57 protein-coding genes and 1 pseudogene (2 of these 58 only partly in view) are annotated in these 57,671 nt (G+C 64.4%); 35 read left to right on the top strand and 23 right to left on the bottom strand.

From position 1 onward, the window contains the following. Window positions 1–193, bottom strand: the beginning of a protein-coding gene (locus OG921_RS13815; protein ID WP_266113036.1) for an amidohydrolase family protein. It extends 1,073 nt beyond the left edge of the window; 193 of the gene's 1,266 nt are visible here — the first part of the coding sequence; the start codon lies at window positions 191–193; its stop codon lies off the left edge, out of view. Between the two features lie 167 nt (window positions 194–360). Between OG921_RS13815 and OG921_RS13820 the strand changes: the two genes are divergently transcribed. After that, window positions 361–1,902: an acyl-CoA synthetase gene (locus tag OG921_RS13820; protein WP_266113224.1), complete on the top strand. Its 1,542-nt coding sequence runs from the start codon at window positions 361–363 to the stop codon at window positions 1,900–1,902. A gap of 47 nt (window positions 1,903–1,949) precedes the next feature. Here OG921_RS13820 and OG921_RS13825 read toward each other — a convergent pair whose 3' ends face one another. From OG921_RS13825 to OG921_RS13880, 12 genes and pseudogenes are all read right to left on the bottom strand, one after another. Then, entirely contained in the window at window positions 1,950–3,176 is a 1,227-nt protein-coding gene (locus tag OG921_RS13825; protein WP_266113037.1) for an acyl-CoA dehydrogenase family protein, read from the bottom strand. Then, entirely contained in the window at window positions 3,173–4,303 is a 1,131-nt protein-coding gene (locus OG921_RS13830; RefSeq protein WP_266113038.1) for an acyl-CoA dehydrogenase family protein, read from the bottom strand. Before OG921_RS13830 ends, OG921_RS13825 begins: the two co-directional genes overlap by 4 nt. A gap of 42 nt (window positions 4,304–4,345) precedes the next feature. Beyond that, window positions 4,346–5,161, bottom strand: a pseudogene (locus OG921_RS13835) (NAD(P)-dependent oxidoreductase); the annotation flags it as partial. Then, window positions 5,140–5,955, bottom strand: coding sequence for an NAD(P)-dependent oxidoreductase (locus tag OG921_RS13840; protein WP_266113225.1), 816 nt, complete (start codon window positions 5,953–5,955; stop codon window positions 5,140–5,142). The gene OG921_RS13840 and the pseudogene OG921_RS13835, both read right to left, overlap by 22 nt. 47 nt (window positions 5,956–6,002) lie before the next feature. Continuing rightward, the gene (locus tag OG921_RS13845; protein WP_266113039.1) at window positions 6,003–6,506 is read right to left on the bottom strand and encodes a DoxX family protein; all 504 of its coding nucleotides are present in this window, start codon (window positions 6,504–6,506) and stop codon (window positions 6,003–6,005) included. After that, window positions 6,503–7,468, bottom strand: coding sequence for an alpha/beta hydrolase (locus tag OG921_RS13850; protein WP_266113040.1), 966 nt, complete (start codon window positions 7,466–7,468; stop codon window positions 6,503–6,505). The genes OG921_RS13845 and OG921_RS13850 overlap by 4 nt, the downstream gene beginning before the upstream one ends. Before the next feature lie 10 nt (window positions 7,469–7,478). After that, window positions 7,479–9,134, bottom strand: coding sequence for an OB-fold domain-containing protein (locus OG921_RS13855; protein WP_266113041.1), 1,656 nt, complete (start codon window positions 9,132–9,134; stop codon window positions 7,479–7,481). A 50-nt stretch (window positions 9,135–9,184) separates the two neighbouring features. Further along, a complete protein-coding gene (locus OG921_RS13860; RefSeq protein WP_266113042.1) occupies window positions 9,185–10,549 on the bottom strand; it encodes a cytochrome P450 in 1,365 nt (454 codons plus the stop codon). A gap of 64 nt (window positions 10,550–10,613) precedes the next feature. Beyond that, a complete protein-coding gene (locus tag OG921_RS13865; RefSeq protein ID WP_266113043.1) occupies window positions 10,614–10,805 on the bottom strand; it encodes a ferredoxin in 192 nt (63 codons plus the stop codon). A gap of 40 nt (window positions 10,806–10,845) precedes the next feature. Next, window positions 10,846–11,706, bottom strand: a complete 861-nt coding sequence (locus tag OG921_RS13870; protein WP_266113044.1) for a mycofactocin-coupled SDR family oxidoreductase — start codon at window positions 11,704–11,706, stop codon at window positions 10,846–10,848. Window positions 11,707–11,767: 61 nt separating this feature from the next. Beyond that, window positions 11,768–12,472, bottom strand: a complete 705-nt coding sequence (locus tag OG921_RS13875; protein ID WP_266113045.1) for an SDR family NAD(P)-dependent oxidoreductase — start codon at window positions 12,470–12,472, stop codon at window positions 11,768–11,770. A gap of 23 nt (window positions 12,473–12,495) precedes the next feature. After that, window positions 12,496–13,302: a TauD/TfdA family dioxygenase gene (locus OG921_RS13880; protein WP_266113046.1), complete on the bottom strand. Its 807-nt coding sequence runs from the start codon at window positions 13,300–13,302 to the stop codon at window positions 12,496–12,498. Window positions 13,303–13,521: 219 nt separating this feature from the next. On the opposite strand from OG921_RS13880, the gene OG921_RS13885 reads away from it, so the two are divergent. Genes OG921_RS13885 through OG921_RS13905 form a run of 5 tightly spaced genes read left to right on the top strand, consistent with a single transcriptional unit; the run spans window position 13,522 to window position 20,251 of the window. After that, a complete protein-coding gene (locus tag OG921_RS13885) occupies window positions 13,522–15,015 on the top strand; it encodes an aldehyde dehydrogenase family protein (protein ID WP_266113047.1) in 1,494 nt (497 codons plus the stop codon). Beyond that, entirely contained in the window at window positions 15,012–16,217 is a 1,206-nt protein-coding gene (locus OG921_RS13890; protein ID WP_266113048.1) for a CaiB/BaiF CoA-transferase family protein, read from the top strand. The genes OG921_RS13885 and OG921_RS13890 overlap by 4 nt, the downstream gene beginning before the upstream one ends. Before the next feature lie 17 nt (window positions 16,218–16,234). Then, window positions 16,235–17,440, top strand: coding sequence for a Zn-ribbon domain-containing OB-fold protein (locus tag OG921_RS13895; RefSeq protein ID WP_266113049.1), 1,206 nt, complete (start codon window positions 16,235–16,237; stop codon window positions 17,438–17,440). Continuing rightward, on the top strand, window positions 17,437–18,597 hold the full coding sequence (locus OG921_RS13900) for a beta-ketoacyl synthase N-terminal-like domain-containing protein (RefSeq protein ID WP_266113050.1): 1,161 nt from the start codon (window positions 17,437–17,439) through the stop codon (window positions 18,595–18,597). Before OG921_RS13895 ends, OG921_RS13900 begins: the two co-directional genes overlap by 4 nt. A gap of 7 nt (window positions 18,598–18,604) precedes the next feature. Beyond that, window positions 18,605–20,251, top strand: a complete 1,647-nt coding sequence (locus tag OG921_RS13905) for an FAD-dependent oxidoreductase (RefSeq protein ID WP_266113051.1) — start codon at window positions 18,605–18,607, stop codon at window positions 20,249–20,251. 27 nt (window positions 20,252–20,278) lie between these two features. Here the strand turns inward: OG921_RS13905 and OG921_RS13910 are convergent, their stop codons facing one another. Genes OG921_RS13910 through OG921_RS13925 form a run of 4 tightly spaced genes read right to left on the bottom strand, consistent with a single transcriptional unit; the run spans window position 20,279 to window position 24,973 of the window. Then, entirely contained in the window at window positions 20,279–20,731 is a 453-nt protein-coding gene (locus tag OG921_RS13910) for a MaoC family dehydratase (RefSeq protein ID WP_266113052.1), read from the bottom strand. A gap of 59 nt (window positions 20,732–20,790) precedes the next feature. Next, window positions 20,791–22,218 (bottom strand): FadD3 family acyl-CoA ligase, encoded by a 1,428-nt coding sequence (locus tag OG921_RS13915; protein ID WP_266113053.1) that lies wholly within the window; start codon window positions 22,216–22,218, stop codon window positions 20,791–20,793. Next, window positions 22,215–23,396, bottom strand: coding sequence for an amidohydrolase family protein (locus OG921_RS13920; RefSeq protein ID WP_266113054.1), 1,182 nt, complete (start codon window positions 23,394–23,396; stop codon window positions 22,215–22,217). Before OG921_RS13920 ends, OG921_RS13915 begins: the two co-directional genes overlap by 4 nt. Before the next feature lie 32 nt (window positions 23,397–23,428). Then, complete coding sequence (locus tag OG921_RS13925; protein WP_266113055.1) at window positions 23,429–24,973, bottom strand: AMP-binding protein; 1,545 nt, start codon at window positions 24,971–24,973, stop codon at window positions 23,429–23,431. A 151-nt stretch (window positions 24,974–25,124) separates the two neighbouring features. Here OG921_RS13925 and OG921_RS13930 point away from each other — a divergent pair, with 151 nt between their 5' ends. The 5 genes from OG921_RS13930 to OG921_RS13950 all read left to right on the top strand — a co-directional run bounded on the left by OG921_RS13930 (window position 25,125) and on the right by OG921_RS13950 (window position 30,437). Then, window positions 25,125–25,844: an enoyl-CoA hydratase/isomerase family protein gene (locus tag OG921_RS13930; protein ID WP_266113056.1), complete on the top strand. Its 720-nt coding sequence runs from the start codon at window positions 25,125–25,127 to the stop codon at window positions 25,842–25,844. 52 nt (window positions 25,845–25,896) lie between these two features. Then, window positions 25,897–28,290, top strand: coding sequence for a xanthine dehydrogenase family protein molybdopterin-binding subunit (locus tag OG921_RS13935; protein ID WP_266113057.1), 2,394 nt, complete (start codon window positions 25,897–25,899; stop codon window positions 28,288–28,290). Continuing rightward, on the top strand, window positions 28,287–29,162 hold the full coding sequence (locus OG921_RS13940; RefSeq protein WP_266113058.1) for a xanthine dehydrogenase family protein subunit M: 876 nt from the start codon (window positions 28,287–28,289) through the stop codon (window positions 29,160–29,162). Before OG921_RS13935 ends, OG921_RS13940 begins: the two co-directional genes overlap by 4 nt. Then, the gene (locus OG921_RS13945) at window positions 29,155–29,652 is read left to right on the top strand and encodes a (2Fe-2S)-binding protein (RefSeq protein WP_266113059.1); all 498 of its coding nucleotides are present in this window, start codon (window positions 29,155–29,157) and stop codon (window positions 29,650–29,652) included. Before OG921_RS13940 ends, OG921_RS13945 begins: the two co-directional genes overlap by 8 nt. Window positions 29,653–29,735: 83 nt before the next feature. After that, entirely contained in the window at window positions 29,736–30,437 is a 702-nt protein-coding gene (locus OG921_RS13950) for an SRPBCC family protein (protein ID WP_266113060.1), read from the top strand. Window positions 30,438–30,543: 106 nt separating this feature from the next. Here the strand turns inward: OG921_RS13950 and OG921_RS13955 are convergent, their stop codons facing one another. Next, a complete protein-coding gene (locus tag OG921_RS13955; RefSeq protein ID WP_266113061.1) occupies window positions 30,544–31,911 on the bottom strand; it encodes a cytochrome P450 in 1,368 nt (455 codons plus the stop codon). Window positions 31,912–32,146: 235 nt separating this feature from the next. On the opposite strand from OG921_RS13955, the gene OG921_RS13960 reads away from it, so the two are divergent. The 11 genes from OG921_RS13960 to OG921_RS14010 all read left to right on the top strand — a co-directional run bounded on the left by OG921_RS13960 (window position 32,147) and on the right by OG921_RS14010 (window position 44,287). Further along, window positions 32,147–33,703 (top strand): AMP-binding protein, encoded by a 1,557-nt coding sequence (locus OG921_RS13960; protein WP_266113062.1) that lies wholly within the window; start codon window positions 32,147–32,149, stop codon window positions 33,701–33,703. Window positions 33,704–33,904: 201 nt separating this feature from the next. Beyond that, complete coding sequence (locus tag OG921_RS13965) at window positions 33,905–34,510, top strand: TetR/AcrR family transcriptional regulator (protein WP_266113063.1); 606 nt, start codon at window positions 33,905–33,907, stop codon at window positions 34,508–34,510. After that, window positions 34,507–35,013, top strand: coding sequence for a hypothetical protein (locus OG921_RS13970; protein WP_266113064.1), 507 nt, complete (start codon window positions 34,507–34,509; stop codon window positions 35,011–35,013). The genes OG921_RS13965 and OG921_RS13970 overlap by 4 nt, the downstream gene beginning before the upstream one ends. A gap of 467 nt (window positions 35,014–35,480) precedes the next feature. After that, a complete protein-coding gene (locus tag OG921_RS13975; RefSeq protein WP_266113065.1) occupies window positions 35,481–36,278 on the top strand; it encodes an ABC transporter permease in 798 nt (265 codons plus the stop codon). A 19-nt stretch (window positions 36,279–36,297) separates the two neighbouring features. Next, the gene (locus OG921_RS13980) at window positions 36,298–37,146 is read left to right on the top strand and encodes an ABC transporter permease (protein ID WP_266113226.1); all 849 of its coding nucleotides are present in this window, start codon (window positions 36,298–36,300) and stop codon (window positions 37,144–37,146) included. Window positions 37,147–37,155: 9 nt separating this feature from the next. Continuing rightward, window positions 37,156–38,340, top strand: coding sequence for an MCE family protein (locus OG921_RS13985; protein ID WP_266113066.1), 1,185 nt, complete (start codon window positions 37,156–37,158; stop codon window positions 38,338–38,340). Beyond that, the gene (locus tag OG921_RS13990) at window positions 38,337–39,359 is read left to right on the top strand and encodes an MCE family protein (protein WP_266113067.1); all 1,023 of its coding nucleotides are present in this window, start codon (window positions 38,337–38,339) and stop codon (window positions 39,357–39,359) included. The genes OG921_RS13985 and OG921_RS13990 overlap by 4 nt, the downstream gene beginning before the upstream one ends. Then, window positions 39,359–40,393, top strand: coding sequence for an MCE family protein (locus tag OG921_RS13995; protein ID WP_266113068.1), 1,035 nt, complete (start codon window positions 39,359–39,361; stop codon window positions 40,391–40,393). Before OG921_RS13990 ends, OG921_RS13995 begins: the two co-directional genes overlap by 1 nt. Continuing rightward, window positions 40,390–41,643, top strand: a complete 1,254-nt coding sequence (locus OG921_RS14000) for an MCE family protein (RefSeq protein WP_266113069.1) — start codon at window positions 40,390–40,392, stop codon at window positions 41,641–41,643. Before OG921_RS13995 ends, OG921_RS14000 begins: the two co-directional genes overlap by 4 nt. Continuing rightward, the gene (locus OG921_RS14005; RefSeq protein ID WP_266113070.1) at window positions 41,640–42,791 is read left to right on the top strand and encodes an MCE family protein; all 1,152 of its coding nucleotides are present in this window, start codon (window positions 41,640–41,642) and stop codon (window positions 42,789–42,791) included. Before OG921_RS14000 ends, OG921_RS14005 begins: the two co-directional genes overlap by 4 nt. Continuing rightward, the gene (locus tag OG921_RS14010) at window positions 42,791–44,287 is read left to right on the top strand and encodes an MCE family protein (RefSeq protein WP_266113227.1); all 1,497 of its coding nucleotides are present in this window, start codon (window positions 42,791–42,793) and stop codon (window positions 44,285–44,287) included. Before OG921_RS14005 ends, OG921_RS14010 begins: the two co-directional genes overlap by 1 nt. 96 nt (window positions 44,288–44,383) lie before the next feature. On the opposite strand, the gene OG921_RS14015 is transcribed toward OG921_RS14010, so the two are convergent. Beyond that, window positions 44,384–44,965, bottom strand: a complete 582-nt coding sequence (locus OG921_RS14015; RefSeq protein ID WP_266113071.1) for a TetR/AcrR family transcriptional regulator — start codon at window positions 44,963–44,965, stop codon at window positions 44,384–44,386. 186 nt (window positions 44,966–45,151) lie between these two features. Between OG921_RS14015 and OG921_RS14020 the strand changes: the two genes are divergently transcribed. The 5 genes from OG921_RS14020 (at window position 45,152) to OG921_RS14040 (ending at window position 49,145) form a co-directional block, all read left to right on the top strand. Beyond that, window positions 45,152–46,333, top strand: a complete 1,182-nt coding sequence (locus tag OG921_RS14020) for an RHO alpha subunit C-terminal catalytic domain-containing protein (RefSeq protein ID WP_266113072.1) — start codon at window positions 45,152–45,154, stop codon at window positions 46,331–46,333. 20 nt (window positions 46,334–46,353) lie between these two features. Continuing rightward, complete coding sequence (locus OG921_RS14025) at window positions 46,354–46,683, top strand: hypothetical protein (RefSeq protein WP_266113073.1); 330 nt, start codon at window positions 46,354–46,356, stop codon at window positions 46,681–46,683. A 66-nt stretch (window positions 46,684–46,749) separates the two neighbouring features. Next, window positions 46,750–47,553, top strand: a complete 804-nt coding sequence (locus tag OG921_RS14030) for a TauD/TfdA family dioxygenase (RefSeq protein WP_266113228.1) — start codon at window positions 46,750–46,752, stop codon at window positions 47,551–47,553. Between the two features lie 229 nt (window positions 47,554–47,782). Then, a complete protein-coding gene (locus tag OG921_RS14035) occupies window positions 47,783–48,286 on the top strand; it encodes a hypothetical protein (protein WP_266113074.1) in 504 nt (167 codons plus the stop codon). A gap of 256 nt (window positions 48,287–48,542) precedes the next feature. Beyond that, window positions 48,543–49,145: a carboxymuconolactone decarboxylase family protein gene (locus OG921_RS14040; RefSeq protein ID WP_266113075.1), complete on the top strand. Its 603-nt coding sequence runs from the start codon at window positions 48,543–48,545 to the stop codon at window positions 49,143–49,145. Window positions 49,146–49,340: 195 nt separating this feature from the next. Here OG921_RS14040 and OG921_RS14045 read toward each other — a convergent pair whose 3' ends face one another. The 4 genes from OG921_RS14045 to OG921_RS14060 all read right to left on the bottom strand — a co-directional run bounded on the left by OG921_RS14045 (window position 49,341) and on the right by OG921_RS14060 (window position 51,800). Beyond that, window positions 49,341–49,640 (bottom strand): cytochrome C oxidase subunit IV family protein, encoded by a 300-nt coding sequence (locus OG921_RS14045; RefSeq protein ID WP_266113076.1) that lies wholly within the window; start codon window positions 49,638–49,640, stop codon window positions 49,341–49,343. A gap of 1 nt (window position 49,641) precedes the next feature. Continuing rightward, on the bottom strand, window positions 49,642–50,160 hold the full coding sequence (locus OG921_RS14050) for a cytochrome c oxidase subunit 3 (protein ID WP_266113229.1): 519 nt from the start codon (window positions 50,158–50,160) through the stop codon (window positions 49,642–49,644). Window positions 50,161–50,298: 138 nt separating this feature from the next. Further along, on the bottom strand, window positions 50,299–51,048 hold the full coding sequence (locus OG921_RS14055; protein ID WP_266113077.1) for a hypothetical protein: 750 nt from the start codon (window positions 51,046–51,048) through the stop codon (window positions 50,299–50,301). Continuing rightward, entirely contained in the window at window positions 51,045–51,800 is a 756-nt protein-coding gene (locus OG921_RS14060) for a hypothetical protein (RefSeq protein ID WP_266113230.1), read from the bottom strand. The genes OG921_RS14055 and OG921_RS14060 overlap by 4 nt, the downstream gene beginning before the upstream one ends. Window positions 51,801–52,085: 285 nt before the next feature. Here OG921_RS14060 and OG921_RS14065 point away from each other — a divergent pair, with 285 nt between their 5' ends. The 8 genes from OG921_RS14065 to OG921_RS14100 all read left to right on the top strand — a co-directional run. Then, a complete protein-coding gene (locus OG921_RS14065) occupies window positions 52,086–52,694 on the top strand; it encodes a TetR/AcrR family transcriptional regulator (protein WP_266113078.1) in 609 nt (202 codons plus the stop codon). 67 nt (window positions 52,695–52,761) lie between these two features. After that, complete coding sequence (locus OG921_RS14070) at window positions 52,762–53,490, top strand: hypothetical protein (protein ID WP_266113231.1); 729 nt, start codon at window positions 52,762–52,764, stop codon at window positions 53,488–53,490. A 429-nt stretch (window positions 53,491–53,919) separates the two neighbouring features. Continuing rightward, a complete protein-coding gene (locus OG921_RS14075) occupies window positions 53,920–55,452 on the top strand; it encodes a nitric oxide reductase activation protein NorD (RefSeq protein WP_266113079.1) in 1,533 nt (510 codons plus the stop codon). A gap of 22 nt (window positions 55,453–55,474) precedes the next feature. Then, the gene (locus OG921_RS14080) at window positions 55,475–56,275 is read left to right on the top strand and encodes a CbbQ/NirQ/NorQ/GpvN family protein (RefSeq protein ID WP_266113232.1); all 801 of its coding nucleotides are present in this window, start codon (window positions 55,475–55,477) and stop codon (window positions 56,273–56,275) included. 20 nt (window positions 56,276–56,295) lie between these two features. Beyond that, window positions 56,296–56,427, top strand: a complete 132-nt coding sequence (locus tag OG921_RS14085; protein ID WP_266113248.1) for a hypothetical protein — start codon at window positions 56,296–56,298, stop codon at window positions 56,425–56,427. Then, a complete protein-coding gene (locus OG921_RS14090; RefSeq protein WP_266113080.1) occupies window positions 56,424–57,158 on the top strand; it encodes a hypothetical protein in 735 nt (244 codons plus the stop codon). The genes OG921_RS14085 and OG921_RS14090 overlap by 4 nt, the downstream gene beginning before the upstream one ends. Window positions 57,159–57,179: 21 nt before the next feature. Continuing rightward, window positions 57,180–57,629: a hypothetical protein gene (locus OG921_RS14095; RefSeq protein ID WP_266113081.1), complete on the top strand. Its 450-nt coding sequence runs from the start codon at window positions 57,180–57,182 to the stop codon at window positions 57,627–57,629. Beyond that, window positions 57,626–57,671: the beginning of a dihydrodipicolinate reductase gene (locus tag OG921_RS14100; protein ID WP_266113082.1), read on the top strand. It continues 1,028 nt past the right edge of the window; only the first 46 of its 1,074 coding nucleotides appear in the window; it begins with the start codon at window positions 57,626–57,628; its stop codon lies beyond the right edge, outside the window. The genes OG921_RS14095 and OG921_RS14100 overlap by 4 nt, the downstream gene beginning before the upstream one ends.

A 57,671-nucleotide genomic window follows, 5' to 3' on the forward strand; every position in this document is an offset into this window, starting at 1 on the left:
AGGACACGACGGCGTTGAGGCCACTGACACCTTGCGGCCGGCCCTGGTACATCCACTGGTCGACACCCTTTTCGTCGGTGACGACAATCGGTGCCTGGTCCCGGTACTTCTCCGGCACGTGCCGGAGGAACATGTCGGGTGGTTCCACGACATGGTCATCGATGCTCACCAGGATCAAGTCGTCGACGTTCACAGGATTTCTCCACATTCACTCGACCGAGCTGCTAGTTCGGTATGACGGGGCGGCGAGAATGCCGCCTTCTTTTTATGAGAATGACGTTCTAGGGTGATCTTACGGCGTGGCGGTGACGTGCGCCACCCTGCATATCGACGAGGGGAGTTGCTGTGGCGGCGGCACAGATGACACCGGGTTGGCACGCGGAACACACTCCGGACAAACCGGCGATCATTCTCGCGGCGAGCGGTGAGGTCGTGACCTACGCCGAGCTCGAGGATCGCTCCATCCGGCTCGCTCGCGCGCTGCGGGCACGCGGACTGAAGGTGGGCGATCACCTCGCCATCGTGCTGGAGAACCACCGCGCATTCCTCGAAGTCACCTGGGCAGCACAGCGTTCGGGCTTGTATTACACAGCCGTCAATCGGCATCTTCGGCCGAGTGAGGTGCAGTACGTCCTCGATGACTGTGGCGCGGTTGCAATCGTGTCGAGCGCCGAGATGGCAGAGATTGTCGCCGGGCTGGACAGTTCGAGCATGCTGGCCCGGATCTCGGTCGAGGGGGATCTTCCCGGGTTCGAGCGCTACGACGACATGCTCGCTGCCGAGAGCGCGCAGCCGCTGCCGGACGAGTGCGAAGGCCGCGAAATGCTCTACTCCTCGGGCACCACCGGCCGGCCGAAGGGTGTCCGCAAGCCGCTGCCGGCGACGCCACTCGGTGATCCGGCCGCGCCGCCGGTCCTGATCGCGCAGGGTCTGCTCGCAACCGGGGCCGCCGAGGGTGCGGTGTATCTCTCGCCCGCGCCGCTGTATCACGCGGCGCCCCTGGTCTTCTCGATGTCGTGGCAGCGGCTCGGCGCGACCGTCGTGGTGCTGGAGACCTTCGACCCCGTGGGTTGCCTGGATGCGATCGAGCGATATCGCGTCACGCATGGGCAGTTCGTGCCGACGATGTTCGTTCGGATGCTGCGGCTACCGAAAGCCGACCGCGAACGGTACGACGTGTCGAGCCTGCGCACCGTCGTGCATGCCGCTGCGCCATGCCCGATCGCCGTCAAGCGACAGATGCTGGACTGGTGGGGGCCGATCATTCACGAGTACTACTCGGGCACCGAAGACATTGGCACCAGCTACATCACGCCGCAGGAATGGCTCGACCACCCCGGTTCGGTGGGGCGGCCGATGAACGAGTGCCACATCGTCGGCGCGGATGGCGAGGAGGTTCCGGTCGGGGAGGAGGGGGCGGTGTACTTCGCCGGCGGGCGGCCGTTCGAGTACCACAACGACCCCGAGAAGACAGCCTCGATCTCCAACGACAAGGGTTGGCGGACCCTCGGCGACATCGGCAGGCTCGACGCCGACGGCTATCTCTACCTGACCGATCGCCAGGCACACATGATCATCTCCGGCGGGGTGAACATCTATCCGCAGGAAGCGGAAAACGTGCTCGCCGGGCACCCCGACGTGGCGGACGTCGCCGTCATCGGCGTACCGGACGAGGAGATGGGGGAGGCGGTGAAAGCCGTGGTCCAGCTCGATGATCCGACCATGGCGAGCGACGAGACCGCAGCATCACTGATCGCCTGGTGCCGGGCCGAACTCGCGACCTACAAGTGCCCGCGCACAGTGGATTTCGTCGACGAGTTGCCGCGCGACCCGAGCGGAAAGCTGTACAAACGCCTGCTGCGGGACCAGTACTGGGACGGCCACACGACCCGGGTCGTGTGAACCACGACCCGGGCCGGCTGTGATATCGGCCGTGTCTACTTGGCCGGTCAGCGGCCGTGCTTCACCTGGTTGAAGGGCACATCCCGGTCCGCCGCGAACTCGCGCGGCATGCCGAGCACCCGTTCGCTGATGATATTCCGCGCCATCTCGGTGCTGCCACCGGCGAGGCTCCAGGCCTGCCGGTGCAAGTAGTCGCGGCCGATCCAGCCCGGCTCACCTTCGTCGGCGATGCCTTCCGTGGCACCGTTGGATCCGGAAATGCGCACCGCCATATCGGCCTGTAGCCACGAGTTTTCGGCACTGAGCAGGCGAATGATCGAACCCGCCGGCGGGGGCATTGAACCAGACCCAATCGCACCGGTAATCCGCGCGATGACCTCATCGAGGACAAGGCTCATCGCCCGCGCCTCGCCGATGTCCTCGCGCACGCGAATGTCGTCCATCTGACCGGTGCGCCTCGCGAGGGCTACCAGTCGGGATATGTCGCCGCCGCTGTGGATCTGCGCCCCGCTCGCGTACGGCGACGCACCACCCACGGCGCTGCGCTCGTGCACCAACTGGCGCGAGGCCACATCCCAACCCCCGTCGACCTGACCCACCACGGCATCGGCCGGGAGGACCACATCGTCGAAGAATTCCTGACAGAACTCGATGGTGCCGTCCGCCTGCTTGATCTGCTGGATGGTGAGGCCTTCGGCGTCGGTCGGGACGAGGAACATCGTCAGGCCACGGTGCTTGGCGACCTCCCAATTGGTCCGGGCCAGGCACAGCGCATAGCTGGCGGCATAGGCGCCCGAACTCCAAATCTTGGCGCCGTTGAGGATCCAGCGATCGCCGTCGAGCACGGCCTTCGTGGTGAGACCGGCGAGGTCGGACCCGCCGCGCGGTTCGGAGAGGAATTGCGCAAGGAACTCGTCACCGCGCAGTGCCGCATGGATATGCCTGCGCTTCTGCTCCTCGGTGCCCATGTCGAGAATCGTGGGCGCGCAGACCGCGAGTGTCGGAACATTGAATTCCAGCGGCATGTCGTAGCTGAGCGACTCATCGCTGAACGCACGCTGATGTGCCGGGGTCAGCCCGAGTCCGCCGTACTCCTTCGGGAAGCAGATGCCGGCGAAGCCGCCGTCGTAGAGCCTGCGCTGCAGTTCGCGAGCGCGGTCCCACTCTCTGCGCGTCGCGTCGATGTGCGCCGGGGCGGGCGGCATGTTGGCCTTGAGCCAGCTTCCCGCTCGGGCACGAAAGCTCTCGACGGATTCCATCTCGGCTGCGGTCATGCGGCACCCCTGTCGAGCAGATCGGTTATGCGGCGGCGGTGTTCCTCGGGCGTCCCGTACAGTGCGCGGTCAACAATGACCCGGCGCAGGTACAAGTGCATGTCGTGCTCCCACGTGACGCCGATACCGCCGTGCAGTTGTATGCAGTCCTGCACGATCTCGGGCGCCTTCGCGCCGATGTATGACTTTGCGGCGCCGACCAATTCGGCAGTCGCGGTCGGATCGTGGTCGAATGACACCGCGGCCGCCCAGGAGATGGCATGGCACGCCTCGAGCCAGGTCTTGTTGTTCGCCATGCGGTGCTTGAGCGCCTGGTACGACGCCAGTTGGCGGCCGAAGGTGTACCGGTCGAAGAGCCACTGCACGGTCGATTCGACGGCCCGCTCGGTGGCTCCGGCCATTTCGGCCGCGGCCAGCATGGCGGCGACCTGGAACTGGGTTTCGATAGTGGTCGCCGCGACCGAACTCTGGCCGACGATTGCATCGGATTCGATGGAGACGTCGGAGAACACGACCTCGGCGGTGTGGCGAACGAAATCGAAACACTGCTTGGCGGTCACGGTGACGCCGGGCGCGTTCGCGGGGACCAGGACCTGCACCGGACCCTCCGGCCCGGTTGCGGTCACGAGGAAGATGTCTGCCTGATCACCGGATTCGACACGGTCCTTGGTGCCGTTGAGCCGGTATCCGGAACCATCGCGGCTCAGCGTGGTCTGGGCGCCCGTCAGGTTCAGGGCCGCGCCTCGTTCGTAGAGCGCCCACGCGGCGACGGTCTCACCGCCGAGGATCGCGGCAATGGTGTCGGTGAACCGTTCACCCTCACTCGCCAGGCCGGCGAGCACCGCACTCGTCGTGGTCAGTGGGCCGGGCGCGACGGCACGGCCGCATTCACCGGCAATGATCGCCAGGTCTGCCATCGGTGATCCGGAAACCGTTCCACCACCAAGGTTCTCGGGTACCAGCATGGCGGTCCAGCCGAGTTCTGCGGCGCGGACCCACCACTTGCGATCGAATCCTCCGCCGTCGTCGTTCAGGGCGCGAACTCCTGCCATCGGCACAGTACGTTCGAGGAACTCGCGGTTGGTCGTTTGGAACAGCCGTTGATCGGCTGTGCGGGCGTGGTCCATGTGACTCCTTGTGTCGCCGGCGGTAGTGAGCTTGGGACGCGGTCACTCTTGCTGCGCGGCGCCGATCGCGTCGTCGAGCACACCCAGGTCGCCGCCCAGTTCTGCAGCCACCTTGCGCACCACGGTGACGTCCTTGCTGACGAAGCTGCTGACGGCCGCGGCAAATGCGGCAACAGAACCGCGACGGGCAACCCCGGAGAGCGCGCGGCTCGCGCCGCTGGCGTGTGGCAGCGCCTGCAGCAGTGCGGTTTCGGGCACGCCGAGCTGATCGCCGAGTCGGACGGCCTCCGCGACCAGACCGATCTGCGCGGCGAACAAGGCATTGTTGATCAGCTTCACGCGCTGGCCGTTGCCCAGCGCGCCCACGTGCAGAACCGGGTCCGCATAACTCGCCAGCGCGGGCCGGATCCGGTCGAGCGCCTCGCCGTCTCCGCCGACGAACACGGTCAGTGCTCCCGCGGCAATGTCATGCGGCCCGCCACTGACCGGGGCGTCCAGCACGAACACACCTTGTGTGGCAGCTCGGTCGGCGACTGCTTGGGCAGTGTTCGGGCTACCCGTGGTGTGCAGGAGCAGCGTTGCGCCGGGACGCATGTGCTCGAGCAGCGGTCCGTCGAGGCAGACCTCGCGGACCTGTTCGTCGTTGAAGACACAGACGAACACCGCGTCGGAATCCGCGACCTGCTCGAGGGTGGCGCAGGGCTGTGCACCGGCCTCGGACAGCTCGGTGCGACGCTCCGGCGAGCGGCCGAGCGCCCGGACCTCGTGACCGCCCGCGACGAGGCGCGCGACCATCGGCGCACCCATCCGGCCGGCGCCGATGAAGCCGATTCGGGTCATCGGCTCTTGCCCATCCGTTCGAGTGTGGCGTCGGCTGCGGTGAGCACGATGCCGGGTGCGGCAGCGGCGGTTTCGGCGATATCGGCAATCAGGCCGACATCCTTGCGCAGCACTCCGCCGGCGTGATTGCCGATGAGATCGAGGCCGGTCGGGCTGACGACCCGGCTCAGGGCGAAGCTGTTTCCGCTACCGCTGGAGATGACTTCGCCCAAGCGGGCACGATCGACGCCGAGTTGCTCGCCCAGGTCGAGCGCAGCCTGTCCGATGGCGAGACCGGCGGTGAAGAGCAGATTGTTGAGCAGCTTGGTGACCTGTCCGGCGCCGAGTTCGCCGAGGTGCACGATCGGGTTCGCATAGGTCTCGAAAATCGGTCGGCACCGCTCCAGCGCCTCGGCGTCCCCGCCGACCATGACCAGCAGACGCCGTTCGGCCGCACCGATTCCGCCGCCGCTGACCGGGGCGTCGATGACGGCGACACCGCGCGCGGCGGCCTTGCCCGCGATCTCCGCGCAGGTGTCCGGATGGACCGTGCTGTGGATGACGAGCACGCCGCCCTCGGCCATCCCGCCGAGGACACCGTCCTCGCCGGTGACGACGTTGCGCACGTCGTCATCGGCAACCACGCAGATGCAGACCACATCGCTCGCGGCGCCGAGTTCGGCGGGCGTCGCGGCAGTCTCGGCTGCGGTGTCGGCGAACGGCGCCAGGCTCTCCGGACGGCGCGCCCACAGCGTGGTCGGAAAGCCCTCGTCGACGATTCGTCGCGCCATCGGCGCACCCTGACTGCCGAGACCGATGAATCCGACTCGAATCATATGACCCTCCAAGGTCGAAGAGGCTGCATCTGGAGAAGGCATGGTTACGTCGAGACCTTTGCCTGTGGGCGCCAGAACGTCGCGAGCAAGCCGACAGTCGCGGCCACGCCGATGCCGAAGGCGAGGGCACCGCCGGCCCATCCGGTGATCTCGATATCGAACAGTGCGTCCAGGGACACGCCGCCCGGCCCGAGCAGTGCCAGGGCAACCGACACGACGGCGAGGGTGAGCACGTACTCGTAGCCCTCGCGGAAGACGAAGAACCCGTTGGGCCGATGCGCGAGCAGACCCGCGACAAGCATCACCGAGATCACCGCGGCGCAGGCCAGCGGCGTGAACAGGCCGACGATCAGCAGAATGGCGGCACCGATCTCGGTGACGACGGACAGCCACGCCTGCAGCGTGCCGTGGCGCAGCCCGAGTCCGCTGAACCAGCCGGCGGTGCCGGCGATCTTTCCGCCACCGAGCCAATGGTTGTACCCGTGCATGAACATCACGACCCCGATGACGATGCGGATCAGCAGTAGTGCGAAGTCAGTGGATGTCATCGATCCCCCTTCGGGTTGGCTGGGTCATCACCGTTATTACCTTGTGCGGCAGTGTTACTCGCTTGCGTCGCGAGGCACTCTTCGAAGAAGGTGAGAACTCTGGTGTGGTACGCACGTGCCATATGGCCGAGGCTGAGTTGGTGGCCGATGCCGATCTGCCGCTCGATGTGCACCCGAGGTGCGGCCGGAAACAACTCGCGGATCGCCTCCAGCGCGGGCGTATCCGTCCGCCAGACATGCTCGTGCTCGGCGGCGGTGTAATGCATCGGCACTCGCAGTTGGGCCGCGACCGCCGGGAAGTCGGTTTTCGACCAGTTGCGAATCATCGTGTACTCATATCTGGCCGAGGCGGACGCGATGGTGCCACCGCCGATCAGCGCAGCGGGGTACAAATTTTCGGGTCGCCAGATCAGGTTGCGCACCCGGTCGGAGTCCGCGCGCCCCGGTCCGCCGAGCACCTCGGCGGCCTCGGCGGAGTATTCGATCCCGGTTCCTGCGATTTCGATACCGAGCACGCTCGGGTCGCGATCGTCGATCGCGCAACGCAACGCAAGTTCGCAGCCGACCGAGTGGGCCCAGAAGAAGGTGCCCGCGCCGCGTGGCCGATCACCCAGGTGCGCGTCGCGCGCTGCGTGGACGAAATCGACACGGCTCTCGGCGGTATCGAATTGCTCGTCATGCGGCTTCGACGCGCGGTAGCCGGGGCGGTCGAGCGCGAGCACGGTGAAACCGAGTGCGGCCGCAGTGCGCATCATCGACAGATCCGGATGGCCGGGGCAATCGAAGTACGCCGCGCTCGCCGCGCCGCCGTGCAGCGCGATGATGACGGCCCGTGGGTTCGCGGCCTCGATGAGCAGTCCGGAGGAGGGAATGCCGTCGACGTCGACGACCTGAGCGACCGGGGTCGGGTTCCCGGCGGCGCTCTCACCGCGGGCCTCCGATCCCGATATCAGGGCCGTCATCGTGAAAACCTCACGCGGTGTTCCTCAGCAGCACGACACCACTGGGCGTGAGGCCGCCACTGCTCGCCACCGCGACCTTGGCATCGGCGATCTGGCGTGCGCCGGCCTCGCCGCGCAACTGCACCACGGCCTCGTGGATGAGCCCCATGCCGTGCGTGCGGCCGTGCGAGAGCTGGCCGCCGTGCGTGTTGATCGGGATCTGGCCGTCGCGGGCGATGTTCTTGCCACCGTCGAGGAAATCCTTGGCCTCGCCGATGCCACAGAAACCGAGTGCTTCGATCCACGAGAGGCAGTTGAAGGTGAACCCGTCGTAGAGCTGCGCGACGTCGACGTCCTGGGGGTGCAACGTGGTTCGCGACCACAGGTGGGCAGCCTGGCCGAGCACCTGCGGTTCGTGTGTGAGCGTGCTCTGGTCCCAGTCGAGCCGTTCGATGATCTGCGTACCCACGGCTTCCACGTACACCGGCGGCTTGGCCAGGTCTTGCGCTGCGTCCCTGGCAGACACGATCACCGCGGTTGCGGCATCACAGGGCACGTCGCAGTCGTACAGACCGAATGGCGTGGTGATGGTGCGTGCCGAGAGGTAATCCTCCATGGTCATCGGGTCGCGATAGATCGCAGTCGGGTCGAGGGCGGCGTTGGCCCGCTGGTTCAGCGCGATCCACCCGAGCGTTTCGCGTGTGGTGCCGTAGCGATGGAAGTGCCGCTGGGCATTCTGCGCCAACGTGTGCGCCGCGGACAGCGCGCCGAACGGCATCTGCCAGCTCGTCGTCCGGCCGCTGCCGACCATCGGGGTCAGCTTGCCCTGTTTGACGTACTCGCCATGGGTCGCTTCCCAGACGGTGCGGAAGCACAGCACGTGCCGAGCCAGCCCGGAGGCCACCGCGAGCATCGCGGCGATGACCGATCCGCCAGGGCCGAACGTCTCCATGCCGCCGTTGTACCAGGTCGGCCGGATGCCGAGCGCCGACTCGAGCGCCGTCACGCCGCCCTCGCCGAACGGGCCCGTGGGTCCACCACCGGGGTAGGTCGACAACCCATCGATGTCGTCGAGGGTGAGTCCGGCATCCGCGATGGCGCGTTCGCACGCTTCGATCGTGAGTGACAGCGGCGGACGCATGAGCCGCCGGCCGATCTGGGACATGCCGATGCCAGTGATGGCAACCTTGTCCTCGAACTTCTCCTGAGACACCATCGGGCGCACATAGCGCCACACCTGCTCGGGCTCGATCTCGTCGACCGGCAGGGGAGCGGGCTTGCCCTGTTCCGCGGTCGGGCGGAACAGCGGCAGCCAGACGTCCTCGACCTGCTCGAACACGACTTCCATCCGCATGCCCAGTTCGAGCGACTCCGGTTCGCACTCGATCGCGTTGGTGGTGAACCGGACTCGCGGGTCGTCCTCGAGCGCCACCTGCGCGACGACATACGGCGGCGGCATCCCGGGCAGGCCGAAGCGGTGGTTGACCGTGAAGCCGATCAACGTCGCGTAGCCGGAGACGTCTCGCACGCCCATCTGCTGCCCGCGGCAGTACCGGCAAACCGGAGCCGGGGGATGGATCAGTGCCGAGCAGGATTGGCATTCCTGCACGCGCAGTTGGTTATCGGCGCCCGAGGTCCAGAAGAAGCGATTCTCTTCTGTCAATTCGGGAAGCGGGCGTCCCGCCACATCGACTCCTGTCTGGTTCGAACCTCGAGGCCTGCTCGCGCAGACCTCGATCAGTCTGGGATGACGGCCGCTGCCTTGTTCTCGGTGATCGGGGCTGCGATGCCCTGCTCGTCGCACACCTTCTGCAGCACTTTCAGCGTCTCGTCGAGACCCTTGCCGAGCCGCGGCCCCGGGGTGAAGGTGGCCGGCAGGTGCCGCATGCCCTGGATGACGCCGATCGAGTCGTAATGCACCGTGCCGGCCGGATCGCATTTGTAGTCCGGCATCCGGTCCAGCACAGCCACGACCATCCGCTTGAAGACCGTGCGCGCGACGTTCGAGCCGATGCAGCGGTGGATGCCGAGTCCGAAGCTGAAGTGCCGATTGCCCTTCCGGTCGAGCTCGACCTCGTTCGGGTTCTCGAACACCTGCGGGTCGCGGTTGGCCATCGCCCACGACAGCCACAGTCGCTCGCCCTCCTTGAACTGCGTGCCGTCGAACTCGCAGTCCGCGGAGAACGTCCGCCCGTCGCCGGGTGCCGGTGTGTAGTAGCGCAGGAACTCCTCGGTGGCCGAGGCGAGCAGCTCATCGCGATTTTCGCTCAATCGCTGACGCTCCGCCGGATTCTCCGAGAGCCATTCCAGTGAATGTGCGGTCAGCGCGGTGGTGGTGTCGAACCCCCCGCCGATGAGCAGCGCGAGGATGCCGAGTCGTTCCATATCGGCGTTCTCACCTTCGATCGGCGCGTGCACGACCGCATTGACAAGGCCCGGGCGCGGGTTCTCCCGGATCTCGATCAGGTTGGTGAGCAGATCGAGGCCCATCGCGCGGTGCAACTCGTTGATCCGCGGGATGTCGGGTGAGTCGTGCGGCGTGTACACCGCGGCGTGCACCGGCTCGTTGTACACCGTCCAGCGCTCGACCGGAATGCCCATCATTGCCAGCGTCAGCACGGCGGGCACGATGTTCGCCAGATCGTCGACGAAATCGATTTTGCCGCTTTCGATCTTCTCGTCGATGCAGGCGCGCACGATCTCGTCGACGAATGGCACCCAGCGATCCACAGCGGCGGGGGAGAGGTAGGGGTTGAGGATCGAGCGGTGCTCGCGGTGCTCGGGTGGGTCCATCTCGAGGATGCCGCCGCGGACGCCCTGGCCGCGCTCGGAGACCGGGATCTGGATGCCTTGGTATCCACGCCGTTTTCCATAGATGTCGTGGTCGTTGGAGACGTCCGCCGATCGCGCGAGCGCGAACACCTCCTCGCTTCCGGCCGCCACCCAATGCCCGCCGTGCGTGTCCGACCAAGCCATCGGGCACTTCGACTGCATTTCCTGGGTTATCGGCACGAAGTTCTCTCGGTACTCCGCGGTGTGCCGGTCGAACTGATAGGTGTTTTTCTTGCGGTTGTCATCTCGCGCGACGTCCTCGACAGTCACGGCGTGTCCTCTCTGGGTATTCGAAGTGGCCGGCGCACACGGCGCCGGCCACGGGGCCTCGCCTTTAGATGATCGAGATCGCCTGTTCCGGGCAGGAATGCGCGGCTTCGCGCACCTTGTCTTCCTGACCGGGGGCTACCTCTTCATTGACCGGCGACGAATGACCGTCGACGTCGTCGAGTTCGAACGACTCCGGCGCGATCATGGCGCACAGGGTATGGCCCTGGCAGCGATCTCCGTCGACCCGAACCTTCATGTTCGTGCTCCCTTTTGCGAGTGAATCTGGTTGTGGCGCTTTAGACGTGGTAGTCGTACCACTTCAGGTAACCGCCGGCGTCGACACGCATCTGCATGCCGGTGACGTAGCGCGATTCCTCGGAGGCGAGGAACAGCACCATGTTGCTGATATCGATCGGCTCGACCCACGGCACTCGCATGGCCTGCTGGACGTAGAAGGCCGGCTCGGCATCGGCGAGGGTCGGCTGCTCGAGGTCCGGGCGGAACGAGCGGTACATCGGCTCGCTCTTCAGCATGTCGGTGTTGCAGTTGGTCGGATGCACGACGTTTGCGCGGATGCCGCGCGGCGCGAGGTGGGTGGCGAGCTCGTGGATGTACTGCGATATCGCCTTCTTGGAGAACATGTACGCGACGCCGCCGAGATCCTTGCCGGGCTGGTCCACCTTGGAGGCGTCCATCAGTGCCGCGGCGGACGCGGTGGCGATGATCGAGGCGCCCTCGCCCAGGTGCGGCAGCGCGGCGTGTACCGCGTTCATGGTGCCGACCAGGTTGGTGTTCACCACATCGGTCCAGGCCTGAGTCTGCGGCTCGCCCTTCATGCCGGCGACACCGGCCTGGGCGACCACGATGTCGAGCTTGCCGAGTTCGCTGATGCCACGCTCGAGCGCGTCGCGCACCTGAGCGAACTCGCGCACGTCGGCCTGTGCCGTCACGACACGACGATCGAGCTTCTCGATCAGCCGCGCAGTCTCGTCGAGATCCTCGCGGGTGGCCATCGGGTAGCCGATGGTGTCGATATTTTCACAGATATCGATCGCGATGATGTCTGCGCCTTCCTCGGCCAGCCGCACCGCGTGGCTCCGACCCTGTCCACGCGCTGCGCCCGTGACGAACGCTACTTTGCCTTCAACCCGTCCCACTTGGATTCCTTTCGTTGCCGCACTCTGGTATTCCGATTCCCCGACGTGAGTTGTTGCCCGACTAGGTGTTTCGACCACCGTTGACGCCGAGGATCTGCCCGGTGATGTAGCCGGCCTCCTCGGAGACCAGGAACGCGCAAGCCGCGGCAATGTCCTCCGGACGGCCGACCCGGCGGACCGGGGTGCGTTCGATGTGGTCCTCGACGGTGCCACCGAGCAGGCCGCGCTCTTCGTTCTTGCGGAGCATCGGAGTATCGATGAAGCCGGGCGGCACGGCGTTGACCGTGATGCCTTCCGGCCCGAGTTCCAGTGCGAGGGACTTGGTAAGCCCGTTCACCGCGGACTTGGCCGCGACATAGGGCGACATGAAGGGCTGGCCCCCATGGGTGCTCGACGAGGAGATGTTCACGATCCGGCCCCAGCCGGCTGCCGACATGTCCGGCAATACCGCCTGCGTGCAGTGGAAGACTCCACTGAGGTTGACGTCGATCACGTGCTGCCAGTCTTCGAACGAGAGGTTGCGGAACCGCTTGTACTTCTCCAGCCCGGCCGCATTGACCAGGATGGTCACCTGGCCGAGTTCCGCGTGGATGGTGGCGAGTGCCTCGTCGACCTGATCGCGGTTCGCGACGTCGGCGCGATAGGCGAACTTCTCGTCCAGTGGGTTGAGATCGAGTGTCGCAACCTGATGACCGTCCGCGCGCAAGCGCTCGGCGATCGCCTTCCCGATTCCCGAACCGCCACCGGTGACGACCGCGTTCCGCACGACTGCACTTCCGTTCGTCATCGTCACGACCAGGCCTCGTCGCCGGCGATGGTGGTGCGGTGCATGGTGCGCTCCGACGACGGGTCGTAGGGCAGTGCGCGATGCAGCATGCCCGTGTTGTCCCAGATCACCACGTCGCCGACCTGCCACTCGTGGGTGTAGGCGAAGCGCTCTTGCGTCGACCAGGCCAGCAACTCGTCGAGCAGTTCGCGGCTTTCGTCGGGTCGCATGCCGACGATGTGGTCCGCGGTGGCACCGATGACCAGCGATTGACGGCCATCCTTACGGGTCCAGACCAGCGAGGACTCGTGGGTGGGCAGCCGGCGCCAGCCCGCGAGCTGCTCGTCGGTCGGATTGGGCTGCACGAGCCGCTGAGCGGCCTCGAAGCTGTGCACCACCCGCAAGCCTTCGTAGCGTTTGCGCTCGGACTCGGACAGGTTCTCCCATGCCGCATACGTGCTGGCGAATTCTGTTCCGCCCCCGACCATTGCGACGTGCCGGGCGGTCAGCATCGTGGCCTTTGCCGGCACATCGTTGGTGGTGTCGTCGATATGCCAGTGGAACGTGCCCTTCAGATACTCGGCAGACCGGCTCTTGGCCGGGTCGAGCGAGACGACGAAGACTTCCTTGCCGGCCGGCGCGAGCACCGGTCCCAGCTTGCGACTGAATCGCACCTGCGCGTCGTCATCGAGGTCGAGCCCGCGGATCAGCAGGACTCCACGCCATTTGAGCGCTTCCAGGCACCTCGCGATGACAGTTTCGTCATCGAGATTGTCGATGCCGGTCACCTGAACACCCAACGACGGACCGAGCGCTGTCGTCTCAATCACAAGAATCTCCCTTCCGGATACGAGAACCGTACTCTCCGCCGCATTTGATTCGCAAGGTTCGGCCATACCCGACGGCGAAGTGCGCATATCGGGCAGTTTGGACCCCCTGCTTGGGCCTTGGGGGTAGGCGCAGGGCGGTGTCATTGCTAATATTCTCTCAGAACGATTGTATTATTCTCAATCACGAGAATCTTATTTCCAACTCAGCGAGGAGTCCGGATGTCAACTCAGGACACGGTGTCGACCGCCGCGACGAACGGGCAGGCGATCGATACCGACAAGCGCCTGCTCATCGACGGGCAGCTGATCGCGACCGGGAAGACCTTCCCGACGATCAATCCGGCGACCGGCGAGGTCATCGGACATGCACCCGACGCGGGCGTTGCCGAGACCGAGGCGGCCATCGCCGCCGCGCGACGCGCGTTCGACACGACGACCTGGGCCACGGACGTGAAGTTCCGCGCGAAGTGCCTCGATCAGTTGCACCGGGCGCTCGAGGAGCGCAAGGAAGAGCTGCGTGAGCTGACCATCGCCGAGGTCGGCGCGACCGTCATGCTGACCCACGGCAACCAGCTGGAAGCCCCGATCGGCATCGTCCGCTACTACGCGGACCTGCTGGACAGCTACGAGTTCACCGAGGAGCTCGGCGAGGTCGAGATTCGCGGCGCGCAGCACCGGCGCTGGGTGGAGAAGGAGGCGGCCGGCGTCGTCTCCGCGATCATCGCCTACAACTACCCGAACCAGCTCGCGCTGGCGAAGCTCGCTCCCGCGCTCGCCGCCGGGTGCACCGTCGTGCTCAAGGGCGCGCCGGACACGCCGCTCATCACCCTGCTGCTCGGGGAGATCATTGCCAACAACACCGATATCCCAGCCGGCGTGGTGAATGTGCTGTCCTCGTCCGAGATCGCCACCGGCGAACTGTTGACCACCCACCCCGAGGTGGACGTCGTGACCTTTACCGGCTCCACCCCGACGGGCAAGAAGATCATGGCCGCGGCAAGCGACTCGCTCAAGCGCGTCTTCCTCGAACTCGGCGGCAAGTCGGCGCAGATCGTTCTCGATGATGCCGATATCCCCCTGTCGGCGATGCTGTCGGCGTTCACCATCTGCTCGCACGCCGGGCAGGGTTGCGCGCTCAATACGCGACTGCTCGTGCCGCGCGACAAGCACGACGAGATCGTTGCGCAGATCGTTGCGACGCTACAGAACATCAAGGTCGGGGACCCGAGTGATCCTTCGACCTACATGGGCCCGCTGATCAACGAGCGCCAGCGCGACAAGGTGGACGGGATCGTGCAGCGCGCCATCGAGGCGGGCGCGACGCTCGCTGCCGGTGGCCAGCGCATCGACCCGGGCTTCTTCTACACCCCGACCGTCGTATCCAACGTCGATCCGGACAGTGAGATCGCGCAGGAGGAGCTCTTCGGCCCCGTTCTCGCCGTCATTCCCTACGACGACGAAGACCATGCCGTGCGCATCGCCAACAACTCCAAGTACGGACTGTCCGGCGGTGTGCTCGGCGACACCGAACGCGCCATCGCGATCGGGCGCCGCATCCGCACCGGAACGTTCAGCATCAACGGCGGCAACTACTTCCATCCCGACGTCCCGTTCGGCGGGTTCAAACAGTCCGGCATCGGGCGCGAGATGGGTGTGGCCGGACTCGAAGAATTCCTCGAGACCAAGACGTTCGCGGCGGTGGTGGGCGCATGAAGCCGCTCGCCGGAATCAAGGTCCTCGAGGTCGCGATGTACGGCTTCGTTCCCTCGGCGGGTGCCGTTCTCGCCGACTGGGGCGCCGACGTCATCAAGGTCGAGCACGCGGTCACCGGTGATCCGCAGCGCGGACTGCGGCGCACCGGGCCGCTGGTGGTCGAGGGTGACCCGAATCCGAACATCGAGCACGCCAACCGCGGCAAGCGCAGCATCGGCATCGACATGTCCAAGCCCGAGGGCCGCGAGATCCTGCTCGAACTCGCCAAGAACGCGGACGTGTTCCTGACCAGCTTCCTGCCGCAGGCCCGGGCCAAGTTCGGCTTCGATGTCGACGATATTCGCGCGATCAACCCGAAGATCATCTACGCGCGCGGCAGCGCACTCGGCCCGCGCGGCATCGAATCCGATAAGGGCGGCTACGACATGACCGCCTTCTGGTGCCGCGCCGGTGTGGCCGCCACGATCACCCCGGAGGGGATGACCGGCATGATCAGCCCGCCGGGCCCCGCCTTCGGTGACACGATTTCGGGCACGAACCTGGCCGGCGGTATCGCCGCGGCGCTGCTGCAGCGCGAGCGGACCGGGGAACCGTCGGTCGTCGACGTCTCGCTGCTCGGCAGCGGCCTGTGGGCGATGGGGCACACCATCGCCCTGTCGGTGCATCTCAACCAGACGATGAAGGCGCCGATGCCGGGCACCCATGGCGCGCCGACCAATCCGCTGACCGGCCTGTACGAAACTTCGGACGGTCGGTATCTGTCGCTGCTGATGATGCAGCCGACCAAGTTCTGGGCGGACGTGTGCCGGCACATCGACCGTCCCGAGCTCGCGGACGATCCGCGGTTCGCCACCGCCGAACTGATCGCCGAAAATACGCCTGCGGCCGTGGAGATTCTGCGCGAGGAGATCGGCAAGCGGACGATCGCGGAATGGACCGAACGTCTGGGCACCCTGTCGGGACCGTGGGCGCCGGTACAGGACGCGCTGCAGGCCGCGGCCGATCCGCAGATCCGCGCGAACGAGTATCTACGCAAAGCGGGTGAGCTGGAGCTGGTGAGCAACCCGGTCCAATTCGACGTCACCGCACCGGATCTCGAACCGGCACCGGAGTTCGCGGCCCAGACCGAGGATATTCTGGTGGAACTGGGGCTGGATTGGGATCGGATCATCGAACTCAAGACGGCCGGCGCGATCACCTAACCAGCAGGAGAACCTCCATGCCATACATCGCTTCGATCGGTACCTACCTGCCGTGCTGGGGCACCCCGCAGCGGCGGGTGGTCGGTGAGGACGAGGACGCCATCACGCTCGCCGTCGAGGCGGGCCGGGCGGCCCTCGGGTCCGGCGCGCCGGTGGAGTATGTGGTACTGGTCAGCCGGGATCTGCCGTTGGTGGAAAGCAGCAACGCGGCAGTCCTGCTGGCCGGCCTCGGGCTCGATCCGGAACTCGAGGTCACGGAGCGATTGGGCGGCGCGCCCGCCACCCTGGACGCGCTCAGCTCCGCCCGCCCGCGGACGCTGATCATCGGGGTCGACATCGAACCGGCCGGGGCGGCGGCGGCACTGACCGCCGATCGTGGATTGCAGGTGCGCACCTCGGCGCGAGTGGCGCGCAGCCTGCCGGTGCGCACCCGCAACGCGACCGGCATCGTGCACGACTACGGTGACCCGCGACTTTTGCGGGAGCGGGGATATCTGGCGTCGCTGGCCGCGGCGTGGGTGGACACCCCGGTCGCGGTCGCCGGCGTCGAACACGGTCTGGCGACCACGTTGGCCGCCGGAGCGTCGGCGCCGTTGCCGACCATGGGTGCGAGTGCGGGCCTGTTCGCCCTGGCGTCGATGGCGGAGTCCGAAACGACGGGCATCCTGGTCGGCGTCGAGCAGGCGAGCCTGTCCGGAATCGCGGTCGCCAACGGACGCACCGAAATTCACCGTCGCGAACCCGCCGCGCAGGTGCTGACCGAGCGCATCTTCGTACCCGGCTCGGATATTCCCATCTCGCTCGCCGCCTACGAGCGCGCCTTCGACGCGAAAGTGCGCTGGGAGGCGGGCAAACACGCAGGCAGCGACGAACTCGACTTTCCGCCCCGGTACCACATCGGTGCGGACGGCGCGCTGAGCACGGACTACGAATTGGTTCCGTTGCCGCGCACCGGCACGGTATATACCGAGGTCACCGTGCACATTCCGGTGCCCGGCCTCAAGACGCCGTACTCGCTGGTGATCGTGGAACTCGACGGAGTCGGCGTGCGTGCTCTGGTCAAGGTGACCGGTGCCGAGCCGGGTGCGGTCGACATCGGGGAACGGGGCAGACTGGTGTTGCGCCGGGTGGCGGTCCGATCGGGCGTGCCGGACTACGGCTACGCCTTCGAACCCGACTCGACCAGCGAATCCGGCGACAAAGCGGACACGGAGGCGGCATGAGACGGGTAGCCATCGTCGGCGCGGGCATGACCCCGTTCGCCGAGCACTTCGCCCTCGGTATCAAGGATCTGTTGCCGATGGCGTACGCCGATTGCGTGGCGAGCGTGGACAAGGGCTTGGACAAGTCCGATCTGCAGGCCGCCTGGTTCGGCTCGATGGGCACGACCGACGGCTTTCCGTCCGGGATCCTCGCCGATTCGCTCGGTCTGTCCGGCATTCCTGTCACGAGGGTGGAGAACTCCTGCGCGACCGGACACGACACCCTGCGCAACGCGCTGTTCGGTATCGCCTCCGGCGCCTGTGACGTCGCGCTCGTGATGGGTGCGGACAAGCTGCGCGAGAGTGCGTCGAAGGACCTGCTCTGGGAGTGGGAGGCCATGGCGCGCGATATGGCCTGGGACTATCCGCTCGGCGTCGTCGCCCCCGCCGGCTTCGCGCTGCACGTGCGCCGGTATCTGCACGAGTCGCCGGCCACACGCGAGCACCTGGCCATGGTCGCGGTGAAGAATCACCGGCACGGGTTGCACAATCCGAAGGCCCGGTTGCGCTTCGAGATCACGCTGGAGCAGGCACTCGAGGCGCCAATGGTGGTGTCGCCATTCGGTGTTTACGACTGTGCGCCGCAGAGCGACGGCGCGGCCGCGCTCGTGCTGGTCGCCGAGGATGTGGTCGACCGGTACACCGACCGCCCGGTGTGGGTGCGTGGCGTCGGGCTCGGGCTCGACGCGGTGATGCACCAGCACAAGGGCGACATGACCTCGTTCCCGGCGAGTGTGCGTGCCGCGAAGCAGGCATTCGGCATGGCCGGTCTCACGCCGTCCGACGTCGACGTCGCCGAGGTGCACGACTTCTTCACCGGAATCGAGTTGATGAGCTACGAGGATCTCGGCTTCGCCGAACGGTTCGAGGCGTTCAAGCTCATCGAGGCCGGGGCGACGAATGTCGGTGGGGTTTTGCCGGTGAACCCGAGTGGTGGTCTGAACACCAGGGGACACCCGCCGGGCGCGACGGGCGTGGCCCAGTGTGTCGAACTGTTCGATCAGCTGCGCGGAAACGCCGCGAACCAGGTTGACGGTGCGCGAATCGGATTGGGCCACAATCTTGGCGGGCCGACCGCGGTAGCCGCAGTGACGATTCTCGAAGGTCCAGGGAAGTGATCGGTTCATGACATTTGTCATCACCCAACGGTGCTGCAGCGACACGAGTTGTATCTCCGAGTGCCCGGTGGACTGCATCCGGCCGCGACCGGAGGATCCGGAATTCCAGACCGCAGAGATGCTGTTTATCGACCCGGACACCTGCATCGACTGCGGCGCATGCGCCGACGCCTGCCCGGTGGACGCGATCTACTCCGAGTTCGACGTGCCCGAGGAGATGGGCCGCTACGTCGGCCTCAACGCCGCGTACTTCGAGCGCCATCCGCTCGACTCCAGCATGGACGGAATGGCTTTGGGCCGACGGCGGCTGCCCGAATCGCTCGGCACCCTGCGGGTGGCGATCGTCGGCGCCGGTCCGGCGGCCTGCTACGCCGCGGAGGAGCTGCTCTCCCTCGGCAAGGTCGAGGTCGAGATCTTCGACAAGGTATCCGCGCCGTGGGGTTTGGTGCGGACCGGCGTGGCACCGGACCATCAGGAGACGAAGGGCGTGGCGAACATGTTCGCCACCGCGTTCCGCTCCGAAGCGGTGAACTTCCACCTCAATGTCGAGGTGGGCAAGCATGTTTCGCTTGCCGAGCTGCTAGAGCACCATCACGCGGTGATCTACGCGGTCGGCGCCGCGAGCGACCGGCGGCTCGGCATTCCGGGGGAGGAGCTCCCTGGCAGTCATTCGGCTACCGAGTTCGTCGCCTGGTACAACGGGCATCCCGACCATGCCGCCGGCGAGTTCGACCTGTCCGGCGAGCGGGCGGTGATCGTCGGTAACGGCAACGTCGCACTCGACGTCGCCCGCATCCTGACCGTCGATCCGGACCAGCTCGCCCGCACCGATATCGCCGACCATGCCCTTACGGCATTGCGGGAGAGCAACATTCGCGAGGTTGTCGTACTCGGCCGGCGTGGCCCGGTGCAGGCGGCCTACTCGACCTCGGAGTTCCTCGCACTCGGCTATCTCGATGGGGTCGATGTGGTCATCGACGAGTCGGAAATGGTCCTCGACGAGACGAGCCAGGCGGTCCTCGACGACCCGGAGGTCGAGCCTTCGCTCACGTTGAAGATGGAGATCGCCCGTGAGTACGCGGACCGCCCGGTGACGGATGGCAACCGCCGCATCGTGTTCCGGTACCTGGTCGCGCCGACCGAACTACACGGCACCGACCGGGTGTCCTCGCTCGAATACGTGCGCAACACCATCGACGAGAACCTCAACGCCGTAGCCACCGACGAGACCGGAAGCATCGAAACCTCGCTGGTGCTGCGGTCGGTCGGCTACCGCGGCGCCCCGGTGGCCGATGTGCCGTTCGATGAGGCCCGCGCGGTGATCCGCAACGATCGCGGTCGTGTCGAGGGTCTATCCGGGGTGTACACCACCGGCTGGATCAAGCGCGGACCCCGCGGCGTGATCGGCACCAACCGGGCCGATTCGGCGGAGACGATCGCCATGCTGATCGAGGACTTCGAGGCCGGGCAACTCACCGCGCCGGCCGGCAGCCGATCCGAATTGAGCGCGCTGATCGCCGAGCGCCAGCCCGAACTCGTCGACAAGACCCGCTGGGGCGTGATCGATGCCGCGGAGAAGGCCGCCGGGACGCCACTGGGCAGGCCGCGAGTGAAGTTCCTCAGCATCGAAGAGTTGCGCGCAACGGTGAAGTGAATCGCTCAGTGCGCTACCCGGGCCACGTCAGTCCAGGTAGCGCACCAGGCTGACCGCGACGCAGGCCGGTTTGTCGGCCCCCTCCGCGGTGATGGTGACCGTCCGCTCGGCCTGCACCCCGCCCGACACGTCGGTGACGGTGTCCAGGGTGACGGTGCCGCGCACCCGGCTGCCCACGGTGACCGGCGAGATGAAGCGAACCTTGCCCAGGCCGTAGTTGATCGCCATCCGCGCGTTGGGCACCGACATCACCTCTTGGGTGATGGAGGCGAGCAACGACAGGGTCAGGAAGCCGTGGGCGATCGTTTTGCCGTATGGACCTTCCGCCGCGCGCTCGGCATCGACGTGGATCCATTGATGGTCTCCGGTGGCATCGGCGAATCGGTCGATGCGCTCCTGGTCGATGGTGATCCAGTCGCTCGTGCCCAGCTCGGTGCCAACGGCTGCCCGTAGCGCGTCGAAGTCGGTGAAGTCGGTCATCGGTCCTCCTGTACACACGCGATAGCCGGGTGCCGTTCGGCACCCGGCTATCGGTGACGTTATCGCAGTTGGTCTTTCACGACCTTGCCGGTCGCATTGAGCGGCAGCGCGTCGAGGAAGGCCACCGAGCGCGGTACCTTGAAGCCGGCCATGCGGTTTCGGGCCCACGCGATGAGCTCGTCTTCGACGACCGGTTCGCGCGCCACGACGAACGCCTTACCCACCTGGCCGAGTCGTTCGTCGGGTACACCGATCACGGCGACCTGCGCGACCGCGGGGTGTTCGAGCAGGAATCCCTCGATCTCGGCGGGGTAGGCATTGAATCCGCCGACGATGAACATGTCCTTCTTGCGTCCGATGATCTTCAGGCGGCCCTCATCGTCGAGCGAGCCGAGGTCCCCGGTGTGCAGCCAGCCATCGGGATCGATCGCCTCGGCGGTGGCCGCCGGGTCGTCGAAATAGCCCTGCATGACGTTGTAACCCCGGATCAGCACCTCGGCGTCCTCGGCGATCCGCACTTCGATTCCATCGCACGGCTTTCCGACTGTCGTCGCGATCTGTTCGAACGTGTCGCCGCGCCGTGATGCGGTCGCGGTGCCGCCCTCGCTCAAGCCGTAGCCGGTCATGATCGTCTCGAACGGCAGTTCTTCCTTGATTCGGCGGATGAGCTCGACCGGGATGTCCGCAGACCCGGTCACCGCGGCGCGAAGCGAGGACAGGTCCCTCGTGCCCGGCACGGATAACAGCGTCTGGTACAGCGTGGGCGGACCGGGCAGCATGGTGATCTTTTCGCGCTCAACGAGTTCGAGCACCTTGTCCACGTCGAGCACCGGCACGGGGAGCACCGTGGCGCCGCGGATCATCGACGCGATCAGGCCTGCCTTGTACCCGAACATGTGAAAGAAGGGATTGACCGCCAAATATCTGTCGCCCTCGCGCAGATCCGCGAGATCGCACCATTCGGCGAACATCCGCAGTGTTTGCCGATGGTTCATCATGACGCCCTTGGGACGTCCCGTGGTGCCGGAGGTGTACATGATGTCGGCGATGTCGTCGCCATCGACCTTGCGCTCGAACGGTTCTCCGCTGGACAGGAAGTCGGACTTCAGGTCGATGACGGGCACGCCGGCGGGCGCGGTGTAGTCCACGCCGAGGAAGCCCTTCTCGATCAGCACCGCTTTGGCGCCGCTGCGGTCGATGATGTCGGCGGCCTCGTCGGTCTTGTAGCGGGTGTTGACCGGAACCATGATCCCGCCCGCCGTGAGCAGTCCGAATGCAGCGATGATCCACTCGGCGGAATTGGGCGCCCAAATCGCGACGCGATCGCCTTTTTCGATCCCGGCCTGGGCGTAAGCCCCGGCGGCACAACGAATCCGCTGGGCAAGTTGGGTGAACGTCAGCCGGAGAGAACCGTCGACGACCGCTTCGGCAGCACCGAAGCGGTCGTCGACGGATAGGACCATCTCCGGGATGGTCTGCCAGGTCATACCTTGAGCAGCCTCGCGAGGTTACCGCCCATGACGAGCTTCTGGTCCTCGAGGGGCAGGTGCTCGACGTGCTTGATGTAGGTGGTGGGCTCGGCGAGACCCTCCGGATGCGGATAGTCGGACCCGAACAGCACGCGCTCCGCGCCGATCAGCGCGGTCAGCTTGCTGAAGTCCTCTTCCCAGAACGGGCTGACGTGGATGCTCTTCTTGATGGCGGCAACCGGATCTTGCATGCCAAATCCCTCGGGCGCCTTCTTGTACACGTCCTCGAGGGTTTGCAGCACGTGCGGGAGCCAGCTGGCACCGTTCTCGATGACCGCGATGCGCAGTTCGGGGAAGCGGAACAGTGCACCGTGGCACACCCACGACACGACCGCATCCTGAATCGGACGCCATTCGCTCACCATCCGGAACGCGTTGGTGACGAACGGGAGCATCTCGTCGGAGCTGCCTTCCCAGTCCTGGTTGTACCGCGCATAGCCGCTGTCCGATGAGTGCTGGGTGACCAGCACGTCGAGCTCGACGACACGCTTCCAGAACGGATCGAACTCCGGCAGGGCGAAGGACCGCGGGCCCTTGAAACCCGGGACCGGCGCCGGCCGGACCAGGATCGCCTTGGCGCCGCGCTCGACGCACCATTCGAGTTCTTCGATCGCCTTGTCCACGATGGGCAGGCTGATGACCGGAACGGTGAAGATCCGCTCCTTGTAGTTGAACGACCAAGTCTCGTACAGCCACTGGTTGAGCGAGTGAACGACCGCGTGGATCATCTCCGGGTTGTCGCGCATGCGCTCTTCGATGAGGCTCGCGAGAGTCGGGAACATCAGCGTGCGGTCGATCTTGAGCTCGTCCATGAGCTCGAGCCGCGGACCGGGCTCACGGAAGGCCGGGATCGACTTCATCGGCTTGCCGAAGATCTCCCGCTTGCTCTTGCCCTCGGGGTTGCCGTTCTTGAAGTAGTCCTCCATCGCGCCGGGACGGGCGACGACCTCGAAGGTCGGGTTGGGGATGTAGTCGCTGATCTGGTTGCGGATCGCGATCTTGGTACGGCCGTCGACCTGGACGTATTTGATCGCGCCCTTGTACTTGTCCGGGAGGAACTTGGTGAGGGCCTCCTCGGTCTCGTACAGATGATTGTCCGCATCGAAGAGCGGGTAGGGCAACTCACTGGGTGACATCTGGCGAACCTCCTTATCGGTTTACGAGAATACTATTCTCTCAACTGCAGACTGGCAATGTCCTTCCGCAGGACGTACTTCTGCACCTTGCCGCTCGGCGTGCGTGGGAAGTCGGCGACTTCACGCAACTCCTCGGGCCACTTCTGACGCGCGATACCCGCCTCCCGAAAATGCGCACGCACCTCGTCGAGGGTCGGCATGGCATGTCCCTGCCGCAGGCGTAGGACAGCGGCCGCCCGCTCGCCGAGGCGCGGGTCCGGTGTCGACACCACGGCGGCCTCGGCAACGGCCGGCATGGTGAGCAGCACCTCCTCGACCTCGAGCGCGCTGATGTTCTCGCCGCCGCGAATGATGACGTCGGATTTCCGGTCGGTGATGGTGAGGTAGCCGTCGTCGTCGAGGACGCCGATGTCGCCGGTGTGGTACCAGCCCTCGTCGTCGAATGCCGCTGCGGTCAACGCCTCATCGGTGTAGCCGATGCACAGATCCGGTCCGCGACTGAGAATCTCGCCGTCCTCCGCGAGGCGAATCTCCACGCCCGGCAGGACGTTGCCGTCGGTGAACAGCCGCTTGTCCTCGGGTGCGGTGTGGTGCGACCCGGTGATCGACGGATGTTCGGTGCTGCCGTAGGAGCGGAACACGATGATGCCCAAGCCGGCGAGTCGGGTGGTGACGGCGACGGGCACCGAGGAACCGCCGAGTCCGGCATAGCGCATGAAGGGCACGTGTTCAGGCGTGAAATTCGGGTGGTCGAGCAGGCTGGTCATGAAATAGGTGGCGCCGCCGCCGACGGTTATTCCGTCACTGAGCATCAGCTCGAGCGCCTTGCCCGGATCCCACACGTCGGCGAGGTGAATCGGCTTGCCGTCGAGAACCGGGATGAGGAACGCGTTGATCATGCCGATGAAATGCCCGACCGGGGCTGCGGTCAGCTGCTTCTGACGGTCGGCGGGATAGAGACCGGCGAGCTGATGTGTTTCGTGGCCGAGTGTCTGATGGCTGTGGATGACGCCCTTCGGATTGCTCGTTGTGCCGGAGGTGAAGGCGATAAGCGCAGGTCCGGTCGGGTCGGCAGCGATCAGACCGGCCATCGGTTCGTCGGCGAGTAGATCGTCGAAGTCCCGCCCGACCACGCCGACGATCGGAACGTTGGCGCTCAGTTCTGGCTGGTACTCGAGGTTGCCGAACTTCTCCGCGGTGATGAACACTCGGGGGGACACTGTGTCGAGGATGTAGCCGACTTCCTTGCGGCCGTAGAAATGCACGATCGGCATCACCGCCGCGCCGAGCATCGCGGATGCCCAGAAGGTCGCCGCCGCTTCCATCCAGTTCGGCAGCTGAAAGGCCACGACGTCACCGGGCTGCACGCCGCGCTCGCGCAGGCCCGCTGCCAGCCGGCGCGCGACGAGTTCGACGTCGGCAAAAGTGCCGCGCCACGGCCGCACCGCGGAATGGACCACGAACTCCGCATCCGGTGCTGCCGCGAGCCCGCCCGCCAGGATCGTGCCCATCGTGTCCGAGGTCCACCAGCCCTCGTCCTCGTAGCGTTTGACCAGTTCGACGGGGATTCTTCGCATGCTGCAACTCCAGGAAAGGGGGCTGGACTCGGGCGGGGCGAGCCGATTTCGAGCGTGTCCCGGCAGGGCTCGCCGAGCCGGGTGGCCGGGTTGTTGAACATGTTATTCTCGTCACCGGAGAATGCCAATATCGAAGCGGAGAACACAACGTATGGCCGATGTCGATCTGGAAACGCACGACGGCCTGGCCGTCATCACCATCGATCGCCCACACGCTCGCAACGCCATCGCGCCAACGACGATGGACCAGCTCGAGAAGGCGCTCGAGGCAGCCGTCGGGGCGCGTGCACTGGTGATCACGGGCGCAGGGGACAAGGCGTTCGTCTCGGGCGGCGATCTCAAGGAACTCAGCGCCTTGCGCACCGAGGACGAAGCCGCCGCGATGGCGCGCCGGATGCGCGGTGTCTGCGACCAGATCGCGAACTTTCCTGCCCCGGTCATAGCTGCGCTCAATGGGCACGCACTCGGTGGCGGCGCGGAGGTTGCTGTGGCCGCCGACATCCGAATTGCCGCCGATGACATCAAGATCGGCTTCAACCAGGTGTCGCTCGCGATCATGCCCGCGTGGGGTGGTGCGGAGCGGTTGGCGGAACTTGTCGGCCGAGGCCGGGCGCTCATGTTGGCAGGCGCAGGAACGGTGTTGCGCGCCGCCGAGGCGGAGCAACTCGGACTGGTCGACCGGGTCCTTCCGCGCGCGGACTTCGACGAAGGCTGGCGGGCGCTGGGTGCGTCGCTGGCCAATGTGGCCGCCGCCGATATCAAGCGTGTGGTCGGCGGGGTGCCCACCGAGGAGGCTGTTGCGGCATTCGCCCGGCTGTGGGTGGCCGATGAGCATTGGGCCGCGGCGGACCGCGTACTGAAGCGGAAGTAGGCGTTCGCGTGTCACACCGTGATGGCGTATCCGCTCCGAGAGAGGCGTGTCAATGACGAGCACGACGACGAACACATCGGCAACAACGACGACGGATACCGCCCCCGCCACGACGAAACCGGCGGCAGCCGGGTACGTGGGGACGCGGGTACCCCGCGTGGAGGACCTTCGACTGCTCACCGGGGCAGGACAATTCGTCGATGACGTGACCAGGTCCGGCATGCTGCACGCCCATTTCGTGCGCAGTCCCATCCCGCGTGGGCGGATCGTCGGCATCGACGTCTCCGAGGCGGTCGAGCTGGCCGGTGTGCACGCCGTCTATGTCGCCGCGGACCTGAACCCCGGGGTGCACGCGCTGCGGTACGCGATGGACGGCCCCGACGCGCCGGACACGCCGTGGCCTCCACTCGCCGACGACGAAGTGCGTTACGTCGGCGATCCGGTGGCATTGGTCGTCGCCTACGACCGCTATATCGCCGAGGACGCCGCAGAACTGGTCTTCGTCGACTACGAGGAACTCACCCCGGTCATCAACTACGAGACGGCCGAGGAGGCGGGCGAGCTCGTCCACTCGGGCAGCCCGGGCAATCTGGCCGGTGTCCTGGCGTTTCCGGCCGAGCATCTGGCGCCGATTTTCGAGGGCGCCGCGCACGTCGTCGAACAGACCGTCCATCAGCAGGCCTACAGCGCGGTGCCGATGGAGACCAGGGGCATTGTCGCCGAATGGTCGGCACCGACCGGCGAGATGATGATCTGGGCATCGACCCAGGCGCCGCACGAGGTTCGGGGGGTCTGTGCGCGGTTGCTCGGCATCGACGAGCACCGAGTCCGTGTGGTGATGCGCGACACCGGCGGCGGGTTCGGGCAGAAGGTCGTTCCGCTGCGCGAGGAAATCTGCATCATGCTCGCGGCGCGAAAACTTCCGGCGGCGCTGAAATGGATCGAAGATCGCCAGGAAAACCTGATGGCTTCGGGGATGGCGCGCCAGGACCACGGCTTGGCGCGGATGGCCTTCGACGCCGACGGCACGATCCTCGCGGCCTCGATCGATCACTTCCAGAATGTCGGCGCGTACCCGATCCCGGCACCTCTGACCGGAGCGATCGCCGTCGGAATGTTGTTCCCCGGGCCGTATCGCGTTCCGGCCGCAGGACTTTCGCTCAAGATGCTGTACTCCAACACGATCGGTCGCGTCGCCTACCGCGGACCGTGGCAGTTCGAATCGATGGCACGTGAGGTATTGCTCGACAAAGCCGCCCGGCAGATGGGCATCGATCCGGTCGAGCTGCGCCGCCGGAACATGCTGAGCCAGGCCGAGTTGCCGGCTGCCAACCCGAACGGTATGCCCTACAGCGATATGACGCCGCTCGAGACCTTCGAGCTGGCGCTCCAGACGCTCGACTACGACGCATTCCGCGCCGAACAAGAACAGGCTCGCGCCAATGGTCGCTATATCGGTGTGGGCACCTGCAGCTATGTCGAGCCGACGGCCGGTGCGGTTCCCTCTCTCGCCACCGAGGGTGCGACGATCCGGATCGAGCCGTCGGGCAAGGTCAACGTCTATGTCTCTGGCGGCTCGTCCGGCAACAGCATCGAGACGACCGTCGTGCAGTTGACCGCAGACGCGCTCGGCGTCGACATCGCGGATGTCAACACGATTCAGGGTGACACCGCGATCACACCGTACGGCGGCGGCACCCAGGGCAGTCGCTCCGGTTCGATGACGGCAGGTGCCGTGGCCGAGACCGCGGTGGGGCTGCGGGAGCGGATCCTCGCCATCGCCGCACACAAGCTGAACGCCGATGTCTCCGACATCGAATTCGTCCGCAGCCGCGCGACGGTGCGTGGTGTGCCCGATGTCGAATTGACCCTGGCCGAGATCGCGAACATCGCCTACTTCCAGGCGACCGATATGCCGCCGGGTGTGCCGACCGGACTGGAGGCCAGCGGCCGATACACCGCGCAGGTTCCGATGGTGTGGGCGAACGCGACGCATGTGTGTACGTGTGAAGTGGATATCGTGACGGGTGAAGTGAAGTTTCTCCGCTATATCGTCGGCGAGGATGTGGGGCCGATGATCAATCCGAATGTGGTCGAAGGCCAGATCCGGGGCGGCACCGTGCAGGGGATCGGCGGTGCCCTGTACGAGCACCTCGCCTACGACGAGAGTGGCAATCCGGTCGCCACGACGTTCATGGACTACCTCATGCCGACGGCAACGGAGGCGCCGGTCATCGAGATCGCCCACCTCCATACACCGAGCGCCGGTCCCGGTGGTCACAAGGGCGTGGGCGAAGGAGGCGCGATCGGTTCGGCGCCGGCGGTGGTCAACGCGGTCGCGGATGCGCTCGCGCCGTTCGGAGTCGAGGTCGGGCGGTTGCCGCTGAGTCCGGCGGCCATCATCGACATGGTGGAGAACGCCAAGGTTGGGACGGTGACGGCATGAAGCCTTCGGCATTCGAATACCACGCACCGGAGACGGCGGAAGAAGCTGTCGCGCTGCTTGCCGAACTCGGTGACGAGGCCAAGTTCATCGCCGGCGGCCAGAGCCTGATGCCGATGCTCAACCTGCGCCTCGCGGTTTTCGAGCACCTCATCGACCTGCGCCGGCTCGACGAACTGCGCGGCATCGAGTTGCGCGGGGATTCGGTCTGGATCGGCGCGGGCACCACGCATGCCGCCGTCGGTCGATCCGAGACCGTCCGCAGGCACGCTCCGCTGTTGGCTCGGGCGACACCGCTCATCGGCCACTTCCAGATCCGCAACCGCGGAACCATCGGCGGCGCCATCGCCCATGCCGATGCGGCAGCCGAATATCCCGCGGTGGCGTTGACTCTCGACGCCGAGCTCGAGGCACTCTCGCCACGCGGGAGGCGCACCATCCCCGCGGCAGAATTCTTCACCGGGATGTGGAGCACCGCGCTCGACGAGGATGAGCTGTTGACGAGCATCTCGGTACCGGTGTGCCAGGGCCGGTGTGGGTATGCGATCGAGGAATTCGCGCGTCGTAGTGGTGATTTCGCGATGGCCGGCGCGACGGTCGCGGTTCGCCTCGACGCCGATTCGAAGGTCGACCGGGCACGTATCGCCCTGTTCGGGCTCGGGCCTTCGCCGGTGCGCGCGACGGAGACCGAAACCGACTTGGTCGGCCGAAGCGCCGACGAAATCGCGGCCGAGGAGGTGGGTGGCTCGGCGCTTTCGACGCTGGAATCGATCCCCTCCGATATCCACGGGTCCGCGGAGTACCGCAGGCGCGTTGGCGCGGCGATGGTCGCACGCGCCTGGCAGCGCGCCGTACAGGAGGCAAGCAATGACTGACGTCGCAATCGAGGTAAGTGTCAACGGACTTCGGCGTCGGGTTACCGTCGCGCCGAGGCTGACGTTGGCCGACTTCCTCCGAGTCAACCTGGGGCTCACCGGAACTCATCTGGGCTGTGAGCACGGCGTCTGCGGCGCGTGTACGGTGCTGCTCGACGGTGAGGCCGTTCGGGCGTGCTTGGTATTCGCCGTACAGGCCGACGGCGCCGAGGTGACCACGGTCGAGGGAATCGCGTCGAGCGAAGGCGAACTCTCCGCGGTGCAGTCGGCGCTACGCGAGCACCATGGCCTGCAGTGCGGCTTCTGCACCCCCGGATTCGTCGTCTCCGCGACCGCGTTCCTGCGCGACAACCCGAAGCCGAGCGATGACGAGATTCGCGAGGCGATCTCGGGAAACCTGTGCCGCTGCACGGGTTATCAAGGCATTGTCGATGCGATTCGCTCGGCAGCGGATTCCGGGGCCGAGCGCGAGAACCACATCGAGGCATAGCTCGAGGTCCCGGCACATCAAGGCGCATGGCGGCACGTCGGTCGCCGATCGACGCACGACGACACCGACCCGAAGGATTGCACATGAAAATCGAGAACGCCTTCAGCATTCCGGTTCCGGCCGAGGATGCCTGGCGTGTGCTGCTCGATCTCGAACGGATTGCCCCCTGCGTGCCCGGAGCAACGATCACCTCCAGGGACGGCGACGACTTCCACGGCAAGATGAAGGTCAAGCTCGGCCCGGTCGGGCTGAACTACGGCGGCATCATCAAGATCAAGTCGAAGGACGAGGAAGCGAAGGTCGCCGTGCTCGAAGGCGGCGGGCGCGAGGCCAGGGGCAATGGCACGGCCAAGGCGTTGATGACCTTCCGGCTGGTCGAGTCCGGTGACAGCACAGAGGTTTTCGTCGACACCGACCTAGATATCACCGGTAAGCCGGCCCAGTTCGGGCGCGGCGCGCTCACCGAGGTTGCCGGGACGATCATCGGACAGTTCGCCACCAACCTCGCCGCGGAACTCAGCGCTTCCGTCGACGCCGGTGCGCCCGCCGCCGGCGGTGCCGCGCAACCAGAAACGAAGGGCGATGAATCCAACGGTGCCGCCGCGTCCAACGGCGCATCCCCGAAGTCCGATCCCGCACCGTTCAAGGCCGCGGCGCCGATCGACATTCTCGAGGCAGCCGGCGTTGGCGGCCTGAAGAAGGCTGCACCACCAGTCGTCGTCCTGCTAATCGTGGCTGTCCTGCTGCTGGTGTGGCGCAACCGCGCTCAGCAATCCGGTCGGTGAAATTCGGGTTCAACACCGGCGAACTTCGCCAAGACGACGCGTGCAGTCATTACCTCGACCGTGTCTGGGAGACATCTACACCGCCGCCGCGACATGGCGTCGCAGTTCAATCGATTTGCGCCGCCGCGCGGCGGACCGTCACCGGCGCGGCGAGTTCCTGCTCGGCGCAGATGCGCTGCAGTTTGTCGAGTGTCTCGTCGAGTCCCGCCCCCACCGCTCGCCCCGGTGTGAACGTAGCCGGCAGTTTCTGCATGCCCTGGATGACACCGATGGTCTCGTAGTGCACCGCACCGTCGACATCGCAGCGATAGTCCGGCATTCGATCGAGTACCGCAGTCAGCATCGATTTGAACACGGTGCGAGCTACATTGGAGCCGATACAGCGGTGCCCGCCGAGCCCGAAGCTGAAGTGGCGATTCCCCTTGCGGTCCAGCACTATCCGATCGGGGTCGGCGAAAACTTCGGGATCGCGGTTGGCCATCGCCCAGGACAGCCACAACCGTTCGCCCGCCCTGAACGCCGTGTCCGCGATCTCGAAGTCCGCTGCGATCGTCCGCCCGTCGCCTGGCGCCGGGGTGAAGTAGCGCAGGAACTCCTCGGTCGCGGGGTTGAGCAGCGCGTCGCGGTCGCGACTCAACCGGGTCCGTTCCTCGGGATTCTCGGAAAGCCATTCGAGCGAGTGCGCGGTCAGCGCGGTCGTGGTGTCGAAACCGCCGCCGATGATCAGGCCCAGCATACCGAGGACCTCGATATCGGGCGCGGGCTCGCCGTCGATGCGCAGGTCGAGCAGTGCCTGCACGAGTCCGGGCCGTGGATTCGCGCGGATCTCCTCGATATTGCGCATGAGGTCCATACCCATCGCGATGTTCATCTCGTCGACCCGTGGTCTGTCGGGCGAGTGCTCGGGGGTGTAGAGGGACGCATGTGCGGGCTCGCAGTAGATGTCCCACTTCTTCAGCGGGATGCCCAACATCGCGAGGGTGAGCACGGCCGGCACGATGTTCGCCAGGTCGTCGACGAAATCGATAGTGCCGCTTTCGATCTTCTCGTCGAGACACGCGCGCACGATGTCGTCGACGAACGGCTCCCAGCGTGCGACGGCGGCAGGCGAGAGGTACGGATTGAGAACCTCCCGGTAGAGCCGGTGCTCGGGATCGTCCATCTCCAGGATGCCGCCGCGGGCGTACACCCGCTCGCGAGACGGATAGGGGATGGAGATGCCGCGGTAACCGCGTCGTTCGTCGTTGAGGTCGTTGTCACTCGAAATGTGCGGGCAGCGGGCCAATTCGAAAACCGCACGACTGCTCGCAGCGACCCAGTGTCCGTCATAGGTCTCGGACCACGCGACGGGGCACTTCGCGTGCATCTCCTCGGTGATGTCCTGAAACCGGTGCCGGTAGTCAGCGGTGTGACGGTCGAAGTGGTACCGATTGCGCTTGCGGTCATCGTCGGTGAGGTAGTTGTCGACACTCAACGGTGTTCCGTCCTCTCGCCGTCGCGCCGGTGGACGCGGTAGTCGTACACCCCGGCGGGCTGTGCCGAGGATCGCCGAGTACACGAACGGCGCTTTCAATATTGAGAAATTTACTCTACATATGTTGAGTAGAACAGGGCAGCCGGTTGGCCCGAAACAGCCTCGAGGCGTATTGGCGGATGTAGCCTTCGCCCACCCCGAGAGGCATGTTTCCGGCGGGAAGTGATGGACGTCGATGCGAACGATCCCCGACGAGTTGTGCAAGCGATATATCGCCGAAGGGTGGTGGAGCCTGGAAACCATAGGCGACCTGCTTGCCGAGCGCATCGCCGCAGCTCCCGGCACCGAGTTCCGGGTGCACTCGCAGGTGCGCCCCTGGTCGGGCACCTTCGGCGATGTCGAACACGTCGCCCGCCGACTCGCGGCCGGCCTGCGCGAGCGTGGCGTGGGCCCGGGCGATGTCGTGGCATTTCAGCTACCGAACTGGATGGAGGCGGCGGCCACCTTCTGGGCCGCGTCGTTCCTCGGCGCGGCGGTGGTCCCGATCGTGCACTTCTACGGCCGCAAGGAGCTCGAGCACATTCTCGCGACCGCACAGCCGAAGGTGTTCATCACCGCAGAACGGTTCGGCCGCATGGCCTACGAGCCGGATGTCAGTGCCGGCGTCCCGATCGTCGGGGTCGTGGGGGGTGTCGTCGGTCGGGACTTCGACGACCTGCTTGCCGACGAACCGATGAGTGGAACCCTCGCGGCCGATCCGGGTGCCCCGGCACTGATCGCCTTCACCTCGGGCACGACGAGCGCACCGAAAGGCGTCGTACACAGCCATCAGACGCTCGGCTGCGAAGCCCGCCAACTGGTCCAGCGCAATTCCGCGGATGACGCCAAAAATCTCACCGCGACGCCGGTCGGCCATTTCATCGGGATGGTCGGGGCGTTCTTCATTCCGGTCATGCAGGGCTTGCCGGTGCATCTGGCCGACATCTGGGATCCAGGAATGGCGCTGGCCCTGATGAAGAGCGATGGACTCACGGTCGGCGGCGGACCACCCTACTTCGTGACCAGCCTGCTCGACCACCCGGACTGCACGCCGGAACACCTCGCCCACGTCAAACAGTTCGGGCTCGGCGGCTCGGTGGTCCCCACCGCTGTCACCCGCCGGATTGCCGACCTCGGGATCATCGTCTTCCGAGCCTACGGAAGCACCGAGCATCCCTCGATCACCGCTTCGCTCAACAGTGCGCCCGAAGACAAGCGTCTGCTGACCGACGGGTGCGCGTTGCCCGGTGTGGAGGTCCGGCTGGCAGAGGACGGCGAAATCATCAGTCGCGGACCGGATTTGTGCCTCGGTTACCTCGACGACGCACTGACGAGCAGGGCGTTCGACAGCGACGGCTGGTACCACACCGGCGATATCGGCGTGTTCGACGAGGACGGCTATCTGACTGTGACCGACCGCAAGTCGGATCTGATCATCCGCGGTGGCGAGAACATCAGCGCGATGGAGGTGGAGGAGGTTCTGCTCGGTATGCCCACGGTGGCCGAGGCGATCGTTGTCGCGGCGCCGGATGAGCGTTTCGGCGAGCGGGTCGCGGCCGTGCTGCGGGTGCGGCCCGATGCCTCGATGCCCTCGCTCGAGCAGGTGCGGACTCATTTCGAGGGCGCGGGTGTGGCCAGGCAGAAATGGCCGGAACTGCTGGTAGAGGTCGCGGAGTACCCACGCACCGCCAGCGGGAAGGTGCAGAAGAACATCATCCGAGACAACATTGCCCAAACGTCTCGACGAGAATGAAGCGCCGATGTATCGCGTTCTCTCGCCGCTGCTGATTCCCAACCAACGCACCCCGCAAAGCCGAGCGAGTGATCGGTCTGCCATGCGGACGTCGATTGCGCAAGATTTCGGATCGCCGATTTTGATGAGACCCTTGTCACACTGCAAAAACCAACTTAATGTTGGTTCACCAGGTTTGCCGGTCGACAGAGAGGTTGGGTGGTGACCGATTCTCGGCCGTACGCCACGCTGTTGGCCAAAGGCGAAGACCGCCGTCAGCTGATTCTCGCCGTCGCCCAACGGAGCCTGACCCGCAGCGGATGGCGCAACACGACGCTCGCCCGGATCGCGGAGGAAGCCGGCGTCACGGCAGCCGGAGTGCTACATCATTTCCAATCCAAGGAGCAGTTGCTGCATGCGCTGCTCGATGCCCGCGACGCCGATGACGAGGCAAGTTCGGACCAGTCCGGTGACTTGATCGAAGGAATCCGTACCACCGCCGACCGAATCGAACATTCGCCCGAATTGGTCGGAATGTTCGTTGTTTTATTGGCAGAGAATCTATTTCCCGGCACGCCACTCCACGAACGCATGCTGAATCGCTGGCGCACCGCGATCGACATCGTCAGCGATTCGATTCGTCGCGGCCAGGACGCGGGACAATACCGTGACGATTTCGATCCCCGTATCCGAGCCGTGGAAATCATTGCGTTCATCACCGGAATGGAGATCTCGTGGTTGATCGATCACTCGATCTCGTTGACCGCGGTCTTCAACGACTACGCAAGGGCTTTGGAACGGGACATCACGGCGGAAGGAAGATCATGAGATATCGGCTCGACGTGGTGGGGCCAAGCACGATCGACGTCGTTCGGCATGCCGGTGGCTGGTTGTTCGACCGCGCACTGGCAGGGTGGGAGGTCAGCGTCCTTACTCCCGACTATCTGGACGCGCGCGCCCTGCGGATCCTCGGCGCCGAACCGGTATCGCTGGACGCCATCCTCGATGCCGGCGGCAGCGACCGTCGACCTCATGTGGTCGCCGTGTCCGCCGACCTCTATGCCCTCGACCCGCGGATCGGGCCGGGGCTGCGCAAGGCCCTCGGTGACGGCGGCGTCGATGTCGCGATGTGGGGCGCGACGTGGCCGGTCGACCTCGAGGGCCCCGTGGACAATGTCGAGCACAAGCTCAGCCTCGCGGCGCGGGCATTCAAAGGCAAGGCACTCGCCGCCGCGGGCGTCGCACCGAACACGGTGACCGCGACCGAGGCATTCCGGACCGGAGTGCTGTCATCGCGATTCATTGGAGCCGACCTCGTGCCCGCCGGGTAGCCGCTCGCGCCGAGCGCCGGCGCGGCCCGACGGGCGCGCCGATCCGCTCCGCCACAACGCCCCTCGGCACGCATTGGGCGGCCAATGCGGGGTATCGCGCCTGCATGGGCATTTCCGCGGGTGTCCATAATCGTTGCTGCAGAGGTGGTTTCGCGATGACGCCAGTCTTCAAGGGAGGAGTGAATGAAGTAGTTGATTTCTGAATGATCTATTGCGTTCTCCGATACTGTCGGTACTATTCTCACCAATGAGAATCGGATTTCAGTGATACGGAGGATGTCGGATCTGATCTCACGGCCTCGCGACCGCTAAGCGTGGGCCGGCCGCGAATCAGCCTTCGCGGTCGTAGCCGGGGGGGACGACAGCATCCGCGTTCGCAACAGCGAGCCTCGAATGGAAATGGTGCACTACTTTGATCGTGTTGTTCCGGTGTCAGCGATGACGAGTGCGGGCGCGGCGGTGCGCTGATGGCGATCAAGATCCCGAAGTGGACGCCGCCGAGCTCACTTGGCTTGAACTCCAAGCCCATGCAATCGGTGGGTGGCCTGTTTGCCATGTCTGCGGATGCGATCAAGTTCGCGTTCCGGCGCCCGTTCCAGGCACGCGAGTTCCTCGAACAGTCGTGGTTCGTGGCCCGCGTTTCGCTGATTCCCACGTTGCTTGTCGCCATCCCGTTCACCGTGCTTGTCAGCTTCACTCTCAACATCCTCTTGCGCGAACTTGGCGCCGCCGATCTCAGCGGCGCAGGCGCAGCATTCGGTGCCGTGACCCAGATCGGCCCGATGGTGACCGTGCTTATCGTGGCCGGCGCCGGGGCCACAGCGATGTGCGCGGATCTCGGCTCGCGGACGATTCGTGAAGAGATCGACGCCATGGAGGTTCTCGGCATCGATCCGGTGCAGCGGCTCGTCACACCGCGCATGCTTGCCTCGGGCCTGGTCGCGCTGCTCCTCAACAGTCTGGTCTGCATCATCGGCATCGTGGGCGGTTACGTCTTCTCGGTGTTCGTGCAGGATGTCAACCCCGGCGCTTTCGCCGCAGGTATCACCCTGCTCACCGGCACCAACGAACTCATCATTTCCTCCGTCAAGGCTCTGCTTTTCGGGCTCGTCGCCGGACTGGTCGCCTGCTACCGCGGGCTTACCGTTTCCGGTGGCGCCAAGGGCGTGGGCAATGCGGTGAACGAGACCGTGGTGTACGCGTTCATGGCGCTTTTCGTCATCAATGTCGTAGTTACCGCCATCGGTATCCGGGCGACGGTCTGAGGGGGGTGACGTCGTGGCTTTGAGTGCTCTGGGTGCCGCCTACCCGCGCGCTGCGCGAAACATCAAGAAGCCGGTCAACAGCCTGAGCCGGATCGGTGATCATGTCCTCTTCTACATCAAGGCGCTGGTAAGCGCGCCGCGCGCGGCGATGCATTACCGTCGCGAGACGGTCCGGCTTATCGCCGAGATCAGCATGGGTTCCGGCACGCTCGCGGTGATCGGTGGAACCGTCGTGATCGTCGGCTTCCTGACCCTGGCAGCCGGTGGAACTCTCGCAGTACAGGGCTACAGCTCGCTCGGCAACATCGGCATCGAGGCCCTGACCGGCTTCCTGTCGGCGTTCATCAACGTTCGCATCCTCGCGCCGGTCGTCGCCGGCATCGGCCTCGCCGCCACGTTCGGCGCCGGAGTTACCGCACAACTGGGCGCGATGCGGATCAACGAAGAGGTCGATGCACTCGAGTCACTCGGCATCGAACCGATCCCCTATCTCGTGGGAACGCGGATGGTCGCAGGGATGATCGCGATCACCCCGCTCTACGCGATCGCGGTTGTTGCCTCATTCGTTGCGAGCCGCTTCACAACGGTGGTCTTGCTCGGCCAGTCCGCGGGTCTGTACGGACACTACTTCGCGACCTTCCTGAATCCGATCGATCTGTTGTGGTCATTCCTACAGGCGATCCTGATGGCACTCGTGATCTTGTTGATTCACACCTACTTCGGCTTCTTCGCCAGCGGTGGCCCGTCCGGGGTCGGCATCGCCGTGGGCAACGCAGTGCGCACCTCGCTGATCGCGACGGTGTCGGTGACCCTGTTGGTTTCGTTGGCGATCTACGGATCCAACGGCAACTTCAACCTGTCCGGCTGAGGGGAGCCGATGTCCAAGAATGTATTACGTCCGCTGATGGGCCTGGTGGCCATCCTGGCGCTGGTCGGCATTGTTGGCGTGGCCGTCGTCCTGTTTCAGGGCGGACTTACGGACTCCGTAGAGGTGCGCGTGCTATCACCGCGTGCCGGACTGGTGATGAATCCCGACGCCAAAGTGAAGATGAACGGTGTGACGGTCGGCAAGGTCGGCTCGATCGAGGAACTGCCCGAGGGGCAGGCCGAGTTGCATCTGGCGATGAATCCGGAAGATATGCAACGGATTCCGTCCGATGTCACCGTGGATATCGCAGCGAGCACCGTGTTCGGCGCGAAGTATGTCGAATTGATCCCGCCGGCGACTCCGTCGGCAGAGCGGATGTATGCCGGCCAGGTATTCGACGCGCAGCAGGTGACAGTCGAAGTCAATACCGTATTCGAGCAACTCACCTCGGTGCTGGGGAGTATCGAACCGGAGAAGCTGAACGAAACGCTCGGCGCCATCGCCGTCGCGACCCGCGGCCGCGGCGATCAGTTCGGCCAGATGCTTGTCGATCTCGATGCACTGCTGGTCAAGCTCGACCCGAGCCTGCCCGCGCTGCGCAGTGATCTCGCAATGGCGCCGGTCGTGGTCGACAGCTACGCGCAGGCTGCGCCGGACCTGGTGACGACGGTAGGCAATGCCTCGCCGCTCAGCCAGACCGTCGTCGAGGAGCAGCAGAACCTGGATGCCGTGCTGGTCAGCGTGATCGGGCTGTCGGACGTCGGCACTCCGATACTCAACGAGAACCACGCGCCCTTGGCGAATGCTCTCGACCTGCTGGTGCCGACCCTTGCGCTTACCAACGAGTACGCCCCGGCGCTCACCTGCGGGGTGCAGACCCTGGCCAAGCTGAATTCCGGGGCCACAGTCGGCACTGGCGGTGTCGGATTGGCGGCCAGCTTCCTGTTGGGTGAAGATCCCTACAGGTACCCGGAAAATCTGCCCAAGGTCGCGGCCAGTGGCGGACCGCATTGCATGGGAGCCCCGGATCTGCCGTTCGGTACGCGTCCGAAGTTTCTGGTCACCGATATCGGCACGAATCCATGGGTGGACGATGGCACGACCGTCCAGGTGAACGCGGGAAACCTCACCCAACTACTGTTCGGTGGCGTGCCGCGGACACCGGTCCCTGCCGGAGCTGAGGGTCCGCGATGAGACGCAATGCGATGCTGATCAAGTTCTCCGCGTTCGCGGTGGTCATGCTCATCCTGTCCGCTTTCCTCGTCCTCGTTTTCAGCCAGTACCGAAGCGGCTCCACCACCTCGTATTCCGCGATTTTCGCGGATTCTTCGGGGTTGAAGTCGGGGGATACGGTGCGAGTTGCCGGGATACGGGTGGGCACTGTCAAGGGCGTGCAGCTGCGTGACGACAAGACGGTGAAGGTCACGTTCGACGCCGACGACACTCTCGCGCTGACCGACGGCACAAAGATCGCGGCGCGCTATCTCAACCTGGTCGGTGACCGGTACCTCGAAGTCGTCGACGCGCCCGGTTCCACGCATGTGCTGAAGGCCGGTTCCGAGGTTCCGTTGGATCACACCGAGCCGGCGCTGGACCTCGACCTGCTGCTCGGCGGTTTCAAGCCCGTCATCCAGGGCTTGAAACCGCAGGAGGTCAATGCCCTCACCGCGTCACTTGTGCAGATCCTGCAGGGTCAGGAGGACACCGCCGGCTCTCTGCTGAACAAGACGGCGTCCTTCACCTCGGCCCTGGGCAACAACAGCCAGACCATCGAGCAGCTAATCGACAACCTGAAGACGGTGATGGAGACACTGTCCCGCAACGGTGACGAGTTCTCGGCCACCGTGGACAAACTCGGCGCACTCGTTGATCAGCTTGCGGCCGAGCGGGATCCGATCGGAGCAGCTATCGTGTCGCTCGACAAGGGAACGGCCACGATTGCCGATCTACTGACACAGGCGCGACCGTCGCTCAACGGTTCAATCGAGAATCTTCAGGTCGCGGCCACCAACATCGACAATGACCTTCCCACGCTGGACAAGGCGCTGAGCGTGGCGCCGGAGAACTTCCGGAAGATGGCGCGCACCGGGGCGTACGGCGGCTTCATCCAGTACTGGATCTGCGGCGTCACGGTCCGGGTGTCCGATCCGAACGGTGGAGTGATAGTGCTGCCGTGGATCAGGCAGACGACCGGAAGGTGCGCTGATTCCTGATGCTGAAGTACAAAAACTCGAAACTGTTCCGGCAGGGCATCGTCGGCGTTGTGATGATCGTGTGCGTCATCCTGGTCGGACTGCAGTCCACGAAGTTCATCACGTTGAAAACACCCGTCCACTACGAAGCAGTGTTCTCCGAGGCCGGCGGCTTGACCGCAGGCGCCGATGTGATTGTTTCCGGTATGAAAGTCGGTACGGTATCGAAGATTTCGCTGCGCAACGGCGACGCCGTGGCGACGTTGTCCGTCGACGGCAAGATCGAGTTCGGCTCGGAAAGCACCGCGCACGTCAGGACCGGCTCGTTGCTTGGCAAGCGCATCGTGACGATCGAGTCGCAAGGCTCGGGGTCGCTGAAGCCGCGCGACACGATCCCAGTCGAGCGGACCGGGTCGCCGTACTCGCTAACCGATGCCGTGAGTGAGCTCACCACGAATGCGGCCGGCATCGATACGGATCAGCTCAATCAGTCCCTGGACACCCTGACCGCGACCCTGGACAGCGTCGCACCGGAACTCGGCCCGACATTCGACGGACTGACTGCGGTGTCCCGGGCGCTCAACGCACGCAACGAATCGCTGCGTGATCTGTTGAAGACGACTGCAGATGTGAGTGGGATCCTCGGCGAACGCAGCGAACGCGTAAACAGCCTGATCCTCAACGCGAATCTGCTGGTCGGCGTACTCAACGATCGTCGGCAGGCGATCTCGACATTGCTGGCGAACACGAACGCCGTCGCACTGCAACTCTCCGGTCTCGTCGCGGACAACGAGGCCGAGTTGGGGCCGACACTGGACCGGCTGAATTCCGTTTCGGCGCTTCTGGAGCGGCAACGTGACAACATCAACACGGCGATTCCGGGCCTCGGCAAGGTCGCGCTGACTCAGGGCGAGGCGATATCGGGCGGTGCGTTCTACAACGCCTACGTAGCCAATCTGGCTTTGGGGCCGTTGATTCAGCCGTTCATCGACCAGGCGTTTGGACTCCAGCCTGCCGCGCCGTTCCCGCTGCCACACCTGGAGACGCCCCGATGATGCGCAATCGTTTTGTCCGGATCACAGGCATCGTGGTCGTGGCGATCCTGGTGATCGCCGGTCTCGTGGTTGGGCAACGGCAGTTGTTCGGACCATGGAAGCTGAGTGCCGACTTCACCACCGCCACGGGTATATACCCGGGTGATGACGTTCGCGTTTCCGGTGTCAAGGTCGGCACAATCAAATCCATCGACGCCAACGGGACCAGCACCCGAATCGAAATGGCCGTCGATCGTGGGGTGAAGGTCCCGGCCGACGCCGACGCGATCATCGTGGCGCAAAACCTCGTAGCCGCACGGTACGTCCAGCTGACTCCGTCGTACCGGAACGATGGCCCGACCATGGCGGAGGGCACTCATATCCCGCTGGAGCACACCGCCGTTCCGGTGGAGTGGGACGAGGTCAAGGTCCAACTCGACAGGTTGGCGACCGATCTCGGTCCGGACGGTTCCGGTTCCAGCACGGCCGGCCGATTCATCGACAGCGCCGCGAATGCGATGGCGGGCAACGGTGACAAACTGCGCGAAACGCTCGCGCAGTTGTCCGATGTCGGGCGAATCCTCGCCTCGGGCAGCGGAAATATCGTCGACATCATCAAGAACCTGCAGATCTTTGTGTCGACATTGAGCAAGAGCAGCGAGCAGATCGTTCAGTTCGAGAATCGGCTCGCATCGCTGACCAGTGTGCTGGACGGCAGCCGGTCCGATCTCGATGCCGCGCTGAATAGCCTGTCGGTGGCAGTCATCGATGTGCAGCGATTCGTCGCCGAGAACACCGACCGGACCAGCGAGTCGGTGCAGCGCCTCGCGAACGTGACGCAGAATCTCGCCGACCACAAGGACGGACTCGAGGAGTTGCTGCACGTGTTTCCCACCAGCCTCGCCAACTTCTACAACATGTACAACCCGGAAACCGGCACCCCCGCAGGTGTGTTGGGGCTGAATCAGTTCTCGAATCCGCTCCAGTTCATCTGCGGCAGCGTGGCGAGTATCGAGAACGTGACGGCTGCCGAGGGCGCGAAGAGGTGCGCCGATTTCCTCGGCCCGATCGCCCCGATGTTGATGTTCAACACCTTGCCGTTCAAGATCAGCCCGCTGAATTCGCCGAGTCCGCCGTCGGACTTGCTGGTCTACAGCGAGCCCGACCTGATTCCCGCGGTCGTCGCACCGCCGAATACGCCGAACTCACCGGCAAAGGCACCGGTCGCGATTCCGGATCTATTGGCTCCCTTCGGAAGGCCTAATCCATGAGCGCCCGCAGCGATACTTGGATTCCCAGCCGGGCCGGCCGCCGTGCCCGCCTGGTGGCCGCCGGTTGTGCAGTGGTGGCGTCCGTATCCGGCTGCGGCTGGCAGGGTGTGAACGCAATGACGCTGCCGGGTGCCGTCGGTAATGGCGGCGGCGCCACGGTCTACCACGCCGAGATCGCCAATGTCGGGACGCTCGAATCGAATTCGCCCGTGCTGATCGACGATGTCGTGGTCGGCCATGTGGGACCGATGAAGGTCGACGGGTGGCATGCGAATGTCGAGTTCACCGTTGAGCCCGGAGTGAATGTTCCGGCGAATGCGGTTGCGACCGTCGGTCAGACGAGCCTGCTCGGTTCCATGCACCTCGCGCTCGACCCCCCGGCGGGACAGCAGCCGGAAGGTGCGATCGCGCCCGGATCGACTATCCCGCTGGATCGCTCGAAAACCTTCCCCTCGACGGAGCAGACGCTCGCGTCGTTGTCGGTGGTGCTCAACGCCGGTGGCCTCGGTCAGATCGGCGAGATCATCGAGAACTTCAACGATGCCCTCAACGGCAGGCAGGACGCGATCCGTGATTTGCTGCCGCGCCTCGACACCCTGATCGGCACCCTCGACTCGCAGCGCGGCGAGATCGTGGCAACCATCGACGGTCTCAATCGGCTGTCCGCAACGTTCGCGGGGCAAAGTGCAGTTCTGGACGAGGCACTGGTGAAGCTCCCGCCCGCTCTCGACGTGCTGCTGCAGGAGCGTCCGAACCTGACCACCGCCATCGACAAGCTGCGGGTGTTCAGCGACACCGCCACCTCGGTGGTGGACGATGTCAAGTCCGACCTGATCACGGACCTGCGCAACCTGGAGCCGACGCTGAAAGCTCTCGGGGACGTCGGCCCGAAGATCAACGAGGCTGTCGCCTTCACCGTTGCCTTCCCGTACGGCCAGAAGGGGCTCGACAAGTTCATCAAGGGCGACTATCTGAATCTGGATGCGACCGTCGATCTCACCGTTCCGCGTCTGCAGCGCTCATTGCTGCTCGGCACCCCGCTGGGTGACCCCAACGCGGTGCTACAGGCGGCAGTGGGAGACCCCGGCTACGCCGCACAGCACACCAACGACCCGCTCGGTGCGCCCGTCAATGGAGGGGGACGATGATCCTGTCGCGCTTCGTGCGCATCCAGTTGGTGATCTTCTCGATTATCGGGATCATCGGCCTCGTCATGATGTCCGTGAACTACATGCATGTCCCGTCCATGGCCGGGATAGGCCGGATGGATGTGAAGCTGAATCTGCCCGCGGCAGGTGGCCTGTACCGGTTCGGCAACGTCACCTACCGAGGTCTCGAGGTCGGCAAGGTCACGAAGGTGGAACTGACGGATACCGGCGCGCAGGCCACGCTGTCGATCGACGACTCCGCAAAGATCCCTGTGGATCTGAAGGCAGAGGTCCGCAGCATCTCGGCGGTCGGTGAGCAGTACGTCGACCTTCGTCCCAACGTCGACTCGGGGCCGTATCTACACGCGGGCTCGGTCATCGATGCGAACGACACGACGATCCCGCAGCCGGTCGGCCCGATGCTCGACAACGTCAGCAAACTTGTGGGAAGTATTTCCACCGAGAGCATGAGCAGCCTGCTCGATGAGACGTACAAGGGCCTCAACGGGGCCGGCGACGACCTCGGCTCGGTGATCGATTCGGCATCCACCCTCGTCGGCGATGTCAACGGCGTCTCGGATCAGACGGCCGCGCTCATCGAAGACAGTGTGCCCCTGCTCGATTCGCAGGTGCGGTCGACCGACGCGATCGACGTCTGGTCGCGGAGCCTGGCCGGAGTTACCGATCAGTTGGTGACCAACGAGCCGCAGATCCGCTCCATCCTGGCTACCGCGCCGGCTGCGGTGAACGACACCACACAGCTGCTCGATTCGGTCAAGCTGACCCTGCCTGTCATGCTGGCAAGTCTCGGCACAGTCGGCCAGGTCGCCGTCACCTACCATCCGGCGCTCGAGCAGTTGCTCGTGCTGTTCCCGCCGGCGATGATGGCGCTCCAGTCGTACCACCCCGAGAACAACGTCATGGGCCTCGGGATGGGCGACTTCCGCATCAGCGGCTTCTCCGATCCGCCGCCCTGCACCGTCGGCTTCCTGCCGCCGTCGGCGAGGCGCCCAGGGTGGGACACGACGACCATCGACACGCCCGACGGGCTGTACTGCAAGCTGCCGCAGGACTCGCCGGTCGCTGTGCGCGGCGCCAGAAACTTCCCCTGCATGTCGAAGCCGGGCAAGCGTGCTCCGACAGCTGCGATGTGCGACAGCGACGAGAACTTCGAACCGCTGGCGAACGAGGAGCCTGTCGTCGGCCCTTACCCGCATGACCCGAGTCTCGAAGCGCAGGGCGTAGCACCGGATTCGCGTTACCTGCCGCCCGACCAGCAGGCGCCTCCAATGTCCTCGATCGTGCCGCCAACTCCGCCGCGGAATACCCCGGCCGCCTACAGCGGGACGGGCACGACCAACGGACCGACCATGGCCAGTGCGCAATACGATCCGACCACGGGTCGATATGTGACGCCCGATGGGCACGCATTCGCGCAGAGTGATCTGGTGAGCCCCGCGGCGAACCGGACCTGGCAGGACATGCTGGCGCACTGAGGGGTTGATCTCGATCCGAGTGAAATAGATTGTCACTCAGTATGACAGTCGCCACCGGTCGACCAGAGGAATGAGCCGACGCTCCTAGAGGCGCAGTCAATCACCTTGTGCAACAACCGCTGCGATAAGACTATGAATAGTCGCCGCGAGGCGCGCGGTGTGACGGGTCCGAATGTGATGGAGGACAACGTCTGGATCGAGAGTGCTCAACAGGACTCTCGCCAGTATCGTCGCATCGACGTCTGGTCTGGCCTCGATGAGCAGCCCAGCTATGTGGCGATGCCAGAAGGCGTTGATCTCGTCCGCTTGTGCATGCGAGGTCGCGTTGTCGTGAGCCCTCATCAGCTCGACGTTGTCCACAATCAACTCGAACATGGCGTCGAAGAAGGCGAGGAGTCTGTCGGCGGCTGGTGCGCCCGGCCCCAGGGGCGGCGGCCCATCGATCACAGCCTCACGAAGAGCTTGAGCACGTTCGACCACCAGGGCTTCCATCAGTCCCGCTCGGCTGCCGAAGCGGTGAAAGATGGTGCCTTTGCCGACCCCTGCGGCTGCCGCAATCTGCTCGATGGAGATGTTGCCGGCGCCGAATTGCGCCAGTAGCTCGTCCGTCGCGTCGAGGATGGCGCGCCGGTTGCGAGCTGCATCGCTTCGTTCGCGCTTCAAACCCTGCTGACCCATGTGTGCATCCCAAGCGATTGACAAGTTGACCGTTGGTCCATATCGTACAGGGAGTTAAGTGGACCGGTGGTCCACCTTTGGGGGCCGGCCCGCGGAAACCCCAAGGCTCATCTTTATCGCCGAGCAATTTCTTGCTTGTTGCGGCAAAGATCCGTCGTCATTCAGTTGTCGGGAAGGACACCGCGCATGGCACATTTTCCGAAACCGCCAGAAGGAAGTTGGACCGCGCATTTCGGTCTCGACACCGGACCGATGTCATACGACGACTCGATCAGCCCGGACTACTTCGAGGTCGAACGCGAGGCCGTCTTCGGGCATTCGTGGCTCAATGTCGGGCGGGTCGAGCAGGCTCCGAACGCCGGCACGTTCTTCGTCAAGCCGATCGATGCGGTCCGCTCATCGGTGGTGGTCGTCCGAGATGGCAATGGAGAATTGCGCGCCTGGCGTTTTGCACTCGGCGACCACTTCGCTTTTCTGCAACAGGAAACCTTCGAAATCGGAAACGACGAGTCGGGTTTGACCCCACTGCAACTCGATGTCTGGGAGGGGTTTGTCTTCGTCAACTTCGACGAAGGCAACTCTCGGTCGCTGGAGGACTACCTTGGCAAGTTCGCCGCAGGTATGAAGGGCTATCCCTTCGACAAGATGACGCACGTATACAAGTTCCAGTCGCATGTGCGCAGCAACTGGAAACTCTATATCGACGCGTTTGCCGAGTTCTATCACGCGCCGGTGCTGCACGCGAAGCAGTACGTGTCCGACGAATCGGCAAAACTGATGGGCTACGGCTTCGAGGCGCTGCACTATGACGTCGACGGCCCGCACGGCATGGTGTCGTCGTGGGGTGGCATGGCACCGCCCAAGGATCCGATGATGGTCAAGCCGACCGAACGTGTCCTGCGGAGCGGAAACTTCGGCCCGTGGGACAAACCCGACATCCCCGAACTCGCCACTCTCCCGTCAGGACTCAATCCGACCAAACACCGGGCTTGGGGCCTGGACTCCTACGTCTTCTTCCCGAACTTCATGATCGTGGTGTGGGAGCCGGGTTGGTATCTGACGTATCACTACTGGCCGACCGCTTACAACGAGCACATCTTCGAGGGCACGCTGTACATGGCGCCGCCCAAAACTCCCTCCGACCGGATGCGCCAGGAACTGGCGGCGGTCACCTTCAAGGAGTTCAGCCTTCAGGACTGCAATACGCTCGAGGCGACCCAGACCATGCTCGAGACGAGAGCGGTTTCTCGGTTCCCTCTCTGCGATCAGGAAGTCCTGCTCCGGCACTTGCACACGTCGGCACAGCGCTTTGTCGAGGACGTTCAACGCCGCTCCGGGGCACCATCACTGTCCGCGACCCATCGGTAACGATCACAGGAGACTGAAACGTGTCCACCACACTTCCCGCGGCCTTCGCCGATCTCGAGCCGTTTGCCGACTGGGCGCTCCAATCCGAAGGTGATCGCTACGCAAAGCGACTGTCGAGCACTATGGATGAGTTGCAGGAATTCTACGACGCCGCCTTCCCGCGTCTTGGTGACGCCGCCACCTACCTCGACGAGTTCACACTCGAGGCGTTGCCCGACGATGCCTATCGGCTTCTCCTGCTGACGTATTCGCTGATCAACGTTTCGTTCCCGATCGAGGCGTGGCGTCAGCCTCGCGTGCCCGACACCGGCGCGGCGAGCATGGACGCCATCATCGAACCTGTTCCCTGACAGCAGGCCATTTTCAGAAAGGTGTTTTGTAGCATGAATGAATCCAATCGGCATCACCTTTCCGGGATGCAAACGGCGGCACTGACACCCGCACTGGGTGTCGAGGTATCCGGTGTCGACGATTTGACTGATGACATGGTGGCCATCCGCTGCCTGGAGGCCCTCAAATGGCGTGGCGTGTTGCTGATTCGTGGACTCGACCTCGACGACTCGCAGCAGATTGCGTTCAGTGCGAAACTCGGCGATGTACTCGCTCCCGGCGGGAAAGGGATCTTCACAGTCTCCCTCGATCCTGCCAAGAACTCGATGGCTGAATATCTCAGGGGAACGTTCAACTGGCACATCGACGACACCACCAACGACGTTCCGGCAAAGGCGACCATGCTCACCGCCCGCCACGTTGCCATGGTCGGCGGCGGTACCGAGTTCGCGAGCACCTACGTCGCGTACGAGAACCTGCCCGAGCGCGACCGCGAGCGCTACGACGGGTTACGGGTCGTGCACAGCTTCGAGGCTTCGCAACGGGCCGTATACCCCGAACCCAGCGAGAAGCAGGTAGCTGCTTGGCGGACCCAGCCCACCCACGAAACGTCATTGGTCTGGAATCGCATAGACGGTCGCCGGTCATTGGCGATCGGTGCCACCGCAGATCACATTGTCGGCATGGGAACGCAGGAAAGCCGAGAACTCCTTGACGAACTCCTTGTCTGGTCGACCCAGGAGCAATTCTGTTATACCCACGACTGGAAGGTTGGCGATGTCGTGATCTGGGACAACACCGGAATGCTGCACCGGGCACTGCCCTACGCCCCGACATCGGAACGAACCATGAAGCGCACCACCATTGCTGGGAACGAACCGTGGGCGTGAATTAGCGGTGGTCACAGGCGGCGGCTCCGCGGTAGGAGCGGTGGACGCCCCGCACCTCGTCGGCGCGGGCCACAACGAAGCACGGCCATCACGGTGAAATACACGACCGCCCTGTTTCCTGGAGAATGAGATGCAACCTACTACGAGCCGCCTCGCTGATAAAGGCATCGGCGGCACGGAGCAGTTCGGCCGTGTCTTCGCTTGCGACCGGGAGCGCAACAGATACAGGATGGCAGTCCTCGGCACAAGCGTGGCCGAGATTGTGCAACACGCGGGCGGCCTGCTGTTCGACTACGGAATCGCCGGCTGGGACCTCATCGTGCTGGGCCCGGCGGACACCAGGTGCCGGGCCCTTCAGATTCTCGGCACCCACACTTTCACTCCGGACTCGGCACTGTCCTCGAGTGTGAATCAAGCAGCATTGTCAGGCGAGGATCCGCAGATTCACGTCGTCGTTGGGGCGGAAGGCCTCTTTCGCGATCAACCGCGAATGAACGAAGCGGTATCGGAGCTATTCGACTGCAACTGCGCCGATGTCATGCTGTGGAGCAACCCGAACGAGACCGATCTTCCACGAATGACCAAGTACCGAATGAGCAACGCCGCAAGGGCATTCAAAGCGCAAGCTCTCTGCGCCGCCGGCACAACTCCGCTCGACGGCGATGCACACACAGAATTCTTCATACCAGTTCGGACTTCTGGTGGCCGCATAGCCGTCGAGTGTTGCGGCTAGCGGGGAACCATCGTACTGAGCAAAGCCCTCGATGACGGATTGCGAGCACAGCGGCACCGAGGACCGGTTCGAATCTTCGGACCCGCCTGCATCTGTCCACGACGGGCGTGGTGGGACGAAAAGGGCATGTCACGATCAAGTGATGGCCGGGTACTCGGTCAATCCTGCGGCACCCACCCCGGACTCGAAACCCGTTGGTCAACAACGGTTGAAGCCGGCCGAGTCGCATCTCCCGAGTCACAAAAAGGAAGTGGACATGATGAATCAAAACGGGGTAGGTCAGGACCGGTTGCATCCGCTGGCGGCCGAACAGTGGGGCGAAGAGGAATACGCCGCCTTCGGCGCGCTCCTCGGAATGCCCGGCGAGAAGGTTCCCCGCGCGGGGTCCGGCCATACCCACGACCCGATGAAGTTCGATGTCATCGGACTGCTCGTCCGGCACCCCGACCTGGCCAGGGCATTCCTCGCTTTCAACGGCTTCCTGATCCAGCGTGGCGAACTGCCGTCGCGCTTGCGGGAGTTGGCGATAATGCGGGTCATCCACCGACATCGTTCGGCATACGAATGGGGACAGCACGTCCGCATGGCATCCGAAAACGGCGTATTCGCCGAGGATATCGACAAACTTGCCCAGGGTAATGCGGGTTTCAAAGGCAGTGACCGGGTCGTCCTCGAGTTCACCGACGAACTGCTGGCAAACGGCCACGCGCAGTGGGATGCCTGGCAGCGACTAGTCGAAACCGTCGGCGAACGACAGGCAATGGAACTGATCTTCGTCGTGGGCAGCTACGTCCTTGCCGCAATGGCGTTCGAAACGTGGCGCCTGCCGGCCTCGCCAGGCGCAGCGCAACTGCCGTAGTCCGCCCAAAAGCCCCGTCATTTATCGCCGACCACCCCGTCGTCGCCCGCTAGGGCCGGCAGGAAATCCAGGCACAGGTTGTCCCGCAGGAAGGTGAAGCGGAGGCATCTGAGCTACTCCAGCCCGTTGGTGAAAGGGGAATGTCGTGATTCGGCTGGAGACGTGGAATTTGGAGAATCTGTTCTGTGCCGGTACTCAGATCAGGTAGATAATCAGGATGGTCACGAACAGGACCACCAACCAAGCCTTGGTGGACAATTGGAGCCATCGAGGTGCGTGCCGTACTTCCATGAAGTTTTGAATGATCAAGGAGCACTTGATCGATGCGGCAGTGAGCGCTAGCACGGTGATCGGCACGCTGGGCACCGCCGTACCGTCCGAGTGGCCCGGTGCCATCCACCAGGATCCGAGCGTGATCGCGGAGAGGGCGAGCCATGTCCAGGTGATTGCGCGCGAGGCAGTGCCGCTTGTGTGGCGGGCGGGTGTCACAGCCATGTCATCTCATCACGTATAGGAGGGCGAAGATCACGACCCAGAGCAAGTCGACCATGTGCCAGTAGCCGGCGCTCGATTCGACCATCCAGACTCTGCGTCGGCTCGGATTGCGTAGTTCCCGTACAACGACGCCGAGTATCACCAGCCCAATCGCGACGTGCACCAGGTGAATTCCAGTGATCACGTAGTAGAAGGAGTAGAACAGCTCGGAGTTCGTGTAGCCCTGGGTGATCTTGTTCCACCATTCGTAGGACTTGAGGACGATAAAGGCTGCGCCGCAAACGCCCCCGGCGATGGTGAGTCGGATCGCCTGGTCGTAACGCCCACTGCGGGTCGCTAGTACGCTGCGTGCCACGAACCACGAACTGGTCAGCAGGATCACGGTATTGATGACGCCGATGTTGATGTCGAGGCGTTGCTGGGCGGCGAGGAACGCCTCGGGTGTCATGGCCCGGTAGATCATGTAGATGACGAAGTACCCACCGAAGATGACCATGTCGCCGAGCACCATCACCCACATGTTGACGTCGCCCGGCAGATGGGCGCCACTTGTGGGTAGGGGTGAATCACGTTGTGCCGGCGAGAGGGATGCTGTCGACGGTGATTCCGAATGCGTCACGGATTCCGAGTGCGTCACGGGCCAGGTCCTTCGGTCGGTTCAGTCCAGCGCGGGGGAGTCGGCGGGTTCGCGTTCGGTGGCCCGCTTCAGCAGCACCATGAGGGCGCCGAGCCAGACCGAAAAGACGACGACGGACCACCAGAATGCGAGGGATCCGTTCCATGCGAAAGGACCCGCGTGGAACACGAACATTTGGGTGGCGATGACCTCGGTGATGATCTGCCAGATGCTCACATAGGCGAACCACCTCGGGAAGATTTCGTTCTTGTCGTACACTATGGCGATCGCCAACGCGAGGTACGCGGCAGAGAAGCAGCCCAATGACCCGTTGTAGGAGAGCATTCCGAGGTCGTAGAGCATGCCGAGTACCTCGGGGTTGCGGTCCGTGCGGAACGTGGCGGTCAGGAAGCACGCGGCGACGAGGAGAAATCCGGGCAACGCGCCGACAGCCATTCCGCCGAGGTAGCCGTAGGCGAGGACGGATCCGACCGACATGCGTTTCATGTGATAAACGACGATGCCGTTGGTGACGGCCGCCCCGCCGAGCAGGATCAGCAGCAGACCGAATCCGATCTGGATCGTGGTGCCGTGTGCGGTGAAGAACGCGACCTTGTCCACTGTCGCGATGTCGGGTCGCGGCGGCGGCGTGACCCTGGTCAGCAGACAGATGATCACGCCGAAGGCGGCGTAGAAACCGGGGAAGATCCAGTAGATCAACCAGACGTCGGGCTTGCCTCCCGGCGCCCGGCCGGCCGTTTCCGCGGACGACGCGGGAGTCGGCGTACTCAACGGGCCACAACCTCCACAACGCCCTCCTCGATGGCTTGGCGGCGTACGGCGCCGCGCAGCACGAAGAACATGACGACGACAAAGACTGCGTAGGAGCCGTTGCGAAGCCAGAACGAGATTGCCCCGTCCCAGGCCAGGGGGCCCGTCTGGAACACCGCGGCGCCGGCGGCCGGGATCATCATCAGCGCGGTGACCAGCGAATAGTGCCCGACCCAACGCGGAAACACCGGGTTGGGCCCGTCGTCGAAGTAGACCGCCACGGCCAGTAGCAGGAATTGGCTCACGACCATGCCGATCGGTGCGATGAAGACGATCCACGCCAGGTCGTTGAGGACCATGACGATGTTGGGGTCGCGGTCGGGCCGGAACGCTGCGACGAGGAAGAAGATGTTCGACAGTGCGAATACTGTCGCACCGCTGACCACTGCCGTGAGGTAGCAGTACGCGAACACGTGGCTCTGCGTCCGCATGCGCTTCATCTGGACGACGATCACCATGAAGAACGGCAGGATCATGATGCCGCACAGATTGAATGTCACCATGCTGAAACGGATCCAGGCGGTGTGTTCACCGTAGAACGATGAGACCTCCTGGGCGGATAGCTGCGGCGACATCGGTGGCCAGAAACCTGGGAACGCAAGGAAGGCCAGCAAAAGCACGGCTGCCACTACCGGCGCTGTCCACAGGCTCACCCACTGGGCTTTGATGTTTCCCGCGGTGGGCAGATCCTGAGCCGCTTCGAGGATCCTCACGTGTGCCGCCTCCAGTCTGACCAAGGTCAAATCAACGGGAAATGTGTGCGCCGGGTGCCCGCAGATGGGACCGGCAGATAAGCCTTTGATCCCAGGCTTTCCCCGCGTCCCATGCCCTCGGACGGTATCGCTTGCGGTACCGGAACGGAAGAAGGTCATTGACTGAAGTCATAATTGTGAGCTAGGAAGAGTGGCACCACATGCACGTGCGCCACAAGCGATAGTGTCGTGGCTGTGGGGCCCGCGCAGTTCGGTGAGTCGGGTCGATCTCGAGAAGGAACGGGCATGGCTGTGAAGGAAGGACCCTCCGCGCGTGAGGCGAAGCGCCTCCAGACGAGGGAGCGATTGATGGGCGCCGCCGTCGCGGAGTTCACCCGGTCGGGCATGGCCGACGCCGACGTGGGCGCAATTGTCACCGCAGCGGGCGTCGCGCACGGAACGTTCTTCTTCCATTTTCCGACCAAGGAACATGTCCTGCTCGAACTCGAGCGGCGTGAAGAGAACCGCATGGCCAAGCAGTTCGGTCAGTATCTCGGGTCGAATCACGACCTGGCGTCGGCATTGAACGAGGCCGTGCGACTGGTGTTGGGCCTCGAGCGTCGGCTTGGCGAGGTGTTGTTCAGAGAATTTCTGGCCCTGCACTTTTCGCAATCACGACCGCCCGCCGAGGATGGCAGGGATCATGCGCTCGTCGTGTTGCTTGCTCAACGGATCGAGCACGCGCGCGAACGCGGTGACCTGGACCCCGAGGTCATTGCGCTGAACAGCGCGGTGTTCTTCCTCTTGGGGCTCTATGCGCTTGCGATCACGACGAACGAACCGCTGCGCGGCGAGCTCATCACCGATCACGTGAAGCGAACGCTGCGGAGTATGGCGGTTCCCGGGCAGATCTGACGCGAAGACCTCATCCGGGCCGGCGCGGTTCGGTGGACTTGCTCTACAGAGGAGTTTGATGCCTCGATTGAACTTGCGCCGCGGCGGCAGCGGTGCAAATGAGCTGGCCGGGAATCAAATTCGCGAGGGACTGTCTTTCGACGCGCACCTGGAGGAGTCGCGCCTGGCGCAGCGGCAGGCCGATAAGTGGCTCATCTCCGGCAGCTTTCTGATAGGCACCGCGGCGCTGGGCATCTTCGGCCTACCACTGTTCCTGCGCGGCATCTGGCTGCTACGCCGAGCGCAGCGCATCGGGTTGTCCGTGCGGCCCATGATGGTCACCTTGCTCGGTTACCTGATCATCATCGACGCGGCGATCAATACCGTGGGCTGGGCACTGGACCTGGTTGCCGGACATACGTTGCTGGCCCGTGTGCTGCTGAACGGCTGGGGCAACATGTTCGATGCGGGCTATTTCTGGCACTACAACGAACTGTGGGTCGGCGGAGCCGCGGGTCCGGGCGAGAAGGCCTGGGAAGTCGGATTGATCCTGACGGTGTTCACCATGCGAATTGCCGCGGCGATCGGGTTTCTGCAGATGAAGCGGTGGGGTCATCAGTGGCTGGTCGTCACCTGCTGGATGGGTGTCGTGATCTGGGTCGGCTACGTATTCAACATGACGATGTACGCCGACGTCCGGTATGCGGGCGTGGTGTTCCCGGTCATCGGTTGGTGGCTCTACGACATCTTCTACATCACTCCCTTCCTCGCGATCCCGTATCTACACACGGTCAACCGCGAAATCTTCACCGACTGACCCAGTCCATTTGACTGAAATCATCAATCCGGCGCCCCGCACGGGATGGATCACCTAGTAGATAGCAATGTACTAGCTGGGTTTCGGCCCAAGATCCAGATCCATAGGGCTGTGGCACGAGACTTCTATTGACCTCAGTCAATCAGTGGGTTAGAAAGAACGCATCATGACGCGACAGCTGAAGTCGACGATTGCGCGGGCCGGAGGTTCGGTGATTCGTCGTACCACCCGGCCCGGGTGCGCAGCAGATCATGATCCATCCACCAGGAGGACCGGCAATGGACTACGTCTGGGAACTGCTCCGATATGCCGCCGCTTGGGGTGGCACGGGGCTGATCATTTGGTTCTGGTATTGGATGTTCTCCAACATCGGAACCTTCTGAGCAGTGCACCCGCCTTCGGCCGGCCCGCTGCAGGACTGGCGTGCGCATGATCGATATTGCGCACGCGCCGGCCATCGAGATCGAGCGCAGTTGCGCGCTGACAGCGGTGGCCATGAGCGAGAACCGCCGCGTGGGTGTGCGTTTGGTGACCGGGTCCAGCCGCCGGTTCGGTTTGAATGCTGCGCGCACATTCGTGCTTGTTCCATATCCGCCGTCTCGGCTCGATTGGACCCGACGGACGCTGACATGTGGTGTCGCACTGCAGTGTTCGCCATCAAAGGAGCGCCTCGCGGAGTTTCGGCTCGACGAGATGTCGACCCGTGAACTGCGGGCACTTACGCGAGTCGAGGCGGGGGTCGCCCTTGGGTGGATTGCCGCGAGGTGGCCTGGGTTGATGCCGGAGTTCGACAGGCTGCTGCCCGAACTCGAAGTCGACGACGCCGAGGTGAGCGCGGCAGAAATGATTCGCCGCGCAATCGAGCTTGCCCGTGGTGGTGGCGAGGTTCCCGAGGATCAACTGCTGGGCCGCCTGTCCGCCTCGATGACGATGCCCGGCGGACTCGTCGACAAGCTGCGTCGCCAGTTCGGCAGGATGCCCTGGACCAGCACCCAAAAACGAATGCCGCAGCCATACTCGGTGCCCGTCGGTGGCGACGGTGGAGTCCGCAACCCGAACCTGCCGCCACCGAGTCGGCCGGAAGACAACGACATCGACGTCTCACCGGAGCACCGTCCAGGGATTCCCTATCCGGAGTGGAACGCCTGGACGAAGAGGTTCATGCCTGATCATGTGGCGGTTCTCGAGCTCGGTCGTAGCGGCGGCATCGGTGAATCCAAGACGATGTCCACCGACCTCCGGAAGTGGTTCGAAGAACACACGCACCGGGCGATGACCAACCGCCTCGAAGACGGTTCCGACCTGGACGTCGACCAGTACGTCAACCACTACATCGATTTGCGAACGGGCGAGGCCGAGCAGCCGCGGGTGTTCCGCGAGATGCTGCCCAGTAGCCGAGACGTCAGCACAGCGCTTCTGCTCGACGGCAGTTCGTCGTTGGGCGTACAGGGTGGGCGGATCTTCCGCCTCGAACTCGCGTGCGCCGATGCACTGTCGCGAGCGATGAACCGCGCCCGCGAACGCCACGGCATCTTCGTCTTCACGGGCAACACCCGGCATCGCGTCGAAGTGCGCTGCCTCAAGGACTTCGGTGACACAACGTTCGTGCCGCCGAGCGGACTCGGGCTCTCGACCGCCGGGTACACGCGACTCGGTGCGCCCATCCGCCATCTGACGAGCAGACTGCTCGCACAGCCCTCGGAACGTCGGCTGATCATCGTGATCGGCGACGGAATGATTTCCGACGAGGGCTACGAGGGCCGCTACGCATGGGCCGATGTCGCGCATGCGGTGCAGGAAGCCGTCGATGCCGGCGTATCCGTCTATTACGTCGGTGTCGGGCCGGCGCGGGTCGACCCACTCCCGGAGGTCTTCGGACCTCGCCGCTCACAACGCATCCGACGCGTGGAGGAGCTTCCACGGGTTCTCGCGCACGTCCATCGTGAGCTGGTGTCCGCATGACCGCCGGAAGTCCGAGGGACAGATGACGACCAATAGCTACTACGCGACCGGTAACGAAGTCAGGCTCTTCGAGCAGGCTTTCGAACGCAAGATCCCCGTCATGCTCACCGGTCCCACGGGATGCGGTAAGACTCGTTTCGTAGAGCACATGGGGTCACTGCTTCGCCGCCCTGTTGTCACGATCAGCTGCCACGATGATTTGACGAGTTCGGACCTCGTCGGACGCTTCATGGTGACCGGTGGCGACGTCATTTGGACCGATGGTCCGCTGACGAGAGCCGTCAAGGCGGGCGCTATCTGCTACCTAGATGAGGTCGTCGAAGCCCGCCATGACTCACTGGCCATCCTGCATTCGCTCACCGATCATCGTCGCGCCCTCTATCTGGACCGTGCCAACGAAGTCGTGAACGCGCCAGGCGAATTCATGCTGGTGTGTTCGTACAATCCGGCATACCGCAGCTCATTGAAGGAATTGAAGCCGTCATTCCGGCAGCGGTTCGTCACGCTATCGATGGATTATTTGCCACCCGATCGAGAAGCCGAAGTCGTCGTCGCCGAGGCCGGAATCGGCCTGTCCACGGCAGCGCGTCTGGTCGCATGCGCCATCGCGATCCGCACCGCGGACGACGCTTTCCACTTCGAGCCACCCTCGACTCGGGTACTCGTGACAGCGGCGCAGCTGATCGCCGCCGGCGCAACCGAATTGGAAGCAGCTGAAGCCTGCATCCTCGCGCCGCTCAGCGCCGACGGCGCGATCGCCGACGGTCTCCGCGAAGTCGCGGCGGCCGGCTTGCTTGCCCGTGGCGCCTCGAGCGCGCGATAACACTGGAGGAGGCTCGAAAAATGGTGGACCTGAAGGAAAAGAAGCGTAAGAGGGCACTCATCGTCTTCCAAATCGTCATCTACGGATACCTGCTGACGATGTTTCTCATTCAGATGTACATGTCCTTCGACCGAGGATGGTGGAACCTGTGAATCTGCCGCTGCTGGGCCGCCGTTCCGGGATCAATGCCGTGACAGCAACCGGATCCGGCGGTTCGGTTGGCCTCGAGGAACACCACGACGAATCGCGGCTCGCTCAACGCAGGGCCGACAAGTGGATGATCGTCGGAGCGGCACTGATGGGGATGTGGGCCCCGGGTCTGATCGGATTTCCCATCTTCATGCGCGGGGTGTGGCTGCAAAGACAAGCGCTGCGCAGCGGGCTTTCCGTTCGTCCGATGATCGTGACGTTGATCGGCTATCTCGTCCTCATCGACGGGATGCTGAACAGTCTGGGCTGGGCGCTGGACCTGGTCGCCAACCACACCCTGATCAACCGTGTGCTCATGGTCGGCTGGGGCAACATGTTCGATGCCGGCTACTTCTGGCACTACAACGAACTGTGGATGGGCGGCGCAGCTGGTCCCGGTGAGAAGGCCTATGTGGGCGGGCTGATTCTCACGGTGTTTGCGATGCGCGTCGCGGCGGCGATCGGGTTTCTGCAGATGAAGCGGTGGGGTCATCAGTGGCTGATCGTCACCTGCTGGATGGGCGTGGTGATCTGGACCGCCTACATCTTCAACATGACGATGTACGCCGACGTCCGGTATGCGGGCGTGGTGTTTCCGGTCATCGGTTGGTGGATGTACGACATCTTCTACATCACTCCTTTCCTCGCGATCCCGTATCTGCACACGGTCAATCGCGAAATCTTCACCGACTGAACGACACTGAGGAGCACATCAATGAGCACCACGTCTCCTACCGAGGAAGAGAACGTCGCCGAGGATCTGCCACCGGGCACAACCCCGTACTACGCGCGCATGCACCGAATCATCAAACGGGCGGTCCTGGTTTGCCTGATCGCGCTGGTCATCGAGGGCGCATTCACGCTGCCGTTCATGGCGGTCTACTACGGATTCCCGACGCTGAGCCTCACGGAGGTCTGCAGCGAACTCCTCAAGGTCCGCTACTCCGATGACACGCTGGAGTGCAAGTACCCGTACCCGCCGCTCGGACCCCCCGAGGGCGCGGAAGGAAAAGACACCGCCAAGGATGAGTGGGGTATTCAGCCGACGCCGAAGTACGACCGGCTCGGGTTCCGCGAACTCGTCCGTCGCCACGACGAGCGGGAGGCACGCGAGGCAATGGAACAACAACAATCCGGGGAACAACAATCCGGAGGTAACCCATGACCGACAGACTTCGCGTCATTCAGTGGGCGACAGGCAATGTCG

The organism is Aldersonia sp. NBC_00410 (assembly GCF_026342035.1).
Taxonomy (GTDB): Bacteria; Actinomycetota; Actinomycetes; order Mycobacteriales; family Mycobacteriaceae; genus Aldersonia.

Coding starts and splice junctions, on each gene's coding strand:
- OG921_RS13985 (WP_266113066.1), top strand. CDS start 37,156: ATGTCCAAGAATGTATTACGTCCGCTGATGGGCCTGGTGGCCATCCTG.
- OG921_RS13845 (WP_266113039.1), bottom strand. CDS start 6,506: ATGACATCCACTGACTTCGCACTACTGCTGATCCGCATCGTCATCGGG.
- OG921_RS13890 (WP_266113048.1), top strand. CDS start 15,012: ATGAAGCCGCTCGCCGGAATCAAGGTCCTCGAGGTCGCGATGTACGGC.
- OG921_RS13945 (WP_266113059.1), top strand. CDS start 29,155: ATGACTGACGTCGCAATCGAGGTAAGTGTCAACGGACTTCGGCGTCGG.
- OG921_RS13925 (WP_266113055.1), bottom strand. CDS start 24,973: ATGCGAAGAATCCCCGTCGAACTGGTCAAACGCTACGAGGACGAGGGC.
- OG921_RS13935 (WP_266113057.1), top strand. CDS start 25,897: ATGACGAGCACGACGACGAACACATCGGCAACAACGACGACGGATACC.
- OG921_RS13865 (WP_266113043.1), bottom strand. CDS start 10,805: ATGAAGGTTCGGGTCGACGGAGATCGCTGCCAGGGCCATACCCTGTGC.
- OG921_RS13820 (WP_266113224.1), top strand. CDS start 361: ATGACACCGGGTTGGCACGCGGAACACACTCCGGACAAACCGGCGATC.
- OG921_RS13910 (WP_266113052.1), bottom strand. CDS start 20,731: ATGACCGACTTCACCGACTTCGACGCGCTACGGGCAGCCGTTGGCACC.
- OG921_RS13915 (WP_266113053.1), bottom strand. CDS start 22,218: ATGACCTGGCAGACCATCCCGGAGATGGTCCTATCCGTCGACGACCGC.
- OG921_RS14015 (WP_266113071.1), bottom strand. CDS start 44,965: ATGGGTCAGCAGGGTTTGAAGCGCGAACGAAGCGATGCAGCTCGCAAC.
- OG921_RS13900 (WP_266113050.1), top strand. CDS start 17,437: ATGAGACGGGTAGCCATCGTCGGCGCGGGCATGACCCCGTTCGCCGAG.
- OG921_RS13905 (WP_266113051.1), top strand. CDS start 18,605: ATGACATTTGTCATCACCCAACGGTGCTGCAGCGACACGAGTTGTATC.
- OG921_RS13995 (WP_266113068.1), top strand. CDS start 39,359: ATGCTGAAGTACAAAAACTCGAAACTGTTCCGGCAGGGCATCGTCGGC.
- OG921_RS13950 (WP_266113060.1), top strand. CDS start 29,736: ATGAAAATCGAGAACGCCTTCAGCATTCCGGTTCCGGCCGAGGATGCC.
- OG921_RS13895 (WP_266113049.1), top strand. CDS start 16,235: ATGCCATACATCGCTTCGATCGGTACCTACCTGCCGTGCTGGGGCACC.
- OG921_RS14040 (WP_266113075.1), top strand. CDS start 48,543: ATGATGAATCAAAACGGGGTAGGTCAGGACCGGTTGCATCCGCTGGCG.
- OG921_RS13850 (WP_266113040.1), bottom strand. CDS start 7,468: ATGACGGCCCTGATATCGGGATCGGAGGCCCGCGGTGAGAGCGCCGCC.
- OG921_RS14000 (WP_266113069.1), top strand. CDS start 40,390: ATGATGCGCAATCGTTTTGTCCGGATCACAGGCATCGTGGTCGTGGCG.
- OG921_RS14005 (WP_266113070.1), top strand. CDS start 41,640: ATGAGCGCCCGCAGCGATACTTGGATTCCCAGCCGGGCCGGCCGCCGT.
- OG921_RS13970 (WP_266113064.1), top strand. CDS start 34,507: ATGAGATATCGGCTCGACGTGGTGGGGCCAAGCACGATCGACGTCGTT.
- OG921_RS13930 (WP_266113056.1), top strand. CDS start 25,125: ATGGCCGATGTCGATCTGGAAACGCACGACGGCCTGGCCGTCATCACC.
- OG921_RS14045 (WP_266113076.1), bottom strand. CDS start 49,640: ATGGCTGTGACACCCGCCCGCCACACAAGCGGCACTGCCTCGCGCGCA.
- OG921_RS14085 (WP_266113248.1), top strand. CDS start 56,296: ATGGTGGACCTGAAGGAAAAGAAGCGTAAGAGGGCACTCATCGTCTTC.
- OG921_RS13885 (WP_266113047.1), top strand. CDS start 13,522: ATGTCAACTCAGGACACGGTGTCGACCGCCGCGACGAACGGGCAGGCG.
- OG921_RS13940 (WP_266113058.1), top strand. CDS start 28,287: ATGAAGCCTTCGGCATTCGAATACCACGCACCGGAGACGGCGGAAGAA.
- OG921_RS14075 (WP_266113079.1), top strand. CDS start 53,920: ATGATCGATATTGCGCACGCGCCGGCCATCGAGATCGAGCGCAGTTGC.
- OG921_RS13920 (WP_266113054.1), bottom strand. CDS start 23,396: ATGTCACCCAGTGAGTTGCCCTACCCGCTCTTCGATGCGGACAATCAT.
- OG921_RS14030 (WP_266113228.1), top strand. CDS start 46,750: ATGCAAACGGCGGCACTGACACCCGCACTGGGTGTCGAGGTATCCGGT.
- OG921_RS13975 (WP_266113065.1), top strand. CDS start 35,481: ATGGCGATCAAGATCCCGAAGTGGACGCCGCCGAGCTCACTTGGCTTG.
- OG921_RS14095 (WP_266113081.1), top strand. CDS start 57,180: ATGAGCACCACGTCTCCTACCGAGGAAGAGAACGTCGCCGAGGATCTG.
- OG921_RS13990 (WP_266113067.1), top strand. CDS start 38,337: ATGAGACGCAATGCGATGCTGATCAAGTTCTCCGCGTTCGCGGTGGTC.
- OG921_RS13830 (WP_266113038.1), bottom strand. CDS start 4,303: ATGGACCACGCCCGCACAGCCGATCAACGGCTGTTCCAAACGACCAAC.
- OG921_RS13960 (WP_266113062.1), top strand. CDS start 32,147: ATGCGAACGATCCCCGACGAGTTGTGCAAGCGATATATCGCCGAAGGG.
- OG921_RS14020 (WP_266113072.1), top strand. CDS start 45,152: ATGGCACATTTTCCGAAACCGCCAGAAGGAAGTTGGACCGCGCATTTC.
- OG921_RS14050 (WP_266113229.1), bottom strand. CDS start 50,160: ATGTGGGTGATGGTGCTCGGCGACATGGTCATCTTCGGTGGGTACTTC.
- OG921_RS14035 (WP_266113074.1), top strand. CDS start 47,783: ATGGCAGTCCTCGGCACAAGCGTGGCCGAGATTGTGCAACACGCGGGC.
- OG921_RS14065 (WP_266113078.1), top strand. CDS start 52,086: ATGGCTGTGAAGGAAGGACCCTCCGCGCGTGAGGCGAAGCGCCTCCAG.
- OG921_RS13825 (WP_266113037.1), bottom strand. CDS start 3,176: ATGACCGCAGCCGAGATGGAATCCGTCGAGAGCTTTCGTGCCCGAGCG.
- OG921_RS14080 (WP_266113232.1), top strand. CDS start 55,475: ATGACGACCAATAGCTACTACGCGACCGGTAACGAAGTCAGGCTCTTC.